This window comes from Enterococcus sp. DIV1067f, from assembly GCF_050543505.1.
GTDB lineage: Bacteria > Bacillota > Bacilli > Lactobacillales > Enterococcaceae > Enterococcus_D > Enterococcus_D entomosocium.
In genome coordinates this window covers 1,406,029-1,463,699 of record NZ_CP172940.1, presented here as the reverse complement: position 1 = coordinate 1,463,699, position 57,671 = coordinate 1,406,029, and the positions used below count along the sequence as shown (strand labels likewise).

Annotated in this window: 44 protein-coding genes, 1 tRNA gene and 1 pseudogene (2 of these 46 only partly in view); 10 read left to right on the top strand and 36 right to left on the bottom strand. The window is 41.6% G+C overall.

Annotated features, from left to right (window positions below; translation table 11 throughout):
- The 3 genes in view from IGJ42_RS06810 to IGJ42_RS06800 are tightly spaced (at most 10 nt apart) and all read right to left on the bottom strand, a layout consistent with a single transcriptional unit that may run on beyond the window.
- Positions 1-600, bottom strand: the 5' portion of a protein-coding gene (locus IGJ42_RS06810; protein WP_005236452.1) for an ABC transporter ATP-binding protein. 276 nt of this gene lie to the left of the window's left edge; 600 of the gene's 876 nt are visible here — the first part of the coding sequence; the start codon lies at positions 598-600; the stop codon falls past the left edge of the window.
- 10 nt (positions 601-610) lie between these two features.
- A complete protein-coding gene (locus IGJ42_RS06805) occupies positions 611-1,825 on the bottom strand; it encodes an ABC transporter permease (protein WP_422705999.1) in 1,215 nt (404 codons plus the stop codon).
- Positions 1,822-2,934, bottom strand: coding sequence for a hypothetical protein (locus IGJ42_RS06800; protein ID WP_086332303.1), 1,113 nt, complete (start codon positions 2,932-2,934; stop codon positions 1,822-1,824). The genes IGJ42_RS06805 and IGJ42_RS06800 overlap by 4 nt, the downstream gene beginning before the upstream one ends.
- A gap of 196 nt (positions 2,935-3,130) precedes the next feature.
- Between IGJ42_RS06800 and IGJ42_RS06795 the strand changes: the two genes are divergently transcribed.
- From IGJ42_RS06795 to IGJ42_RS06785, 3 genes are all read left to right on the top strand, one after another.
- A tRNA-Leu gene (locus IGJ42_RS06795) sits at positions 3,131-3,213 on the top strand.
- A gap of 404 nt (positions 3,214-3,617) precedes the next feature.
- Positions 3,618-4,853: an Ltp family lipoprotein gene (locus IGJ42_RS06790; protein ID WP_086332301.1), complete on the top strand. Its 1,236-nt coding sequence runs from the start codon at positions 3,618-3,620 to the stop codon at positions 4,851-4,853.
- 200 nt (positions 4,854-5,053) lie between these two features.
- On the top strand, positions 5,054-6,325 hold the full coding sequence (locus IGJ42_RS06785) for a hypothetical protein (protein ID WP_430616035.1): 1,272 nt from the start codon (positions 5,054-5,056) through the stop codon (positions 6,323-6,325).
- 92 nt (positions 6,326-6,417) lie between these two features.
- On the opposite strand, the gene IGJ42_RS06780 is transcribed toward IGJ42_RS06785, so the two are convergent.
- The 12 genes from IGJ42_RS06780 to IGJ42_RS06725 all read right to left on the bottom strand — a co-directional run bounded on the left by IGJ42_RS06780 (position 6,418) and on the right by IGJ42_RS06725 (position 18,287).
- Positions 6,418-6,645, bottom strand: a complete 228-nt coding sequence (locus tag IGJ42_RS06780; RefSeq protein WP_005229963.1) for a hypothetical protein — start codon at positions 6,643-6,645, stop codon at positions 6,418-6,420.
- Positions 6,646-6,709: 64 nt separating this feature from the next.
- The gene (locus IGJ42_RS06775; protein WP_086332299.1) at positions 6,710-7,582 is read right to left on the bottom strand and encodes a VOC family protein; all 873 of its coding nucleotides are present in this window, start codon (positions 7,580-7,582) and stop codon (positions 6,710-6,712) included.
- A gap of 165 nt (positions 7,583-7,747) precedes the next feature.
- Positions 7,748-8,581 carry a sugar phosphate isomerase/epimerase family protein gene (locus IGJ42_RS06770; RefSeq protein ID WP_176256989.1) on the bottom strand — a complete coding sequence of 278 codons (834 nt, stop codon included), beginning with the start codon at positions 8,579-8,581 and terminating at the stop codon, positions 7,748-7,750.
- Between the two features lie 149 nt (positions 8,582-8,730).
- Positions 8,731-10,224, bottom strand: a complete 1,494-nt coding sequence (locus IGJ42_RS06765) for an extracellular solute-binding protein (protein WP_016613309.1) — start codon at positions 10,222-10,224, stop codon at positions 8,731-8,733.
- A gap of 3 nt (positions 10,225-10,227) precedes the next feature.
- Entirely contained in the window at positions 10,228-11,820 is a 1,593-nt protein-coding gene (locus tag IGJ42_RS06760) for a glycoside hydrolase family 43 protein (protein WP_086332297.1), read from the bottom strand.
- The gene (locus tag IGJ42_RS06755) at positions 11,817-12,263 is read right to left on the bottom strand and encodes a DUF4064 domain-containing protein (protein ID WP_086332296.1); all 447 of its coding nucleotides are present in this window, start codon (positions 12,261-12,263) and stop codon (positions 11,817-11,819) included. The genes IGJ42_RS06760 and IGJ42_RS06755 overlap by 4 nt, the downstream gene beginning before the upstream one ends.
- Entirely contained in the window at positions 12,260-13,177 is a 918-nt protein-coding gene (locus IGJ42_RS06750) for a pectinesterase family protein (protein WP_430616033.1), read from the bottom strand. The genes IGJ42_RS06755 and IGJ42_RS06750 overlap by 4 nt, the downstream gene beginning before the upstream one ends.
- Complete coding sequence (locus IGJ42_RS06745) at positions 13,138-14,028, bottom strand: dienelactone hydrolase family protein (RefSeq protein WP_086332294.1); 891 nt, start codon at positions 14,026-14,028, stop codon at positions 13,138-13,140. Before IGJ42_RS06745 ends, IGJ42_RS06750 begins: the two co-directional genes overlap by 40 nt.
- Positions 14,025-15,341: a glycoside hydrolase family 28 protein gene (locus IGJ42_RS06740; RefSeq protein ID WP_086332293.1), complete on the bottom strand. Its 1,317-nt coding sequence runs from the start codon at positions 15,339-15,341 to the stop codon at positions 14,025-14,027. The genes IGJ42_RS06745 and IGJ42_RS06740 overlap by 4 nt, the downstream gene beginning before the upstream one ends.
- Complete coding sequence (locus IGJ42_RS06735) at positions 15,338-16,459, bottom strand: glycoside hydrolase family 88/105 protein (protein ID WP_086332292.1); 1,122 nt, start codon at positions 16,457-16,459, stop codon at positions 15,338-15,340. Before IGJ42_RS06735 ends, IGJ42_RS06740 begins: the two co-directional genes overlap by 4 nt.
- A 166-nt stretch (positions 16,460-16,625) precedes the next feature.
- On the bottom strand, positions 16,626-17,303 hold the full coding sequence (locus IGJ42_RS06730; protein WP_005236490.1) for a YesL family protein: 678 nt from the start codon (positions 17,301-17,303) through the stop codon (positions 16,626-16,628).
- A 15-nt stretch (positions 17,304-17,318) separates the two neighbouring features.
- A complete protein-coding gene (locus IGJ42_RS06725; RefSeq protein ID WP_008381525.1) occupies positions 17,319-18,287 on the bottom strand; it encodes an ABC transporter permease in 969 nt (322 codons plus the stop codon).
- Positions 18,288-18,546: 259 nt separating this feature from the next.
- Here IGJ42_RS06725 and IGJ42_RS06720 point away from each other — a divergent pair, with 259 nt between their 5' ends.
- The gene (locus IGJ42_RS06720) at positions 18,547-19,434 is read left to right on the top strand and encodes a carbohydrate ABC transporter permease (protein WP_008381527.1); all 888 of its coding nucleotides are present in this window, start codon (positions 18,547-18,549) and stop codon (positions 19,432-19,434) included.
- Positions 19,435-19,496: 62 nt separating this feature from the next.
- Here the strand turns inward: IGJ42_RS06720 and IGJ42_RS06715 are convergent, their stop codons facing one another.
- The gene (locus tag IGJ42_RS06715; RefSeq protein ID WP_086332290.1) at positions 19,497-21,710 is read right to left on the bottom strand and encodes an AraC family transcriptional regulator; all 2,214 of its coding nucleotides are present in this window, start codon (positions 21,708-21,710) and stop codon (positions 19,497-19,499) included.
- A 162-nt stretch (positions 21,711-21,872) separates the two neighbouring features.
- Between IGJ42_RS06715 and IGJ42_RS06710 the strand changes: the two genes are divergently transcribed.
- From IGJ42_RS06710 to IGJ42_RS06690, 5 genes are all read left to right on the top strand, one after another.
- Positions 21,873-22,853, top strand: coding sequence for a LacI family DNA-binding transcriptional regulator (locus IGJ42_RS06710; RefSeq protein WP_086332289.1), 981 nt, complete (start codon positions 21,873-21,875; stop codon positions 22,851-22,853).
- Positions 22,854-22,922: 69 nt separating this feature from the next.
- Entirely contained in the window at positions 22,923-24,326 is a 1,404-nt protein-coding gene (locus IGJ42_RS06705) for a tagaturonate reductase (protein ID WP_086332288.1), read from the top strand.
- Between the two features lie 12 nt (positions 24,327-24,338).
- Positions 24,339-25,850 (top strand): UxaA family hydrolase, encoded by a 1,512-nt coding sequence (locus tag IGJ42_RS06700; RefSeq protein ID WP_086332287.1) that lies wholly within the window; start codon positions 24,339-24,341, stop codon positions 25,848-25,850.
- Positions 25,851-25,870: 20 nt separating this feature from the next.
- The gene (gene uxaC, locus IGJ42_RS06695; protein WP_086332286.1) at positions 25,871-27,259 is read left to right on the top strand and encodes a glucuronate isomerase; all 1,389 of its coding nucleotides are present in this window, start codon (positions 25,871-25,873) and stop codon (positions 27,257-27,259) included.
- 10 nt (positions 27,260-27,269) lie between these two features.
- A complete protein-coding gene (locus IGJ42_RS06690) occupies positions 27,270-27,941 on the top strand; it encodes a rhamnogalacturonan acetylesterase (RefSeq protein WP_016621185.1) in 672 nt (223 codons plus the stop codon).
- Positions 27,942-28,133: 192 nt separating this feature from the next.
- Here IGJ42_RS06690 and IGJ42_RS06685 read toward each other — a convergent pair whose 3' ends face one another.
- Positions 28,134-30,212, bottom strand: coding sequence for a glycoside hydrolase family 36 protein (locus tag IGJ42_RS06685; protein ID WP_052533183.1), 2,079 nt, complete (start codon positions 30,210-30,212; stop codon positions 28,134-28,136).
- A gap of 45 nt (positions 30,213-30,257) precedes the next feature.
- Complete coding sequence (locus tag IGJ42_RS06680; protein WP_086332285.1) at positions 30,258-31,469, bottom strand: glycoside hydrolase family 28 protein; 1,212 nt, start codon at positions 31,467-31,469, stop codon at positions 30,258-30,260.
- Positions 31,470-31,635: 166 nt separating this feature from the next.
- Between IGJ42_RS06680 and IGJ42_RS06675 the strand changes: the two genes are divergently transcribed.
- Positions 31,636-32,619 (top strand): AraC family transcriptional regulator, encoded by a 984-nt coding sequence (locus IGJ42_RS06675; protein WP_042890401.1) that lies wholly within the window; start codon positions 31,636-31,638, stop codon positions 32,617-32,619.
- A 76-nt stretch (positions 32,620-32,695) separates the two neighbouring features.
- Here the strand turns inward: IGJ42_RS06675 and IGJ42_RS06670 are convergent, their stop codons facing one another.
- The 18 genes and pseudogenes from IGJ42_RS06670 to IGJ42_RS06585 form a co-directional block, all read right to left on the bottom strand.
- Entirely contained in the window at positions 32,696-35,671 is a 2,976-nt protein-coding gene (locus IGJ42_RS06670; protein ID WP_086332284.1) for an alginate lyase family protein, read from the bottom strand.
- 86 nt (positions 35,672-35,757) lie between these two features.
- Positions 35,758-39,237: a hypothetical protein gene (locus tag IGJ42_RS06665; RefSeq protein ID WP_086332283.1), complete on the bottom strand. Its 3,480-nt coding sequence runs from the start codon at positions 39,235-39,237 to the stop codon at positions 35,758-35,760.
- Positions 39,212-40,645, bottom strand: a complete 1,434-nt coding sequence (locus IGJ42_RS06660; protein WP_086332282.1) for a response regulator transcription factor — start codon at positions 40,643-40,645, stop codon at positions 39,212-39,214. Before IGJ42_RS06660 ends, IGJ42_RS06665 begins: the two co-directional genes overlap by 26 nt.
- 3 nt (positions 40,646-40,648) lie before the next feature.
- On the bottom strand, positions 40,649-41,257 hold the full coding sequence (locus IGJ42_RS06655) for a DUF624 domain-containing protein (protein ID WP_139843211.1): 609 nt from the start codon (positions 41,255-41,257) through the stop codon (positions 40,649-40,651).
- 73 nt (positions 41,258-41,330) lie between these two features.
- Positions 41,331-43,013, bottom strand: a complete 1,683-nt coding sequence (locus IGJ42_RS06650; protein WP_086332280.1) for an extracellular solute-binding protein — start codon at positions 43,011-43,013, stop codon at positions 41,331-41,333.
- A gap of 20 nt (positions 43,014-43,033) precedes the next feature.
- Complete coding sequence (locus tag IGJ42_RS06645; protein WP_086332279.1) at positions 43,034-43,969, bottom strand: carbohydrate ABC transporter permease; 936 nt, start codon at positions 43,967-43,969, stop codon at positions 43,034-43,036.
- A 12-nt stretch (positions 43,970-43,981) separates the two neighbouring features.
- Positions 43,982-44,917, bottom strand: a complete 936-nt coding sequence (locus IGJ42_RS06640) for an ABC transporter permease (RefSeq protein WP_086332278.1) — start codon at positions 44,915-44,917, stop codon at positions 43,982-43,984.
- A 128-nt stretch (positions 44,918-45,045) separates the two neighbouring features.
- Positions 45,046-46,707 carry a sensor histidine kinase gene (locus IGJ42_RS06635; RefSeq protein WP_086332277.1) on the bottom strand — a complete coding sequence of 554 codons (1,662 nt, stop codon included), beginning with the start codon at positions 46,705-46,707 and terminating at the stop codon, positions 45,046-45,048.
- A gap of 307 nt (positions 46,708-47,014) precedes the next feature.
- Positions 47,015-48,598 carry a glycoside hydrolase family 43 protein gene (locus IGJ42_RS06630; RefSeq protein ID WP_016621191.1) on the bottom strand — a complete coding sequence of 528 codons (1,584 nt, stop codon included), beginning with the start codon at positions 48,596-48,598 and terminating at the stop codon, positions 47,015-47,017.
- Positions 48,595-49,404, bottom strand: coding sequence for a hypothetical protein (locus IGJ42_RS06625; RefSeq protein ID WP_016621192.1), 810 nt, complete (start codon positions 49,402-49,404; stop codon positions 48,595-48,597). Before IGJ42_RS06625 ends, IGJ42_RS06630 begins: the two co-directional genes overlap by 4 nt.
- Before the next feature lies 1 nt (position 49,405).
- Positions 49,406-51,574, bottom strand: a complete 2,169-nt coding sequence (locus IGJ42_RS06620) for an alpha-galactosidase (RefSeq protein ID WP_086332276.1) — start codon at positions 51,572-51,574, stop codon at positions 49,406-49,408.
- A 12-nt stretch (positions 51,575-51,586) separates the two neighbouring features.
- The gene (locus IGJ42_RS06615; RefSeq protein WP_086332275.1) at positions 51,587-52,717 is read right to left on the bottom strand and encodes a glycoside hydrolase family 88 protein; all 1,131 of its coding nucleotides are present in this window, start codon (positions 52,715-52,717) and stop codon (positions 51,587-51,589) included.
- Positions 52,714-54,450, bottom strand: a pseudogene (locus IGJ42_RS06610) (DUF2264 domain-containing protein). The gene IGJ42_RS06615 and the pseudogene IGJ42_RS06610 overlap by 4 nt, the downstream one beginning before the upstream one ends.
- Positions 54,451-54,491: 41 nt before the next feature.
- On the bottom strand, positions 54,492-54,902 hold the full coding sequence (locus IGJ42_RS06605) for a PTS sugar transporter subunit IIA (RefSeq protein ID WP_223347079.1): 411 nt from the start codon (positions 54,900-54,902) through the stop codon (positions 54,492-54,494).
- Positions 54,903-55,104: 202 nt separating this feature from the next.
- Positions 55,105-55,947 carry a PTS system mannose/fructose/sorbose family transporter subunit IID gene (locus IGJ42_RS06600; protein WP_016621197.1) on the bottom strand — a complete coding sequence of 281 codons (843 nt, stop codon included), beginning with the start codon at positions 55,945-55,947 and terminating at the stop codon, positions 55,105-55,107.
- Positions 55,940-56,800, bottom strand: coding sequence for a PTS mannose/fructose/sorbose/N-acetylgalactosamine transporter subunit IIC (locus IGJ42_RS06595; RefSeq protein ID WP_016621198.1), 861 nt, complete (start codon positions 56,798-56,800; stop codon positions 55,940-55,942). The genes IGJ42_RS06600 and IGJ42_RS06595 overlap by 8 nt, the downstream gene beginning before the upstream one ends.
- 4 nt (positions 56,801-56,804) lie before the next feature.
- The gene (locus tag IGJ42_RS06590) at positions 56,805-57,293 is read right to left on the bottom strand and encodes a PTS system mannose/fructose/N-acetylgalactosamine-transporter subunit IIB (protein ID WP_086332272.1); all 489 of its coding nucleotides are present in this window, start codon (positions 57,291-57,293) and stop codon (positions 56,805-56,807) included.
- Between the two features lie 262 nt (positions 57,294-57,555).
- Positions 57,556-57,671, bottom strand: partial view of a sigma 54-interacting transcriptional regulator gene (locus IGJ42_RS06585; RefSeq protein WP_086332271.1) — the end only. It continues 2,623 nt past the right edge of the window; only the last 116 of its 2,739 coding nucleotides appear in the window; the start codon falls outside the window, past its right edge; its stop codon occupies positions 57,556-57,558.

Sequence of the window (57,671 nt, the reverse complement as noted above, 5' to 3'; positions counted from 1 at the left end):
GACCCGATCCGCGTAGGAATCCAAATTCGTCAAAATATGCGAAGCAATCACGATCGCTTTCTTTTGCGCTCGCAAGGCTTTTAATACGTTAGAGATCAATTCCACATTGGTCGGATCCAAGCCATTCATGACTTCATCCATCAGCATATAAGGCGTATCCGTCACGATCTGCATCGCAAAACAAAGACGTTGCCGCATGCCCAGCGAATAGGTACCCACAGGACGTTTGATATAGTCACTCATCCGCAAACGATCAATCGTTTCTTCCACTAAGTGTTCCTCTGAACGCCACATTCGCTGATACAGCTTGAGATGCTCGAAACCACTCAAATCATTGTACAAATCATTTTGGTCAGGAAAAAACGAAATTTGTTGATGCGCTGCCACTTCTGATTTTTTGGTCACATATACTTGACTGCCATTCAAAAATACTGCGCCTTCATTCGGCTGGATGAAATTCATCGCCACATTCAATAGCGTGGATTTCCCGGTGCCGTTAGGGGCGACTAACCCGACGATTTCCCCGGGAGAAAAGGCAATGGAAAGCTGATCCAATACTTTTCTCGTATACGTGACCGTCACATTTTTCAGTTCTAACATATCGTTCCTCCTATGCCAAATGAAATTTTTTGCGTTGGATCGTCACGAAGAAACACATTTCGATCAGAAGCCAAACGCCTCCTAATAAAAACAACCCTTTTTCCATCGTAAACCCTGCAGAACCAAAATAAAAACGTGTCCAGCCTGAAAGGACTTGTCCCACATTTTGATACAGATAGACATACAGCGTTTTATCAAGGTAAGCACTGAACCAACGTCTTTGGAAAATATAGGGTGAAAGCAAGCAAAAACCAGCCAAAAGCAAATTAACCAGTTCTGAGCGAAACAGGGCACTGAACAACAAGATGCCGCGACAATAAATAAACTGCAAAAAAAGCGTCGCAAGAAAACATTGGCCTATAAAAAGACCGATGGCTTGTGTTTCAAAAGCGTTGAAATCTGTGATCGGGTAGCGGGCATCAAATGTCGGTGATAAAATCGTGACCGGTAGTTCCAGGGAACCAAAGCCGAATTGAATACCAGAACCCAACCAGAGAAAGAACATGGTCCCAAGCGTTGCAATTGCAGAACCGACCATCAATACTGCCGTTTTGCTCCAAAGGATCTCTTCTGCCGATAATGGCAGTGAAAGAAATAGGGATTTATGTCTTCGTTCTTTTGGTAAGCAATCGATCGCCAAAAATAAAGAAACAGCAAGCAATAGAATCGGTAAATATCCAGTAAAACTTCGCTGCAATGCCTGTATCCCCGTTTTTTGCTCCATGACTGCTTGCGAGAGTTTCTTATTCGGCAACTGGCTGAAGGCTTCCATAAGCTTAGCGGTTGAAGCATAACCAAAGCGACCGTCATAGGCAGCGTAGTAATTTTGAAACGTATAATAATCCGGTGTATAAAAAACATTTCGTTCATCGGTAAACTGCAATGCCAACTGGTACCACGTAGTTGTTCCTCGTGCATAAGCTTGCCAGTTTTCATCAGCTAGTGCATCTAATCGTTGTTTTTCCGCTTCATTCCATGGGGTAAACATTTCAACTGCTAAGCTTGCCGACCAATGGTCAGAAGGATTGGCTGCTTGTTGATCAAGAAAATCTTGTCGCACAGTATAGCGTTGTTGCATTTCTGTTTTATCTACTCGTTCAATCGGGCGAAAATCTTTTTGCCAAAAACTGTAAACGCCGCTATAGATAAGAAGCAAGCAAAAAAGACCAATAGTTTTCTTGCTCTTTAAGAGTTGTCGTAATTCAAATAAAAAATAGTCTTTCATCCTTTGCCTCCTCTCAACAAGTGATTCTGTTTATCCGCAACGAGCATCAAAGCTATACAAAGGAAGATCCACACCACCGTCAGCAGCCAACTAGCATAGACTCCCCAAGAAGTACCAGAACCCAATGCAAAGGCGCCCGAATAAAATTTATCCATAGCAGCTATATGAACTGGTAACAGTGGGATCTTTTGCAGCATCGGAATCAAGCCGAGCCCATAAAAAAGCACCAGCAAAAAGAAAGAGACGTATCGATTGGCTGCGATCATGTTCATGACAAAACCTAAGCATTCGATCAAACCAATCAGCAAGCCAAAAGAAACCAGGCTATATAAAACGCTCTGCCAAAAAGGTAAGGCTACCCAATCCCCATTGAGATAGACGGCTACTGGATATTGCCAATCCCCGAACTCCCCCAGAAGGCTCATTGAAAGAAAGACGCCTAAGAAGAACACAATCAAAACGCCTAAATTTGTAATCCCTTTAACCACAATTTTACTTAACATCCGAATCGGAAAAATCTGCGGGTACGAGCGAATCAAAGAGAAGTGTTCTCTTTCTTCTATCAAATTGTCACTGGCAAAAAAAGCCCAAAAGAAGAAGCCAAAATTCAGCAAAAACGTTATTGCCAAAGCGACAGCGGTCTGGGCATTGGCAGCAGTGAGGACCGGCTCTTTTTCTTGCTCGACTAAAGCTTGATAGACCTTCTGATCTTGTTCGATTGCCCATAAAGGTGGCAAAAATCCTTTGTCATCAACTTCTGACGCCCAAATCTGCTTTTTTAGTTCTGCAATTTGAATACTCGTTTGATTAAATCGTTCGTATTCTTCCATAATCAAGTTGGATAACTGTCGCGAAGTCAGTGTATTGTTTTCAAGCAAAAGTTGATACACCTCTTGTTCAGCAGGTGAACCCGACTGATTGGCTTGGTAGCGATCAACAAGCCGTGAGGCTTCCGCTTTTTCTGCAGTGATCGTGGCGGGTAAGTTGATAGGTTCCATCAGCTTCAAATAAATGGAAAAACAGCAACCTAAACTAAAGGCACCAATGAGCAGGAAGAGGAACGTTTTCTGTTTGACAGATTTAGCTAACTGGTTTTTAAAGTAGTTCATTTGCTCTCCTCTCAAAAAAATAATTATTCATTCTTTTAGCATACCTTTTATGGAAAAAAATGCAATCTAAAGTCTGAAAATTCTTTCAAATAGCATTAGGAAAAGTTATTGACAAACCTGTTGAAAATCAGGTAAGATATTTTCTAGACGCGGCGTGACAGAACTACCTCAGCCTGCGTTTCCTTCTATAGTATTTGCGGAAATGACGGAATGGCAGACGTGCAAGATTGAGGGTCTTGTGAGCAATCGCTCGTGTGGGTTCAAATCCCATTTTCCGCATCCTTACAGCTTCCCCATTATGGGAAGCTGTTTTTTTGTTTGCTCAAAAGATTCCCCATGGTGATCCTTCGATGAATTCTTTCGATCGCTTTGATCTTGAGCGTCTACTCCTAGAAAGTTGATACGAAGCTTCCTTTCCCAAATGTAAAAATCGATAAAAACTCTTTTATCATTGCATTTCACACTATTTTTCATATAAAATGAATAATATAACAATTATTCTCAAAAGCTGGTTCGATGCTCCGCTTTTTCTTATTGGCGGATCAGAAACAGTTGCCTGAATTTACTGGTGATGAAAAATCTTTTCAGCATTTTTCCCATTCACCTTCTCTCCTCCTTCCCCCAGATAAACAAACCTCTTCCGACCGTTTTCTCAGTTACTTTCGATAGAAAGAAGGAGCCTAATGAAAAAAAGAGTACTGATCACCCTATTGTCATTCGTTATTTTGCTTATCGGTTGCGCAAAGGCAGATGAAGAACTGTCAGAGACCGTTGCACTTGGCATCGACGCACGACTGGAATATACAAACCAATCCGGAACAGGCTGGGCCTATTATCACCCAGCAACCTTAGAGTTGTTGATTGCCGGCAGTCAAGCCGAATTGGCTATTTTGGAAGAGCTTGATTCTTCCGACGAAGATCTTTATCAGTTAATCAGCCACACAATTGATTTGATGGCAACCGCTGAACGAGCGTTAGTGGAGCGTCGGATCAATGTCCCTGCTTGGTTTGCTGCTCGCATTGGTTATAGCCAGGCTCTGGCTGCGATTCATGAACGGAGCCCTATCATTCTCAGTAATCAAGACAACCTCAACAGTCTACTAGAGGTAGCAAACGAAACGATTCCTGAAGCCGATCCACGGGAAAAGCTGGGGCTTTTGGCAGACGATATCGAGCAGCTTCAGCAGCTCACAGAAGATGCGCTTACTCTTCATCGCACAATCGAACTTGACGATGGACTCACTGCCACTGTTTACCACACAAGCGAAACGAATGTTGACGTCTTCGTTTTTGCGATGCCCGATGAGGAGTACGCATCTGGGTTTACTGTTCTGAATCGGGAAACTGCCGACGAGCAAAAAGCTGCATTCTATGAAACGATTTTACGAGGGCTGGTCGTAAATATTCCTCGTGAATCATTGATGTTTATGAATCGATTCGATCAATCTTCAGATGAACATCAGCTGGCTGTGATGACCTATTGCTTTGATCATGACATTGATCAAGACATGGTCACTACCGTGTATCAACAGCTTCAAGAAGCAAACGCAAAACAAGAAGCAGCTACGGCTTTGCAGCAAGAGCAAAGCCAGCAAAACCAGGACGAACAAACTCAGACCGAGAATGAAGGAGCTTCAGAACAAAGACGAGCGATCGCACGTGCCGAATCCTATACGAACCTCATGGCTTTCTCACGTGCACGATTGATCCAACAATTAGAATTTGAAGGGTTTACCCATAATGATGCGCAATGGGCAGTTGATCAGCTCACGATTGATTGGAACGAGCAGGCGTTGAAGAAAGCAAATAGTTACCATTCCTTGATGAGTCTTCCTCCAGACAACATTCGCCGGTTATTGACTTTTGAAGACTTTTCAGAAGAACAAATCGACTACGCAATGACAAACATGGGTAACTAAAAACTAGCGAAGAAAAGGACATCGCGATGCCCATATGCTGTTGTAGTGACCTCAAAAAGTTAGGTTTTTTGGTCTAACTTTGGGGGCTCAGTTGATGTCCCTTGTATTGTGGCTATGTTTATACCCAAGAAAGTGCTCGATCTGATGCGTTCATTCGAACAAAATGGCGAAGTTTACCAGAGTCCCCGAGGAGGAGAAAAATGAAAAAACAAGTTTTGTTGCCATTATTACTGATACTATCCCTGATTTCAGGATGTGGGACGATAAATTTAGCAAGTCCTGAGGAACTTTCTGAGCGCATCGGCGCCGCTTTGGATGCAGGTTGGGAACATACCTATCATGCAGAAAATCTGACTTATGAGTTAAGTATTGACAATCTCGAACTGATGATTCGAGGCAAAGAAGCAGAATTGGCCTTTCTAGAGCAGGTCAACAGCAATTCAGAACACAAGGCAGCATTCATTGAAAACACGGAAAAAATGGTTGAACTCGCCCAAGAAGCGATTGATGCTCGCCATTTGGATATGCCGAGTTGGGTTGCCGCTCGAAATGGCCGTGTCGAAGCCTTACTTGCCCTCCATGAGGAAAGCCCCATCATCGTCAGTAGACGAGCAAAATTGCAAGAATTATTCAATGAATACGAAGAAGATTTGGCACTAGTGACAGCTAGGGCAAACACTCCACTTGCCGATGAAGAAGCGTTCAATGAAGATACACGAGAAAAGCTTGGTTTGACGCCTGATACACTTGAACGTTTACACCAACAAAGCGACGACCAAGATATCGAGTGGCAGACCACTATTGATTTGGTGAACGGCGTGACCATGAATGTCTTTTCAACAAAACATGAGCCAGTGGAGATTCTCACATTTACGAATGCTGGTGAGACCTACCCTTCCGCAATCACTTTGTTTAATGGGCAAACGACGGAAATCGTTCCCGAGATAATGACTCCTTACGAAGCCGTTTCCGCTTATTTTTATGAAATTGCCGATGCTGTTTATGAAACGATTCCAGTCGGTTATCGATTTCTGGTTGAATCACTATGGCTTGAACTGGAAAACGACAATCGTTTTCAATTTAGAACCTACGTGTTTGATAACGAATTGACCGAGGAAACGATTTTAGCAGGGTTTCATCTCGCCCCGACTGTAGCAGCACGCTATGAGCGCGAAAACAATGCGACAGAACGAGAACGTGAAGCTTTTTTCCTCGTTAGAGCGCAAGGAAATCGTCGCTTTTATTCAAAACAAGAGATGGCAGAACTGTTAGAAACAGAAGGTTTCACTGCGGAGGAAACACAATGGGCACTAGAGACCCTTGACGTAGATTGGTATCGCCATGCTTTAGGGCGTGCCAATCAATCCCGCCGGGTGTTAGGGATCCGTCAAAGAAATATGGCTGCTCATCTTGAAGGGAACGGCTTCTTACCTGATGAGATCGAATTTGCGATTGAAAACATGGACAATTAGTATGTAGTGGACGAGACAGACCAAATTTCCCATTTTTTCTTAGCGTAAACAAAAAACCGACCAATCTTCCTGTTTAAGATTGGCCGGTTTCTTTATTTTTTGGTTTTGATTGGTACCATGGCTTTGCGCCGATGCTGCTTCATTATTGCTTGAAGACCATAGACACCAACTCCGATAATTCCTGCAAAAGCCGAAAAAGCAATAAAAATCACAGGAGACGCCCCACTTTCTATTAATTGTTTCCCTTGGACAAAGAAAAATAAGCCCATGCTGATCAATAATGCTAGAAATAGTGATTGTCCCGCCCCGTTTTTTTTCATGCTTGCTCTCCTTTTACTTGATTATAGGTTATTCTCTCATTTCATGAATGAAAAAACCTCCATCTTAAGGCTGATTCTTTCTTTCGATGATCAGATTGATCCCATTCGGATCAGTCAAATGCAAGCGGCTGTCTGTTTCTAACTCATAAGAAACGCCACTTGCCTTTAGATGACTTCGTAACGTAGAAAAAGCCAAAGCTGGCAAAACGATCGTAAAGTACGCTAAACCTAGATCCTTTTCCTCCATAGCTGGAACATTTCTTCCCATCCAAATATTCGATCCGATATGGTGATGATACGAACCAGCAGCAAAAAACTTTGCTTGGCTACCAAAATCTGAAGTCAAACGCATGCCTAAAACTTCGGTGTAGAATTCTTCTGTTTTTGCCAGATCCGCCACTTTCAAATGGACATGCCCCACCGTGGTGCCAACTGGAAAAGTCGTTTGTGATCGGTCAGCGGCTCCCAGCACGCCTTGCGCGTCCATTTCGATAGTAACGCCTACGATCTCGCCGTCTGCTCGAATATCCCATTCACTCTTCGGTTTGTCACGATACACTTCGATCCCGTTTCCTTCTGGATCGGTCAGGTATAACGCTTCACTATACCCATGATCGCTAGCACCATCCAGAGGGGCTTTGGCCTCCAAATAATGAATCAGCATATTTCCTAGGTCTTTACGGCTAGGCAAAAGAAACGCCGTATGGAAAAGTCCTGTTTTCCGTGTCAAAGGCAACGGATCACTTACCTTCTCTAGGACTAAAAGCTCTTGTGTCCCCACGCCCAATCGCGCGTGATCTACACTTTGCTCCAATAAAGTCAGGCCGATCACGTCCGAATAAAACTGGCTCATTTTTTCCATATTCGCTACTTTTAAAACGACTTTGCCAATTGCGGCTGTTGCATCGATTTGATAGGTTGATTGAATCATTGTCATCGCTATTTCCTCTTTTCTAAACAGTTAAGTTCACTTGTACCTTTAAGTATAACACTAACTTTTAGTAAGTAAATAAATCTGCTTGTTGAGGAAAGGATTCCTTGATCTCCCGTGACTCCTTGTAACAAAGCTTTTCCTCATCAGTCACAATCAAAGACAGCTCGCTCACTTTTGCAATGCTTCAATCAGTGAAATGGTCGGCTGCATCGCTTCTTCGGTCGTCCCTTCTAACACAACATAACAAAATGGCTTGTATTCAGCGGTGATGGCCAATAGTTGTTGATAATCAATCCTTCCTTCTCCCAATGGCACTACCTTGATTTTACCATCGATTACTTGATAGTCCTTCAAGTGCAAGCAAACGATGGCATCACCAAAGCGGGAAAAAGCTTCCCTTGTCAAAGCGACTTGCTCTTGATAGTTCTTCGCCGTAATCAGATTGGTTGGATCAAAGATGATCCCTAAATAGTCAGACGGTACTCGTTCCAGCAATTCTTCGATTCGATCGATCGATGATAGTGGATGATTCAAGCCCGCTTCAATCCCTAGCATCACTTGATGTCTCTTAGCCACTTGGACCAAACGCTTGATCACCTGAACCAAATCATCGAAAACGACGTCACTGAAATTTTCCTCGGTGTACCCCATATTTGGCAAAACCGAACCAGTTTCACTTGCAACCATAGCTGCATCAAAGTATTTGGCATGTGCGAGATAGGTCTCGAATCTGGATAAAATCGCTTCCCGTTTTTCCAGATCAGGATGGATCAGATTACTATAACAACTCAATAAAGCGACCTGAACATGAGATTGACCAAAAACACGTTTGAAAAAGCGGCCTAAACCAGGGCTTAATTGCTCTGGCTCTGCCCATTGCGGGAAGGATTTATTTAATGCAAATTGAATGTTATGAATGTTTTTGGCGGCAATTTTTTGCGCTAATTCTTCTGGGGACCCATAATTCTTTAAATCATGTCCCCGAACAGTTAGTTGAAACATAGCTTCTCCTTTCTTCACTGCTTTTGAAGCAAAAAGAAGACCAAGCAGCGAATCACTTCAACTGGTCTTGGTCTTCCAATCATTCAGCAGTAGCGGCTCCTCACTTCATCTATTCCTTCTCAACAGATGATCAGAACCTTTTGTGACCTTTATTGTTGTGAACGATAATCTTCCGTGAACTCATCAATGATTTGCTGTCCACCATTTCTTAAGAAGGTTTCGATCGCTGTATCAAACCCATCGATCTCGATTTCCCCAGTCATATATTGGTAGTAAGCGTCTGAGATTCCTTCAATCAAGCTTGACCATGAACGATCATAGGTTTCAGAGGTCAGCGATTGTGCAGGATTGATCACCGCAAACTCTTCATTTTCCCGAATCTTTTCATTGGCTAAGTTGACATATGGGTTGCTTGAAGGGAAAACTGTTACTAATTCTGATGGACGAGACGAAGAAAATGGTTGTACTTCTTGTTGCCACTTCGTATCATCTAAACGGACATAGACACCCTCATCATCAATTTCATAATGGACCCCTTCGATCCCTTGCGTCATCAAGGTAAACGGCTCTTCGTCCATCAAATCGTTGATAAATTTCAAAACAACACGTAAGTCTTCTTCGGTTTCAACATTGTTTTTCGGAATGGCTAACCAACCGCCCATTCCACCATTGGTATCAGAAAGGATACGACGTTCCACATTTTCATGGACGATATCATTGATCAAGACCCATTCCATATGCTCTTCATCAGTACCAGCTGCATCATCAATGTAGTTACGTACTTCTTGCAAACCACTCAATACAATCCCACCACGACCTTGAACGATATAGTTCTTCTGATCATTTTTCGCCATTACCGCAAAATCAGAATTCATCCAGCCGTTATCATAGATATTACGGAACCATTCCATTGCTTCTTTGTATTCTGGTTGCATAAAGGATGGCATCACTTCATCATCATCCGTGATCGTAAACCAATTGTCTGCACCAAAGTAACCTGAAAGTGAACGGAACCCAACATTAAAGGACTCATCACGTTCAACGAATCCGACCGTGTCATCTACCCCATTGCCATCTGGGTCTCCTTCTGTAAAGGCTTGTGCCACAGCTGATAATTCTTCTAAAGTCGATGGCACGTCCAACCCTAAATTGTCTAACCAATCTTTTCTTACGAGGACACCATAACGAGCGATCGGTTTTAGAAACGGTACACCATAGATATGACCATCGATACGAGAAGATTCTAAGCGATCCTCAGAAATTTCTGCCAGATTCGGAAACTCTTCTAAATAGGGTTCCACATCCCAGAACATTCCAGATGCTAGCGAACTACGGACGGTTGTGTTATTGATTTCTGTCAAACTTACGATATCTGCTAAAGAATTTGACGCTAATGCTGCATTCAAGCGTTCTGTTTTTGATGCGTCCGGCACCCATGTAAAGTCGATCTCGACCCCTGTATATTCTTCTAACTTTTGTGTTACATCCCCAGACGGAGGTGAAGCGGTATGCAGCATCGCCATCCAAGAAATACTTGTTTTTTCATCACTTTCTGGTCCATCAGATGAACCTCCGCCATCGCCGCAGCCTGCTAAAAACAGTCCTGCACATAATAATAAACTTGCTACTTTCAACTTTTTCATTCGTTACCCTTCTTTCTCTATTTTTAGGGAATCATCATCGAGCGGATCTTTCCCTTGATACTTAAAGTACGTAAAATCGGCATAGCTTCCAGCAAAGTGATCTAGATCATGGGCACTGATTCCAATGAAATTCCCTGTAAAACCACCAGACAAGAACTGGATGTTTTGCTTTTTAAAGGGATGCCACGTTTGTGATTGCCGATAGAACCATTCTGCTTCTAGATAAGAACCGACTACTTTCAATCCGATCGGCTCACTTGCAGCAGCGAGGGGCAATTTATCTGGGAACAAGTGAAATTCTCCTTCACAACACCGCAGCAACCGAAGGACCTTGTCTTCTTTTTCATCATAGGTTACGTAGAAAAACAAATAGTTTTCTTCATTTAAGAAAAGCGACAATCCAGCCATCTGATTGAACGATTGGGGGTGGTATTCCATCACTGTTTCAGCTTCAAAACAAAAGTCTTGTTGACGAATCGCCAATAAGTGCTTATGAAAGTTCGATTGCATCGATTCTCCGCCGATCAATCGCAAATACCCTGGTCGCTCACTCAGATTGCACCACTCTTCATTGGGCAGCAATCGTCTACCGTTCCATGCTTTTTGCAACGATCCTTTAAAGTCATCAATAAAAACAGCAGATGATGCCCTTTGCTTCTGAGCGTCGCTAGCGAGCCTGATGGTTTGATCTGGGATCGTATCGTTATTGCTAAGACGCAGCCATCCTTCGTGATCCCAATAGACAGTTTGGAGTGCTGTCTCTCGTCCAAGGATCGCTGCCCCTTCTACTGGCCGAGTCATCAAATAGCTCATGACCCATTCTCCTGATGGCGCAATCGTCAAACTGCCATGACCTGTACATTGAAAAGGGGAATCTTCGCGCTGATAGGCACGCATCATGGGAAAATGCGGATCTACTTCATAAGGTCCAGTGATGGTTTTACTACGACAAACTGTTACCGCATGACCTGCACCCGTTCCTCCTTCTGCCGTCAGTAAGTAATAACACTCATTGTGGTAATAAAGATGCGGTGCTTCAGTCTTCGCCAGCTGGGTTCCAGAAAAAATTGGCACTCTGTCACCGATCAAGCACCCTTGTGCTTCAGAGTATTCTTGGAGCACGATCCCCACCGATTTATTTGGTGTATCCTTACGATAATCCCAAAGCGCATTCAATAACCAGATACGCCCCTCTTGATCATGAAACAAGGACGGATCAAAGCCACTACCATTTAAGTAAATGGGCTCACACCATGGCCCATGAATCGTAGGAGCCGTGATGAGATAGTTTCGACAGTCTTTGAAGGGGCGTGTCGTGTTGCGAACATTTGTATAGACACAATAGTATTGTCCGTTTGCGTAGCTGATTTGCGGTGCCCAAATGCTGCAATTTGCTGCGTTGCCTAATAAATCCACTTGATTGGTCAGAATATCTGTTTCATGGGACCAATTGACTAGATCTTGAGAACAGTAGACCCGAATTCCTGGCAACCACTCAAAGGAAGAAACCGCTAAATAATAAGTATCCTCGACTTTTAAAATACTCGGATCAGGATGAAACCCTCTTAAAATCGGATTATTGATTATTGCCTTCATGCAACCCCTCCTTGTTTGCTGACTGCGTCCGTTGTTTTTTTCTTGTGTCCGTCATCGCGATGGAGAAAACAAAAACCCGCCGCTAAAAAGAAACAAAAGGCAATCGGAAAAGCGATCATTTGACTACCAATCAATGTCACGACACCAGTCAAAAAATAAATAGCACAAGATTGCTTTCGATAATTACGATAGCGAACCAGCATCGTCGCCACTGAAACCAATATCAGGAGTGCCAACAGCGTGAAGCCAAACCAAGCGCCGAGTGTTTGAAATTGCGCCAATGCTGCTTCTGCCGTCATTTGATTCAGTATAGTGGGAAACGCACGTTGAAAGATCTCTTCGAACTGCTGGACAGTCATTTGATTGATCGCCAAGGAAAAGCCGCCCATCAACACCAGAGCGAGAACCATCCCGATCCAGCCAGACCATTTTGCCTTGCTCATTTTTCTATCACTCCTTCAAGAGTCACCCATTCAGGACGTTGGGGACTTCTTTGGTAACAACACATTCGCTCCGTGAATGTGACCGTTTGGTGGCTTGCTGTTTTTCCCCAATCAGACCATCCGCAAGGGACGAGCTGTTGATCAAAGCAGCAGGATAAAAAGGTTACTTTGGCTTCATTGCGCCAAGGGCGGCCTAGATAGTAGGCTTTGTCCCCTGTCACCCGACACCGATCGAAGGTTAACCCGCTTGCTTGTTTGCTAGTTGAGGCAGCAGTTACGTAGTTCGTTTGTGGTGTATTTTTACAATGCAGGCGACACTCTTCAAAGGTGACGGAACCACCGCCAAAAATAAAATCGACTGTTCCACTGATCCTGCAATGCAAAAACAAACTCTGTTGTTGGTCAAAGATTGTTTTTCGCCAAGGACTGATCATTGGTTCGCCTTCTTTGGTATATTTTGGCAATGGACCCAGACACAAGGTATCTTGAAAAGCATCGAGATGACAGCGTTCGAAGCGAATGTCATCCCCTTCGATATAGACGGCAACTGCTTGCCCGACTGCTTGCCCATACCCTGCGTCATTGATGATGGTCAGGTTTTTTACAAAGACTTCTCGGCTATTGATAAAGAGCGTCGCTGTTTGAAACGTTCCTCTTTTTTGCCCATTTTCATCGGTTTGCTCGGCAGCCAAGTGGTAGCATAAGAACGTGTTAGGTTCCCCGATCAACGTAAGCTGGTTCTTATAGATTTTCACCTGTTCTTGATACACGCCAGAGGCGATCGTGATTTCACAAGGTGCTTTTAAGGCTTCAGCAGCCAGCACGGCTGCTTGGATACTCGTAAAATCACCCTTTTGCGGCTCTTTACTAACCTTTAGCTTGATAGGAGGTGCTGTTTTAGAAATTCGATCCACTGCGCTCTCATCTCCTTGGTTTCTTCATGACCGCCTGGCAAGCAACACGCCTGCCAATGCTCCTTGTAGCCTATTGCTTCATAATGCTGCCCGACCTGCTGATCCAAACGAGCGACGCCGCTTGAGGGGCAGCCACGATCCTCTTTGCCAACCAAACTCAAACGCGGGCGTGGTGCGATCTGTTTTTGGATCGCCGCAGTCGTAAAGTCTTTCAACACATTAGGAACATAATAGTAAAACCCATGTTTGCTTAGACGGTCCTCTTCGATCAATGTTTGATAGTCCACTTGTGCTGCCATGTCCACCACCACTGATATCCGTTCATCTAGCGCTGCCAACCACCAGCTCATCAAGCCCCCCATAGAAAGTCCCAATGTGGCGATAGCGGAATGTTTCACTTCTTTACGGGAAGCAAGATAGGTTAAAAACTGTTGATTGTCATAGATTCGTTGTCCCCATAATGTTTTGCCTTGCAACAGAAACCGCTTGTAGCTATCATTCTCACCGTTTTTTCGTTCGCCAAAGCCCCACATGTCGATCACCCCAACGGCGACGCCCAGCTTCATAAATGCAGCGAATAGGCTTTCTTTTTGCATATACGGCGGACTTTGTCGCAGTTCTTCTTTCCCCATCGTGAAGTCGCCGCCATGAGAATGATTGAACAAAACGAGTGGAACCGGTTGCTGAGAGCTAGGATAAGCAAAGTATGCAGGGACATCCTCTTCTTGATTTAATCGTAGAAGTAAATGTTCCAAGGTATAATTTTGCACCTGCTCTTTTGTTTGCTGAACCACTTGTGGTGCAACTTTCATATCAGGACCTAGCAGCTGAAGTAACTGAGGATCCCTCACAAAAAATCTCCTTGAAATGCCAGAGGCTGACGATTCTCAAATGACTGTGTGACGGTGATTTCCCGGCTATTCTCGATATGGAACGCTTCAGTTACACCTTCCAAATTGATACGATCAAACTGAATATTCCGTCCACAGCCAATATAAAAACCTTGTTTTGTCATCTCTTCGATACCTGTCATCATCGCAGGCTTTCCTGGAATTGGGTGCTCAGCCATAGAGACGGCAATATCTTGGAAAGTGATATCTGAAATAAATTGTTCAGCCAAGCCATAAACAAACCCAGCGGCCGCATGGACATTCCGAGCCGAGATATTTGCAAAATGAATTCTCCGGAAATGAGGGGTTTCCTCGGTGATCGGGTACGGATTTTTATCCCAAACATACTTTTCTTTGCCTTTCGGTCCACAGAAATAGTAAAGATTTAAAGTGAATGGACAGATGACATTATCCATCACAATGTTATTCACTCGAATATCTTCGATCGTTCCGCCACGTCCCCGACGGGATTTCAACCGAATCCCACGATCGGTATCTTGAAAAATACAATTACTAATAGTGACATTACGAATATCGCCGCTCATCTCACTCCCTAGAACGACGGCCCCATGCCCATGAAGCATATGGCAATTTACGATCGTGATATTCTCACAAGCGACCCGTTCTTTAGTGTCCTCCGTTCCTGATTTGATGGCGATGCAATCATCACCAACATCGATATGACAGTTACTGATGCGGACATTTTTACAAGATTCAGGATCGATCCCATCCGTATTTGGCGAATCTGCTGGATTTTTGATGCGAAGATTATCGATCGTTAGATTTTGACAAAGAATCGGATTGACGGTCCAACTGGGTGAATCGACAAGACGGATATCTTTCAACGTAATTTGCTGGCAAGAGTCAAAACTGATTAATTTTGGTCGTGGATAAGCAAGCTGTTCACGATTTTCCCGAAAGGTCTTCCACCATCTTTGCCCTTGCCCATCAAGCATTCCTAGTCCTGTGACAGCGATATTTTCCGCATTCTCGGCATATAAACAAGAGGCATAAACTTCCCGTTTGACCCCTTCCCAGCGAGACAAAACGACGGGATAGTCTTTGGGATCATCAGAAAATACTAAGGTCGCCCCCAATAGTAGGTGCAGTTCAATGTTACTTTTTAAAAAGAGCGCACCCGTCGGATAGCGTCCTGCGGAAAAAGTGATTCTGCCTCCTCCTTGTTGATGCAATTCATCAATTTTTTCTTGAATCGCTTCTGTCAACAGACCTTCTTTTCCTTGTAAATCAGCTGTAGTCAATTGGATATTCATTTCTTGCTTCCTTCCTCCGTTAATGGTTGCAGCAGTAAACTCGCTTGTAAAAAGGCACCGTATCCTTTGAAATCATTCGTGATAACGGGTTCACTGATATAGTAAACAAACGTACCATCCCGATTATCTGGTCCACCAAGACCAGCAACTTCACAGTTTCTGATCAGATTCAACCAACCTTCTTTTGTTAAAAAGACAAACTCGTCCAGCAATCCTTGATAGGTCTCTTGGGCAAACACTTGCCATTTTTGATCGATGATCCCTGCTTTGACTGCTTTCGCTGTTGCGTAACAAATCATTGAAGAAGCGGATGCTTCTAAATAATTCCCACGCTCCCTGCCTTTATCTAAGACTTGATACCACACTTTTTTCTGGGGATCTCTTACTTTAGCAAGAGCTTCTAGACAGGAGACAAACATGTTTTCTAATGGATTCTTCTGCTCTGATTCCCCTAATAGCACCATCGTATCTGCGAGAGCCATCATGAACCATCCCATTGATCGTCCCCAGAAATTTTTTGAACAACCGGTCTCAGGATCTGCCCACGGCTGGACTTTTTGTTCATCCCACGCGTGATACAAAAGACCCGTTTTTGGATCTAGGGTATGCGTGAAGCATAAGGTGAATTGCTTGATTACATCTGCCAATGCTTCTTCTTTCTCAAATGTCAGTGCGTATTCTGTCAAAAATGGGGCCCCCATATATAAGCCATCTAACCACATTTGATATGGATAGATTTTTTTATGCCAGAACCCGCCTTCGCTTGTTCTTGGCATCTGCTGTAATTGTTGATACAGCGTGTCCAAGGCGATCTTGTATTTTGAAGCACCTGTTTCTTTGTATAGTAAGAATAAACATTTACCATTATTGATGTAATCGATATTCATCGCATCCATCTGATAGTTTTTGATACAACCGTCTTCGTCAATATAAACATCCATCGTGTTTTGGATATAGTCGAAATAGCGTTTATCACCAGTTTGCTCATAGGCTTCTTTCACGCCTTGTAAAACGACCCCGATGTCATAGGACCATTTTCCGTGATAAATTTTTTCTTTGCATAAGTAGTCATAGCGCTCAAATAATGTGTTCAAAGCAATTTCCGAATAGTTCTTCATGTACGATACTTCCTTTTATTGTAGTCTCCTCAATTCATAGAGCTGTTTCAATGAATCCGTTTTACTGGCTGTATTTCATGAGGGTTCAGCTTGTTCTGCTATTTTTCAGGTGTTTTCTAGTGACCGTTTTGTTCACGGACCAGTAAAAGTCTTTGAGCCGTTTTCTTTAGATGATGACCTCATCTCCTTTACTGGCAACGGTTTGCTCCGTAGTCGATGCCGTTTTTGAAACCACCTGATCTGTTTCAATTGGGTGGATATCTTGAAGAATTTTTTTACCAGCAAGGGCAAAAACACCACCAACTAAGCTGCTCCCCATCAAAATGAGGCCGATCAAGAAATAGCTGCCAAGGACTAAATAGCCAACGATCAAAATCGACCAACTAATGATCGAATAATGCAGATAGCCTAAACCTAACAACGCACTCCCTCGCAGGATCTCAAACACGGTCACAAAGTTAGTGGCTGCCATGACGGTATACACGTGCATGAATAGAAAGAGAAACGCAATCAAAAAGAGGACATTCGCTACTTGGATAAACCATGGAAATGGCGCAAATATGTTGGTGATCACGATCGCTGCAATGATGAGAAACAACCAACTGATCAGCACCGATTGTCGGAACCGTTCTTTACTATAGTAGAAAAAACTTTTGATCAAAGGCGGTCGTTCGTGAAGACGAAGCCAGCGATCATAATATTTCATCATGGCATACGAGGCTGGTCCGATTCCCAAAAAGATTCCCCCCAGAAGTGTCACACTTAGCCAAAGAAAATGAAGGGCGATCAGGGTCAAAAACGCGGTTAGCCCATCGTTGATTTTCGTGATTTTCTCAATCGTCATATGATCCCCTCTTTCTTAATAGATACCATCTTCCCCAATTTTTTTCGCCAAACGATTCGCAAAAACAACGAGGATCAAACCTACAAGACCTTTAAACAGCCCAACAGCTGTCGAGTAACTCAATTGACCATTTTGAATCCCGGCGGTATAGACAAAGGTATCAAAGATTTGGGCAACCTCACGGTTCATTGAGTTCATTAATAGGAACATATGCTCAAAGCCCATATCTAAGATCGAACCGATTTTTAAAATCATTAAGGTCACAATCGTCGGACGAATACACGGCAACGTGATGTGCCACATTTTACGTAGTTTGCCAGCCCCATCCATATCCGCAGCTTCATAAAGCTGTTCATCAACATTGGTAATAGCGGCTAGATAGACGATCGTCCCCCAACCGGCACCTTTCCAAAGATCTTGGAAAATGTACATTGGACGTAGCCAAGTACGGCTAGTTAAGAATGGGATACGTTCCCCACCAAGACTTTCGATCATGTTATTGATCACACCGCCTTCAGTCGTCAACAGGACGTAGAAGATTGAAACTACGATCACCCACGACATAAAATGAGGCAAATAAATAATCGTCTGGATACTTTTTTTCAAGCGACGGTTATTTACTTCATTTAACATAAGCGCCAATAAAATAGGAAAAGGGAAGGAAATCGTGATATTTAAGAAAAACATGATCAGCGTGTTGCGCATCAACATCACAAAAGTATCTTCAGTAAAGAGCCGAATAAAATGAGTAAACCCAACAAAGGGACTGCCTAAGATCCCTAAGAATGGCTGGTAGTCTTGAAAAGCGATGACTAAACCGCCCATTGGAATGTAACGAAAGATAATAAAATATAAAATACCTGGCAATACCATAATATAGAGCGCACGATTTTTTCTGATTTGCGCCCATTTTTTCTTTTTCAACCGCAGTCGCTGTTCTTCTTCAGTAAGTGGTGAGAAGTAATTATCAACTTTTGTTTCCATACTTGTTCCTCCGAGTTTTTTTGATTTGATAGTCCCATGGTAGCGTGTAAGAAAGATAACGTATATAATCATTTTCTCAGCATTGGAAAGGCATACATTTTTTAGGATTATTTCTCGGTCGAATTGGAAAACCATTGATTTATCAACGTTTGTCATGATTGTGATTTTTTTAACATGTAAAAGTGATTATATACGTTGTCCCCGCCTCATGATACGTTGGAAATACCTATTTAAGTAAAAAAAGATGGAGGTTTTTCCTATGCAACAAACCCTAAAAAAAACGAACCGCCCGAAGAGTGAACGGGTTGTTCAAGGATTTATTATCGGTTTTCTACTACTCTTTACCTTAATGTGTCTCTTGCCTTTTCTGAACATTCTCGGAAGCTCCTTTGCTTCTTCTTCTGAGATTGCGACACGAACATTTATCATTATCCCACGTGAATTTAGCTTAAATGCTTACCGGTATATTCTCTCGACTCCCACGATTTTTACGAGTATTGGTGTTTCCCTTTTTGTGACCATCGTCGGAACGGTTCTTTCAATGATCTTGACCTCTTTTATGGCCTATGCTCTTTCAAGAAAATATTTGCATGGACGTGGCATCTTCAATTTTATTGTCGTATTTACGATGTTGTTTAGCGGAGGGATGATCCCAAGTTTTATTTTGGTACAAAGCCTCGGCTTGATCGATTCTCTCTGGGCACTGATCTTACCGAGCGCCATCAGTGCATATAATATGATCATTATGAGAAACTTTTTCCAAGGGATTCCTGATAGTTTAGAGGAATCAGCAAAAATGGATGGTTGCTCTGATTGGGGCGTCTTTTTCCGTATCATCTTACCTCTTTCCTTACCATCGATTGCGACGATCTCTTTGTTCTACGCTGTTAGTTATTGGAATACTTATCAATCAGCGATTTTGTACATCAATGATTCAGCGAAATGGCCGATCCAAGTGCTCCTTCGACAAATCGTGATTGTCTCCAGCGGGATGAACGCCGATGCCGCTAGTGTCGATGTTGTCCCCCCAGCACAATCCGTGAAAATGGCCGTGATCGTCGTTGCGACTTTGCCAATGTTGATCGCCTATCCATTTGTCCAGAAGTATTTCGTGAAAGGTGCCATGGTTGGTTCCGTCAAAGGGTAGCCAACAGGCAGCAAAGAAAAAAAGCGTTTTTTGATCGTTGATCAAAAAACGCTTTTTTTCTTTTAATCTTTGGATCGTTTGCGATACTCTCCGGGTGTCATCTGTTCTTTCTTTTTGAAAAAGCGGATGAAGTTTTGAGAGTTGGTATACTGTAGGTTGGCGGCGATTTCTTTGATGGTCAAATCGGTTTCTCTTAACCACTTTTTCGCGACTTGCAATCGATAGTTTTGTAAGTAATCGGCAAAATTGATGGATAATTCCTTTTTAAACACATTACTTAAGTAATTGGCATTATAATGCAACTGTTCAGCAATGCTATCTAAGGAGAGATCTTGGTCGTATTGTTGGTGTACGATCAAGACCATCTTTTCAGACAAGGAGCGAATTTCTCGATCTGTTTTGGCTTGTGTCGTTTCAACGATAGGTAAAACTAACTCTTGATAGATGATTTGCTCAACTTTGAACAAACTGGTTTGGTTGAGCACGGATTGATAGACTTTACGACTATTCTGCAAGCTAGTATGATCTGCTCCTAGGAGTTGCCCTAGCTGAACGATACTGTTGATCAACTTAAACAAGGCACTTTCAATCGTCAACGGATTTTTGTTTTCATGAATGATTTCGCGTACGACTTCTGTGTAACTCGTTTTGATGGTCGCTAGATCCCCACTACGCATTGCATCCAAAAAGGTGCTTTCTGCTTCTCTAGGGTACTGAACGATCGCGTTATTGTCTAATTGTGCCGCAATGTCGTCAAAAAAGATAATGACTTCTTCCCCTAAATTCATTCGATAGTGCAAGGCTTCTTTAGCGTTATCAACCGCTAATTTGGTTTCTACGAGGCGGTCGTAGGATTGTGAGACCCCACAACTTATTTTGATTTTCAAGTAATCTTTTGCCGCTTGATGGATCTTTTGACAATAGGTCAATACTTGTTTTTGGTCAACTGATTCAGGAAGCTTTAAAATTGTTCCTTGGGTTTCTTGACTGGAGATGATTGGCTGAAAACGCAAATTCGCCGGAATGATTTCAGAAACGAGATTCTCGATGGCAAGCAAGAATATATCAATAGTCGCTGTTTCTCGTCCACACAAATCATCGATTTGAATCAGTAATACGGCATAGTGTTCCGTTTCGGATACTTCATACCCAAATTGTGACAGTTTTAAGTGACTATCTGCTTCTGAGATACAGCCGCGAAACAAGTTTAATAAAAACAAGGATTCTAACTCGGGCTTTTGGTGTTCAACTTTGACGGCGAGATCGTGGTTTTGATGTAAGACCTGGTCGATATCGGAAATCAACTGATTGACTTCTAATTTCTGACCTTGTTTTTTGGGCTTTAAAAGCTCACCGATCCGATTAATGGGTGAGGTAGCCACGATCGCAATGCGATAGGATACTAATAAAAAGAGGATGATCAAAAGACTGCCAATCACGATCAAACCGCTTCTTAATTCACGGATTGCTTGCGAAACACTGGCAGGTGACAGACGGATCACATGATACCACTGATTGTAATCCGATTGTGTGACCACATACTTATTGTTTTCTTTGTCATTGAAGATACCATCGTCGTGGGCAGCTGCGATCATTGTTTCGTGTAAGTCAGAATCGATCACTTCACCATTATCGAAAAGCAGTTGTCCGTCCGCATGAAAAATATTCAAAAAGGAATCGTCATGATCTGCCACCAACTGCGCAATGGTATGGTCTTGGATTTCAGCGATCCCCAAAGCAGTGGTTTCCTGTCGAAAAACAGGCAGCGTCATCACCATTTTTAAATAGCCATCTTCTGGCAACCAATACAAGTAGCGTTGGTTGTCGATCAACGCTTGAAAAGCAGCGAATTCAGTATCATCGATCTGTTTTAAGGAGCCTTCTTCGATTTTCCAATGCTGATTCAAATTCACCAATTGGTAGCTGGCGTTTTCGATTCCCATCACACCAATGTAAGCCAGTTGCGAATTGATCTCGCGCACTTGTCGATAATTCGTCACGGAAAACGGCTGTTCCATCGTATCGGAAAAGCTTTGCGTACTGCTATATGTAGAAAAGGCATACTCCACCATCTGAATTTTTTGATCCAGATTTTCTTTGACTTGGTTGACCAAATTATGTTGACTTTGCAAAAACGTTTCTTGAATGTTTTGATACGTTCGATGATAAATGACCCCACTAAACCCAATGATTAAAGCGCTACCAATTAGAAAAATCAAAATAAATATTTTATAAAACAAGTTGGATGTTTGATGATAGCTTAAAAAGAATTTCATAGACTCCCTCCCATTACCTAACTATCTTCTTTTATACTAGCACATCCCAGAAAAAGTTCCTATGTTATTTTGAAAAATGTTTCACGTGTGCATCCTTGGTGTATTGACATTCTCGCGGGAACAAGCTATGCTTGAATCAAGCAAAAAGGAAGAAGGTTTTCTATGGTCACGATCAAAGATATCGCCAAAGTCGCTGGTGTTTCACATACAACTGTTTCTCGTGCGCTAAACGATAGCCCATTAATCAAGCCAGAAACAAAAAAGAAGATCGCAGCCATCGCTGAATCTTTACACTATGTGCCCAATGTCAATGCCAAAAGTCTGGTGAATCAGAAATCTTATATCATTGGTCTTTATTTTTCTCATCTATCCATTGGTACTTCCGATAGCTTTTTAGTCGAAGTGATCAAAGGAATCAGTGATACCCTACCATCCGAATATACTTTGACGGTTCATGAATTATTGCAATCCGATACATTTGATGAAGAGCCGAATCGCCTAGATGGAGCGATCGTGATGAGTCAAAGTGATCGTGATGACGGCTTTATCGCTGCTCTTTCAAAGAAAAACATTCCCATCGTCGTTTTGAATCGTCAATTGCAGGATGCAACCTTGATGAATGTCACTAGTAATGATGCCCAAGGGGTCTATCAAATGATCACCTATGTGCTTGAACAAGGCTTTCGAAAGATCGCCATGATCGAAGGGATCGCTTCCTTTGGTTCCGCTAGAGAGCGTCGCAAAGGATTTATGAAAGCGATTCAAGAAAAGCAGCTTGTCTGCCCGAAAGAATACTTCGTTGCTGGCGACTTCTCTTTGGAAAGTGGTCAGCTGGGTGCCCAGCAACTACTCGCTTTACCTGAACCACCTGAAGTGATTTTTTGCGCCAATGATGATATGGCGATCGGTGCGATCAATGCCTGTCATCAAGCAGGACGAAAGATCCCAGAGGAGATCGGTATCATCGGTTTTGATGATAGTTCTTTTTCTCCCTATACGTATCCCCCATTAACAACGATCCGCAAACCAGTCTATGAAATGAGTCAATTGGCAGCAACTCTGCTGTTGCAAGCATTTGCCAATCAAGTAGTTGAGAAACAACATTTCTTTGATACCTCGTTAATCATTCGTCAATCGCTGTAAGCCTCTTGTTTTCAAGAGTGCTTACGCAAAATGTTAACGTGTGCATAACTATTTTTTAAGGAGGATTCTATGAAAAAAATTACCGAACAACCCCATCAAACCTATCCAGCCCGAGTGATTCAATTCGGGGAAGGCAATTTTATGCGGGGCTTTTTTAACTGGCAGCTGCAGCAAATGAACAAACAAGGGCTTTTTAATGGCAGTGCCGTTGTGGTACAGCCGATTGATCACGGCTTGAAAGAGCTGTTGGCACAACAAGAAAATCTCTACACCGTTATCTTAGAAGGACTTGTCGATGGCGCTTTATCTCAAACATTTGAAGTCGTCTCCACCATTGATCAAGTGCTGAATCCTTATCAGCAATGGGAAGACTATCTTGCTTTAGCCGAAGACGAGCAACTTGAGATCATCGTTTCTAATACGACGGAAGCAGGTATTGCGTTTCACCCAGAGGATACCTTACACGATACCCCTCCCTACAGTTTCCCTGCAAAACTGACCGCTCTTTTGTATCGTCGTTTTCAACGACAAAAACCGGGATTTTTGATCATTCCTTGTGAATTAATCGATCGGAATGGGGAAAAACTAAAAGAGATCGTCTTACAATATGCCGCATTATGGTCTTTGGAGTCAGACTTCGTCAACTGGTTAGAAAAAGAAAACACCTTCTGCTGCAGCTTAGTCGATCGGATCGTTCCAGGATATCCTCGCGATAAAGTGGCACAATACCAAGAGATTCTTGGCTATGAGGATGCCGTAATGGTCACTGCGGAACCCTTTATGCTCTGGGTGATCGAAGGAAGCGGCGTAGCCGAAAAGCTTCCCTTGCAAGAAGCTGGGTTGAATGTGATCGTGACAGAAGATATGACCCCCTATCGTGAACAAAAAGTACATTTATTAAATGGTCCTCATACGGCGATGGTTCCACTCGGTCTTTTAGCTGGTTTAGAAACCGTTGAAGAAGTAATGAACGACCGTGATTTTGCAGCCTTTTTGGATGGTCTTTTTCTGGAAGAGTTGATTCCAATGCTTGATTTGCCTAAAGCGCAGCTTGCAGCTTATGCGGAACAAATCAAAGAGCGCTTCAGAAATCCTTATGTGAAGCATCAGCTGCAATCGATCGCTTTAAACAGCGTCTCAAAATTCCGTGCGCGTCTTCAACCAGTCTTAACTCGTTATGTCCAACAAAACCAGCAGTTACCAAAACGAATCACTGCCGCACTGGCAGGGTTGCTGACTTTCTATCTCACTCGACCTTTTCAAGATGATGACCTAGTGACAACCATATTTCAGCAAGTGAAACAATTACCAGCAGAAAGACAGATCGCCACTCTATTAAAAAATGAGCAACTCTGGCATGCAGACCTGAGCTTTATGACAGCGACAATCAATGAAATGTGCGCATGTCTAAAACAAGACGGACCCCGCCAGTTACTTGCGTCGATTGACACCCCTGAGCCAAGTTTGAAATAAAGGAGAATCTTTATGTCCAGCACATTAACAGAAACACCCGCGCAACTATTGAAATTGCACCCTAATGATAATGTCGCAGTCGCATTAAAACCACTAGCTGCTAAAACGACCCTTTCATTTGAAGACCAAACGATCACCCTTTTTGAGGATATTCCACAAGGACACAAAATCGCCCTCAAAGATCTAGCACAATCACAAGACGTGATCAAATATGGCTATCCCATTGGACATCTCTTAGCTGACGTGAAAACTGGCCAATGGTTGCATACCCACAATGTCAAAACCAACCTTTCTGGTACCTTAGCATACACCTATGCCCCTGATTTGCATCCCGTCCGTTATCCAAAAAGGGCTGCGACGTTCCAAGGGTACCGGCGGGCAAATGGCAAAGTTGGGATTCGTAATGATTTACTGATCGTGCCAACAGTTGGTTGTATCAATGGTATCGCTGAGATCATTGTTGAAAATTTCAAGAAGAATCATCCAGATCTTGGCACTTTTGATCATATTACGATCCTTAAACATCCCTACGGCTGCTCCCAGTTAGGCCAAGATCATCAAAACACCCATCAAATTTTAATTGATGCGGTGCATCATCCAAATGCCGGTGGCGTCTTGGTCTTTGGCTTAGGTTGTGAGAACAACACCGTTCCCGAGTTTAAGAAAAACCTGGGTGACTACGATCCAAAGCGCGTCAAATTTATGGTGGCACAGGAAAGCGACGATGAAATTGCGGTCGGCGAAAGCTTATTAGAAGAATTACTGGAAGCAGCAAAAGAGGATCAACGAGAAGCCGTTCCCTTGAGTGATCTAAAGATCGGGTTAAAATGTGGGGGTTCTGACGGGTTTTCTGGGATCACCGCCAACCCTTTGTTGGGGGCATTTTCTGACTTTTTAGTTTCTCAAGGTGGCAGCACGGTCTTGACGGAAGTACCCGAAATGTTTGGCGCTGAACAAGTCTTGATGGCGCGTGCACAAGATGAAGCAACCTTTGAAAAAATCCTCCATCTAATCAACGACTTTAAAGATTATTTCCTTGCTTACGGTGAACCGGTCTATGAAAATCCTTCTCCTGGCAATAAGGCAGGCGGTATCACTACGCTAGAAGATAAGTCATTAGGCTGTACCCAAAAATCTGGGACTTCCGCTGTCGTCGATGTCTTAAAATATGGGGAAAAACTCCGTAAGCCAGGCTTGAGCCTGCTGGAAGGTCCAGGAAACGACCTTGTTGCCGCTTCTGCACTGGCTTCTGCCGATTGCCAACTCGTCTTATTTACTACTGGTCGCGGCACGCCATTTGGTGCCTATGTGCCGACCATGAAAGTTGCCACGAATCAAGAGATTTATCATAAGAAACCCCACTGGATGGATTTCAACGCTGGTCGCTTGTTGGAAGAGCCGATGGAGGTCGTGCTGGAAGACTTTATTCAAGCGATCATCGATACTGCCAGTGGAAAACCGACTCGTAATGAAGCCAACAACGTTCGTGAGATCGCCATCTTTAAAAATGGTGTGACACTATAACCAAAGAAAAGAGGTTAAACATGTTTTTAAATGAAAACTATTTACTGCCAAATGAAATTGCTCAAACCCTTTACCATGACTATGCCAAAGAGCTGCCGATTATTGATTACCACTGCCACCTAGACCCGAAAGAAATCTATGAGGATCGGCCCTTTAAAACTATCACCGAGGCATGGCTAAGTGGCGATCATTACAAGTGGAGATTGATGCGCGCTTGTGGCGTACCCGAAGAAGCGATTACGGGCAATGCCAGTGATTATGAAAAATTTTTGGCATGGTGTCAAACAGTGCCAAAATTGGTGGGAAACCCCCTTTACAGTTGGACCCATTTAGAGTTAAAGCGATTTTTTGCGATCGATCTTCCCGTTACTGAAGAAAATGCCGAAACTTTGTGGAGGCTATGCAACGAAAAATTGCAGCAAAAAGACTTTACCCGAAGAGCTTTGATTGCTCGCAGTAACGTCGAGATCGTTTGCACCACAGATGATCCAGTCGATGATCTTCACTATCATCACCAATTAAGCCAAACAGAGCAACGTTTTCGGGTCTTGCCGACCTTTCGACCTGACAAAGCGTTACAAATCGACCATCCGAATTTTCTTACCTATGTTACCAAACTCGAAAAGAGTGTCGAAAACGCGATCACTACCTACGATGCTTTCTTGACAGCCTTGCGGGACCGTGTAACCTACTTTCACCAGCATCACTGCCGCTTGTCTGACCATGCGCTGGATACTTTAGTGTATGCTGCGGACGAACAGTTATCTCTTGAAGCAATTTTTGCCAAAGCATTAGCTGGAGAATCTTTGGAGGAAAACGAAGTCTCGTTCTTCAAAACCAATGTTCTAGTTGAACTGATGAAGCTGTATCACGAACATGGTTGGACGATGCAATTGCATGTCCATGCGTACCGTAACTGCAATCAACGAATGTTTGAGCACTTGGGACCAGATACGGGCTACGATGGCATCAATGATCAACCACTGACTCAAAACTTGCAGAAATTATTGAACGCTGCTGATGCGCAGGACCATTTGCCTCAAACGATTCTCTACTCCTTAAATCCCAATGACTATGATGCACTCGTCGCTTTGATGGGGTGCTTCCAGCAAGAAGGCAATAATAAATTGCAGTTAGGATCTGGCTGGTGGTATAACGACACCCGCGCAGGCATGCGTCACCAATTGACGAAATTCGCAGATGGCAGTGTGATCTTTAACTTTGTCGGCATGCTGACGGATTCAAGAAGCTTTTTGTCTTACACCCGTCATGAATATTTCCGACGCGTCTTTTGTGAATGGCTTGCTGAGATCGTTGTACGTGGTGAAGCACCTGCTGATCTTCGTCAGCTAAAACCATTAGTAGAAAATGTCTGTTATCAAAACGCCAACAACTACTTCAAATTTTAGGAGAAAGACAATGGAAAAAATCGTCATCGTCGGTGATTCCACCGCATCGATCAAAGAGCCTAGCGCTCGTCCAGAAACGGGCTGGGGTGAAAAGATCTCACGCTATCTCCCCCAGCATCAAATCGTCAACTTGGCAAAAAATGGGCGTTCCTCCAAAAGCTTCATTGAAGAAGGACGCTTGTTGCAGGCAAAAAAAGAACTATATGCTGGTGATTATCTCTTGATTCAATTTGGACACAACGATCAAAAAACAGATAGTCGTGGTACGACACCTGTAGAATATCAGCATAATTTAGCAACCTTCGTGCAAACGGCACGCCAGCAGCAAGCGACACCGATCCTATTGACCTCGATCACTCGTTTGCATTACGTGGACCAACAGCAACTTGATCCTTTGGCAGTCGGTCCTTACCCAGAAGCAATGCGTGCTTTGGCTACCTCCTTGGATGTGGTCTGTCTGGATCTTTTTGCCGCAACACAACGGTTCTTTTCAGCACTGGAACCACAACAGGCGAAAACCTATTTTCTTCATTTAGAAAAAAACCAGCACCCCAATTATCCAGCCGGCATTACGGATAACACGCATTTGAATAACCAAGGTGCTACAGCCGTCGCCAAATTAGTTGCCAAATGTTTGACAAATGCTCCATTACCGCTTGCACAACAAGTTTTGTTAGATTGAAACTCATTGTTCGTGTTGAATCTTCCCCATTTAGATTAGAAGAAACCATGTATCCCCCAAACTGGTTCGTTTCAGAATTTGAAAGTGACCGCTTAAAGTTAGCATTTTTCGTCTAACTTTGAGCGGTCACTTCCTCTATTCTACTTAGTTTAAAAGGCTATTTAATGATTGAATTTTGATAGAAAGAAAATGCTAACGAAGCTTAATGAGCATCGCACACCCCATTAAGGGAGAAGGAAAAGAAAGGTACCACTTATTTTTCTTCTTTTGAAGCTGGATTCCCTGGCATTCAAATCCACAGGTATGAAGAATCGTACGAAAATCCATAGGTAGTTCAACCATTGTTTGGTCAAAGTTATGAATGATGAGCAAGGCTTGATCACCAAGTTCCCGTTGAACGATTTGATAACCAGTTGGTTTTCGATAGGAAAGAATCTGACTTCGGACGACAGTTGTCGTTCCATCCTTGATCAAAGGACGACAGTGATCGTAAAAGACGAAACAATCATCAATCACTTTCCACTGCTCTTTGGAAAGCTCATTGATATCGCCGGATAGACATATTCTTCCTAAAAAGGTACTGATCAAAGAATAAAACAACCGTTGGGGTGAATCTCGCTTTCTAATGACCGCCCAAATCAGGCTTTGTCTCGGTAAAAGATGGTCATGCAAATTTGCTGCTATGATTGGGACACTGATTGCCTCATGAGCATCAGAAAAGCTCGACAGATCCGTCAGTTGGATCATTGAATACTCTAAGCGATGACCGCCTGACGAACAGTTTTCGATGATTAAATCAGGCAATTGCTGCTGAATACGCTTAATAAATGCCTGTGTTGCCAACAGCTGTAAGCGACTTTCTTCGCCAAAAGATTCCTTCCCATCAAAACCGATCCCAAAATTTTCATTATAATCGATTTTCAAATATCCGATATCATAGTACGTTAAAAAATTGATTACTCTCTCTTGTAAATAGTCAATGACCCAAGGATCTCGCATATTCCAAAAGCGTCGATTGCCGACGGTTAGAGGCTGTCCATCTTTATTCAATAGATGTTCAAAAAACGTACTGGCAACTGACTGATCTCCGACTGTTTCAATTTCAAACCAAATGCCCGGAATCAGATCATGCTGCTTGATAGCAGCGATCACCGTCTCTAATCCATTGGGAAACTGTGACGAACTTACTTGCCAATCACCATGACTACGTTCCCATCCATGTTGATTGGCATACCAGCCAGCATCAATGACATAATATTGAATCGCTTTCCCTTTTAAGGCAGCCAAATTTTTCAAAGTCATAGCTTCTGTTGGTCGTCCCCAAGATGTACAAAATTCGTTGAATTGGATTGCCAAATCCTCTTCCGTAGGATGCTGTTTTTGTGCCAAAGGTAACGTCAATATCTTTGTTAATCTTTGGGCGGCACTTGCTTCATTCCCGCAAGTGACGGTTAGGTATGCTTTTGGAGTGACAAAAACTTCACCCGGCATAACAGCTTTTAGCCAATGGCCATAATCTCGGTCTGCTAATCCACCCGACAAACAAAAATCCTCATCAAGACGATACGCATCAAACTGCCATGATCCTGGTTGCGCAAGACTAACTGCCCATGTAATATCCTTTTGTTTGTCATAGATTGCCGCTTGCGGAAACCACCCTCTAACTGGCATCGAACCCACTTGCCCAAATTTTTCTAATCCTACACCAGAAGGCTTCCATGAGGGCTCAAGCTGTAAGTCTTCAAGCAATTGTATGGTTTTACGCCCTTCAAAACTCCACTTGCTTTGATAGCGGATCAAGCTCAAATTGCCTATTGGATTCTCGTCATAAAATGGACTAAGATTACTCAATGAGAAGCTTGCCAACATTTCAAGCATCTGGGGAATCTTCGTCCGATTTTCAAAGGTCACATAAGTTTCTATTACTGGAAACCCTATCTGCCAGCTTACATAATGGGTATAGTGATTTCCTCTATCATCAGCTAAGATGGTAGCAATTTCTTTTTTATTCGATTCCTGTTTATCGATTTGTTTCACTAATCGAAGGCTTTTGACTGTTGCACTATTCCGCATCGTACTCCCTGTGCTGAACCCTTTTGGGTAATCATCACCTATCAGTTTTGCTTGAATCAAGGAATCAAATTTGGTCTTTTTAGGTAGCTGTACTTCATGATGCAAAGAAGTTGGGCTAAGGAGCCATTCCACAGATTCGGCGGATTGATAGTAGTCGATCGTCATATCGCCAAACACGACCGTGCGTAACTTTTGCATATAACGGCCTCCTTTCATTTGTATACTGCCTACTAATCGATTCCTTTAAAAAAAGCTCTGCGTAATAAGTCCTTGCAATTCAATCACCTGGTTTTTCCCAATTTCAATCTTCGTCGGATTCAAAAATTCCACTTGTTGAAGTTCCAGTTGAACACTTTCGTCCACCCGAAGAAAACAAGCTTCCCCTGTATAATCAATCTTGAGATTCTTAAATTGTAATCGGACCTGTTCACCGTTCCCAAAAAAGTTTGATGTCTTGCGAATCCCAGAAATCGAGCAATTCTCTATCAATAACTGGCGCAAAGGTCGATTATTTTGCATTAGTTTCTTTTCGCCATACTCGTAAACAAGAAACTTATCTGCGTCAGCGATTTTACTATCAATTAAGCGAATGTTTTGGGCATCTTTTTGAATCGTATCTGCCTCAATCGCATAGTATTTAAAAATGGCATGGGTATAATACGTATTTTCTGAAAGGTGAGGATAACGCCCTGGACCTTGAAACCTACAGTTTTTAAAGGTAATCGTATCGCCACCGATCCTCATTGCGTTGCAAGCTGTATTTAAAAAACAATCTTCTACCATCAGCTGCTCAATGTCATACCCAGCAAAGCAGTCATCTCCACAAGCTAAATGACAATCACTGACATAAATGTTGGTGGAATGATGTAAATTGAATCCGTCATGCCCCGCTTCGATGGTTACATTGTTTATTTGGACATTTTGACAGCCATCGATCGTATGACTCCAGTTAGCACTATTTTTAAAACAATAACCAGCTAATTGAACCCCCGTGATTTGGGAAAGGATGATCCCCATCGGTCCACGAAAGCCTTCTTCTCCATTTTCGTCGAAAGTATCTTGACCATCGATCAACGATCCAGGTTCCCCGATGATCTTCACATTTTCTTCTTTAAAAGCCGTGATCATGGCATAAAAATAATACTCAGGTAAATGCCAAATTTTTTTGTAGTATTCATCGTGCAAGTAGTTGATCGTACTTGGTACTTGAAAATCACAATAGTCCGCTAAGTTTTGGCTTCCCCTTAAGATTGCCCCAGATTTTAAACGTAAGGTGATATTTGAATAAAGACGTAAAGAGCCAATCAAATAGTCCCCCTCTGGTATGATTACTTCTCCTCCTCCAGCCTTTCGACAAGCATCGATGCATGATTGAATCGCCTTTGTTTGATTTTTTTCTGAATTTGTTGACACCCCGTAATCAGTGATAATAAACGTGTTCCTTTGGTCTTCCATTTTTCATTTCCTCCTGTCCAATAATCATTTTTTTCCACCCAATCATTTCTCAAAAATGAATACAATTCAATTATAATGCGGATCTAATTGTTGAATAACTGAAAAAACGATATAATTGGTGTCAGAAAGTTACCTTTCTAATGTCTTTGCTATGAAGGAGTATCGAATGATCTATCAGATTCATTTAAATCTACCAATTTTCAATTTATGGAGTGGGTTGTTTTCGAACAATAATAATCAAACATGGCGCCACAAAGAAACCCATCATTCCGAAAATTTTGAACTTATCTTGCCAATAAAAAACGATGTTTCCTTGACCATCAACGAAAAAGAGGTATTGATCAAAGAAAACGAATGCTTTTTGATACCGCCATATGCGAAAATCAAAGCTGCTGCTACAATTGAACATGAAGTTCATTTTTACTGGCTACATTTCATTGCTTCTTACCAAACGATTTCTTTAAAAGAGCCTATGTTACAAAAAGGCCTACAGGATCTAGCAACACTAACGATGCCAACAGAGCTAAATAATTTTATCTTTCTCCCACAACGTTTCCAGTTAAAGTATCCCGAACGAATCGTTGTTTTGCTTAATCAATTGCTTACAAACGGAAAAAGACAACAATACACACAACGGGGGAATGATTTTTCTTTAACCTTATTACTGATCGCTCTTTGTGATGATTACCTAAATCAATTGGCACATACCGCGAAAAATCATGTCAAAAAAACTGCATTGATTGCCGAGTGGATTCGGGTCAACCTTACAAGTGAACTCCACTTATCTGATATTGCTAACCATTTTGGCTTGAATCCCAATTATCTTAGCAGGCTGTTCAAAAAGGAACAGGGAATTGGTATCAAAGAGTATATGGTAAACATCAAAATTGATTATGCAAAAACACTTTTAGCAACAACCAATTTATCGGTCAATGAAGTAGCTGATCAAGCTTTCTTTTCCGATGCAAAGCATTTTATGAGGACCTTTAAACAGAAAAATGGCTTAACCCCTTCTGACTATCGAGCAGAAAATGCGCAAACCAACCTAAATTCTAGTCAAATGAATCTTTCCGCCCCGTTACCACAGCAATTAGGCAATGAGGCACTAAAGAAGCTTATCTATCAGATTTTGAAAGAAAATCATCAATAAAAAAACATTTGTCCACCTTTGGTCCGTTTTAACGGAACTTGTTCAAGGTGGATACAAATGTTTTTTGTTCTTTTATTTAGAAATCGTAATAAAAAAGCAATTTTTCTTCTTCTGCAAGTGCATTTGCATCAGTTGTTTGTTTTTGTCCTAAGACGAGTGTCAATTCAGGGTCTTGCTCTTTTGCAACTGCTGAAAGATCGATTTTTATGATTCGATCCTCATAAAACGGAGCGGTCAGAAAAACAAATCCTCGTCCCGTTCCCATGACAGAAAACGTCTCGTTTTCAGTAATTTCTGTTTGATTTGCTTTGATCAACTGATCACCCGCAGCATTTTTTTCATCTGTAATTGACAAGTAACAGTTTGCCGATTGGTTCCACAGTGCAACCTTCCCTCCATCCAGAGGTATTAGTTGGAAAAGATCAGCTTCAACATATTTTTTACTGATTTGTAGAAGACTTTCATCGTTAGTGGATAAATAAGAATTTCGTGTCTCATAAACATACTCGTCGCCTACTTTGGTTAAGGTTCTTTCATACCAAGGTTCTAAGCGTGTTCTTATTCGCAAAGTTAAGCTTGGCGCAGTCTCATAAATCGGGCCATTGTAAAAAGTCAACGTTGAAAAATTCAAATGATCATTATGGATGTACCCTTGGGCGCGCATTGCTGCAGCAGCTTTGCTTGTCCAGGTCGTATCAACGGGACTATCGTGAAAGCGTGCTGCCACTTGTTCATATATTGGACGCAACTCTCCGCGATTGATGCGTTCACTATCTAGCCGGGTCCAATACCCTCGATTCGGGTTTTGGAAAACGTTCATGAGGGGGGTGAATGGTACCTCTTCAAATAAATTGTACTTGGCAGCCCATTCAAAGGCTTTCACTAAGCGATAATCATGTAATGAATAAAGATCGATCCCTTGATTCGCAGCGGCTTCAGCCACAGATGCCAAATAGCTGATCCCTAACTGAGCATGTGCTTGGTCACGTCCACTTTCAACCGATTGCCCCGTATCACTAACATAGACAGCAATCGATCCATTGATATGAATCGACTGATACAGATTGATCGCCCGCTCAACGATCGGTTGACTATCTGTAAAAAGACCAATCGCCATCATCGCATTCATAGCCGCCGTATCCCAGTTGCCGTTTGCTAACATCGGAACCCCTAGATCTTCAATTACTGGATACACAGTATTAATTAGCATTTCTTGGGTTTGGCTGATATCTTCGGCAGTATATCCAGAATAACCACCTTGATAATGCGCAAGTATCTCTGCTGCTTCTATTAATTTCGAACTACTGATCGCAGCGCCCAAAATGCGATCACGGCCATCAATCACCTTTAAGGTTTGCGACCAGCCATTAATGATTTCTGTAGCTTTTTGTGCATAGTCATCCTCTTCTGTGATGACCCATTGTAGGGCTAAAAAGTACGCAGCATTGCTGGCGCTTTCAAATTTGCCGATATTGCCATGACCTTCTGGAGCACCGCGTCCCACTCCTTCTAAAGGCGTATCTATAAATGTCAATGCACTTTGATCATTGGAGACCCCTTGTTTAAGTTTTAAATAATCACTATACCAGGGTTCTTTTTTCTCAGCGATTCGTTGTTTCATCTGATCGAGATGTTCAGTGGTCAGTTGGATACCTGGATGGGTAAAGGATCTAGCTTCACTTACTCCTTTTACCGTATACGTTGCCTGCTGATAAGTAACTTCGATGCTTTCAGGCAAATCCGCTACTGGGAAAACAGCTTGAAAATAGTCGCTTGTTTTCTGAACTTTAGCTGAAACATTTAATTGATAATCATCTGGCAGATCATCACTTGTGATCGGCAACCATCGAACAAACACTTGATTTGCACGTATTTCATGGTCAACAATCAGCGCTCCTGAGAACTCAGTTTCTTCAAAAACAAAGTACGCTGGTCGATTTTGTTGTCGACTAGCAGTTAAGCTTCCTTCCTGCCAATGTAAAAACCAATGAGTAACGGAGGGTTCGTCTCGTAAAGTATCTAGATCTGAAGCGATCGTATAAAGGTTTGACTCAGGATAATAATGAATGGATAACCGTTCATTATCATTGACGGATGCGGCGGTAAAGTTGAATAAAAAGCGTTCGTCTTTCTTTTGATAATAGTTTTTTTGTTCATCTGATTCTGAAAAATAGTTTTGAAAGGTCAGAAATTTACCAGTGGTGGTTGATTGAATTTGAGCTGTCGGTTTTAAAGAACCAGTTATTTTGTGGATCGGTTCTGCCACATACAAAGCAAACGTCTCTGCTTCTTGTTCATTCCCTACTGTGTAAATTGCCCCATTTTCCCTAACGGCAAAGTAACTCCCCGAATCAGTTTTGATTTTCATGTACTTCACTGGTAATGAAGCGTTGGTGAAATAATTACCAATCTTATGTCCCTCTATGGTTTGGGGTACTTCATCAGTTGTCCGTATAATCTTGACATAGGGCGCTCTTGTCGAACGAATTGAAAAAAGTTCGGATGCAGCAATCGATTCATCAAGACTTTTTTCTGTATAAAAGTGGATGGTCACTTCTTGACGATTCGCAGCTTTGGCTTCTTTGATCAAATCAGTGATATCTAACGTAACTACTGCCTCTCCATTTGGCAGCGTGACTTCATACGTTTTCGTATCCTTCAATACGCTAGGCTTGTTGTCGTAAGTGATCGTATCAGAATCCCACTGACTCCCGGCTTGTCCTCCACTAGTCAATTCATTGGAAGCCTCTTGGAAAAACAACTGGTTGCCGCCATGAGTAGTCACCATTTCCAATTGGATCTGTTTGATCGTTTCTATGTCTGTCAAATCACTGATAGCTAATTTCATATAAGCTTCTCTTAATTTTCCTACAATTAATTTTTCTCTGTTTCGTTCTTTCATCACTTCTCCATGTTGACCATTAAAGTTTGAGACAAACGCATCATCAACAATGATGATTTCCTCTCTTTCGCTAGCAAATCCTACTTGAACACTTAAAATACTAAGAAACAGACTACCAAGCAACAAAAACCAAACTTTTGCGATCCCCATTTTCTGCCTCCTTTTTTTAAAAAAATAGTCAAAATAATCGACCAACGTTATCAGCTATGTCTTGTCTCTTTTCACAAAAAAGCTATTTATGCTTTTCCAGATCTAAAACGCAATTGTGCTTGTTCTAAATGCCAATCGGCTACATTCAATTCATCTTTACGTCCATCTTTTAGCCTTACAGTCAAGGTGTTTTCTGAAATCGTTGCCGACTCAACTTTGCTTTCTTGATCGTACTGCTCGAGAATCGTTGCAAACTGGGCTGTTCGTCCCTCTTTGCGAATACCAACTACTCGCCGATGATCGGATTCATCTCCTAACGGATAATCGCCACCTATCACAATCTCTAATGATGCTGCATCAACGCCGCTGAGATCGATCGTTATCGTTCCAGAAATCGCTTCTGCAATTGGCGTGGCTGGCAAAGCGGATTGGATCACTTGGGTTCCAAATTCGATAGGACCGCCAAAGTAATCTCGGTTCTCATATGGGGATTGTTTGATACCTTCTGTCACTCGTGGCAGTTGATTAATAGGAATTCTCTCCCCTGCGTGGGTCTTGATGACTCCTTCACCCCAAAACACTGCAGGCAAAGGCACGTCTTTTCCACTTCCGTATTCATTCGCAACATAAGTTGTCTTAGTTTCTAAAACGATCGTTTGGCTCTTTGCAGGAATAGCTACTTGAATTTCTTCTTTTCCAAAAATCCAAGTACCCATCTTGTTTTCATGAAGAACACTCTTTTCCGTTCGAATCTGATAAACCAGTTGCTGTTGTGTTTGACTATATGCTGGCTCCATCCCCACAAAAACGGGCGCATTTTGCGGGTGGATCATGTGAATAGCCAAGTTTAGTAATCCCGGTTGATTTTGACTGGTTCGCAACGGTGTGAGCCAGCCCTTATCATTGTATTTATGCATATCGACCGAAAAAGAAAACCTTAATGGTTCTTGTGCACGAAACCAATGCACATCTGTCATAAACTGAGCGCTTGATAACGGATCATCTGAAAGTTTTTCTGTTGTCTTTTGGTACGCGATATCTTTGCCAACTAAAAAGTACCGAGCATCTTGAGGGTCATTACTAAGTAAATAATCTGCTTCTAGCTCTTTAGCAAAAATTCCCTTTAATCCACTTGCATGGTATAGACAATCAAAAGCATGGGTATCTTCTCCTTCCAGATAATCAAGTACAATGACATAGTCATCGGTCACTACAACTGCTCGTCGTTGGAGGATCTCTTCAGTAAAAGCGGATCTTTGGCTATATTCAGGTGTCTCATCAGGAATAAACACGCTTCGACCTTCTTGCCAGCATCTTTCGCGAAATGTCTCAGCGTTGCCGACTCTCCAACCACCATAAGGCGGTTGACACCATTTCGTACGAATTTCCTGAACAATGTATTGGTACTCTGTCTCGCTTACACATGCCAACGTTTTCGTTGGTGCCGGATCTTGCTGCTTGAGATCAACAACTGTCATATTATGGGTGAGCGAATTTTGAACATAAAACTTATACATAAACGTATGATAGGCATACCAAACATTTTCCGGGTTATAGAAACTTTTCCCAAAACGTCGCATCGAGTTTAACGCTAATCGATCATAGTGTCCATGAGCTCCCCCTAAAATTCCGCTCTTCAAAGTTACTTGATATTGTTGTTCGGCAGAACGCTTCGGAGCATTCGAATGCAACAAAGCAATGCCAGCAACCTCAGCGATGACAGCCTCACGATAGGGAACCTTTTTCTCATGAGGAGTATCTGACAACTGAGCGACACCAAAACAAAGATCACGGTCCTCGGGTCGAATCGTCCTAAGCAAAGAGAGATACGCGGGTTTTTGATACAAGCGGTAAGCTAAATCGTATCTTGGGTCCATTAGATGGACACCAACTGCTCGCGATTCACAGGAATCATTCATGCCAAATATCACGCCAGTTTCATCATAATAATCGATCATGCTATCGGTCAGCATTTCAATGGAACGATAATTTTTGTCAGTAGGACCCCAGACTTCTGTGGAAAGCCCGTCAATGCGATCACTTTCATCTAAACCTTTCTGATGAAGATCATAGTATGGGGCATAATTTGCTGGGACTCTTTGCAAATGCAACTGGTAACCCCATTTGTTCACAATCTGACTGATTTCTAAAAAAAGACCCATTGCTAGCAAGTTGTAACCAATGGACGCTTCATACCACCAGCCATCATTTAGGATTCCTTTACTGATATGCTCGATCACCCCACCAGGACAGTGTAAAAAGTAATCAATCTTCTCCAGATCCTGTAAAGCAGCTGCACAAGCAATGACCCCAGCTAATTCAGCTAAATTCCAATTCGATATTTTCCCCCGATGACATTCATCCCGAATAATGGACATAAATAGTCGAAAGGCTTCCTCAATCTTTTGTTTGTCATCTTTTGTAAGCAAACCGCTATGCTTCAATCGATCATAAGTTAGCGCTGCGTGTTTAAAAAACTCACCTTCATGGACTAATTCTTGATTTCCTGCATGTGGTAAAACAAGGTATCCTTTTTCATCGTCAACCAATTTTTTCAAGAATTCAGCCGCATTTTTTCCAAATACTTCTTCCTCACTCAGCAAATAAATCAACGCAGCATTTCCTGCTTCGTCTGATTGCCTACTCATAAAAAGATAGGGCAATTCAGGATCGATTTTAGGCACCTGCCAAAGCTTAGCCCTTTGATAGAGCTGTTGGTACTTTGCCTGCGCCCATGGTGTGCTGCCTATTTTCTCTTGGATCTCATGGATATCAGCGCTTGAAAGGGTGGTCGTGAACGTTTCTTCGTAACGACCCGTTATAAAGGTTAAGGTTTGCGTAAAACCTCTACGATCAATGAGTTGGATTTTATGCTTTTCTGAAGCCAATGGACCAAAACGGAGATCATCAAATACACTGAGGAGAACCACTTTTTCTTCAAAAGGCTTCAGTTCTAGCCCTTTGATTGGTTGATCCGAGCCGCTCTCATGAAACAGTGTCGTCAAAATCTCCCAGCCCATTTTCTGCTGCGCGATCTGAACAAATTGTGGTTTTGAGGTGGTATTTGTCAAAGTTATCTCATAATCGACTTGTTTTTTCTGCAATGCTTTTCCTTTGATTGTAGCATCCATATATACGCAGGGTGCCGCAATAATCTCTAGTTGTTTGATCGCCTCTTTTTTTACCCCCCAACACTCAATGCCGACAATAGCTTTTAAATAAATCAGCATTCCTTGATCAAACCCAAACTGGCTGAAAGGCACATATTGGGTTTGCCCCGAAAGCAGCACTACTTCAGTTTCAAAAAAACGGATCGCCTCTTCTTGTGGATTGCGATTTACACTGCATGCCAAACGAATCTTCATCCGCTTGTTTTTTTGCGCCCCCACTTCTAAGCGAAGGCCCCACCAACCTAGCGCATTGGCTGCACACGGTTGGTACTGGATAAAGCCATGTTCGACCCAGTGCATTACTCTTTTAGAATTTGAAAATAGCCAGGTACATTTGTTTTCCTCTGATTGTTCATTCCACGATAAAATATCATAAGTAGTTACTTTCTTTTTCATCTTCGACTCCTTGTTTCGACCAGTGCAATTGTTTAAATCTTTTCGGTGTGACGCCGAAAAATCGTTTGAAATTTTTGGTGAAATACGATTGAGAAGAAAAACCCACTTGTTTGGCGATTTTTACGATCGGCAAATTGGTTGTCAAAAGTAGTTCCTTTGCTTTTTCCAAACGTTTTTCCGTGATATATTCACTTAACAAACGACCAGTCAACGCTTTGAACGTTGCTGCCATATAATTTGGACTCAAAAAAACTTGTTCAGCAATCGTCTGATTGGTCAGATCCCCTGCCATTTGTTGCTCAATAATGCGATCGATTTTTTCAATGATCGACAAATGCGCCTGCTGGTCAAGGTTTTGATAATTGATCAGTAATTCCGCGAATAGTTGATACATTTTTTCTTCAATTTGGTCAAAGGTTGTTAAGGCCATGATTTCTTCTTGAAAGGGACGTTGCTCTTCTTCAGCAAGAAAGTTACTATACTCGTTAACTTTACGAAGGAGATTCATACAGGTCGTTTTCATCTCCTCAGCATCTAATCCGACAAACTGTTTTAATAACCGAAAAAAACTGGTCAATGTCTCTTGAATTTCACTTTGGCAAGACTGATGCAATGCCTCAACTAGCTTTCTTGAGGATTTATTGACTTCGTTGTTTCGCTCAAAACGAAATTGTCGCCATTTTTTTCTTTGTTGTTCAACACGCCAATACGTTAGATTCGTTCGTGACCAAAACGAGGCAATTGTCATCACCATCCGGGCTTCTTGATAGCTTTTTACTATATTACCGTCACTACGATAACTACTATAAAACCCCTTTTGTCCAGATAAAATGATTCGCTCATACGTAAAATGAGTAAGTCTTAAAATAGAGATTCTATTGCCTTCCCATTCACCTTCGATCCCTTCACCTCCTGTAGGTATAAATCCTTCGGCATCCAAAACAGTAACGATTCCGGTATTTTTAATCAAGGGTATGATCTCCCGTTTGAAGAGAAGATCAATTGTGTGCCTTTGATGCTTACGCTTGTTTTCTATTTGTATTTCTTGCAAAAGCTTGATCAAAGCTTCTTCTAATTCCTTCTCATCAATTGGCTTTAACAAATAGTTTTGAACGCCATGTTGAATCGCCTCTTGTGCGTAAGAAAATTCGCCAAAAGCGGATAATATAATGATTTTTGTTTCTGGAGCCTGTGTTTTGATTTTCTTTGCCAATGCAAGTCCGTCCATGATGGGCATCTGAATATCTGAAAGAACGATTTCAGGAGTGGTTTCTCTAAACATTGCTAATCCTTCTGCGCCATTTTTGGCTAATCCGACGATTTCAATCCCTAGATTTTGCCAATCAATCGATTGAGCGATGCCATCACGACTGATTTTTTCATCATCGACAATCAAACAGCGATACATCCGTTACGCCTCCTTCGAAAGCTGTTTTTTCCAACGGTTGAGCAAAATCGTCGTTGTAAGATATAAAGGGAGTGAAAAACTCAGAATCGGAATGATCCCTGGTATGAGTAAACTTAATACCAAGACAGCACTGTAACTAACGATGATTTTGATTGAAGAAAACTGCCAGAATAAAGGTAATAAAAAAGCATTTTTAAGTAGCGCTTTTGTGGATAACGAAAAATGTACTTCATTCAATGAAAAATAAGGTACGACCAGAACGAGTAAATAGAGCAAACTAAGGTACGCCGCTCTTTCTAACAGCAAAGAATTTTGTATAAATAAAACCCTACTGAACAGTAAACCTGTACAAATCAGAGACAATAGGAGCGAAAGCCAGAAGAATTTTTTGATATTCTTTAGGTAGCAATACCACGCTTCTTTTAGCCATGAAAACTCATTTTCTGAAACGAGAGCCTTACGAAAAACTGCTACAAGTGAGATCGTTGCTGGTAAAGCGCCAAAAACCCCTCCACCTAATAGGACAAAAAATAACCAACAGAGATTCATCGCTACCAAACGACTAAATAAAAGCGTCGTTTCATAGAGCCAAGCAGCCCAATTCTCTTTCACCTCTTCATCACCTCCATAATGAGGAGGATCACCCAAACAAATAGACCTTTCTAAGAGTGATCCTCAAAATGATTTAACGTGCTGCGAACCATGCTTGAGCGATCGTTTGCTCAGATTCTACACAACGGTCGTATCCTAGATTTTTCGCTTTCTCAATCATTTCATTCTTTAAGCTATCAAATGTTTCATCATCTCGGGCATAGATCATTTGCCATGAGTATTCTTTAATGACTGCACCTACTTGATTGTAGGTCAAGTCTAGTTCATCCCCTCGCTCAACTAATGGAACATCTGCGATATCGTAAGATGCTAGCAAGCCATTTTCAAGCAAGTATTCTTTTGAATTTAGCGCACCATCGTGATCTTCTGTCCACTGTTTATCTAACTCTGTCGCACTTTCTAAAAGCGTCGTTTCCCAAACGGAACGATTTGCTGGTTCGTTCAAAATTGGGCTTACGGATTGTTGATCCACACTTGGTCCATTGACTAATTTTTTGAACGTCTCTGATAAAGCACCGCCACCTGCTTCTTCTGGTGCCTGTGCTTCCCAGCTGCCGCTGCCTAATTCTGTGAGATAGGGTTTGCCATCATCATTGATATCCCACATGATTCCTTGAGGACCGTTTTCCCAGAACAAATGTCCTTCATCAGAATATAGGAAGTCCAAAAGTTCTAATGCTTTGTCTTTGTTCTTTGCATTCTTACTAACCGCCCAGAACCAGTTGTTCCCGTAGGTCGTCGTTTTTTGATCCGCTACTAGAAGGTCATTGTTTGGTACTAGCTTGTACCCTTTGCCTTGACTGGTTAATTCGGGATTGACGGGATTAAAATTCAGTTCGCCAGTGTAGCCCCATGGCATGATCGCCGATTGTCCTTTTTCCGCCTTCTTTAAATAGTCCTCCCATGTCTGTGAAGCAGAATCGGGATCTAGCAATCCTTTTTTATGCAGATCATTCGCCCATTTCAACGCTTGCAGATACAGACTATCTTCACTCAAAATATCTTCATAACTATCATCAAGGACAGACACGTTGATGAACTCATAGCGATTTACACCATCAGTATCAGTATAACCTTGAGATTTTGCTATACTACGCAATTGGTTGACACTATTTCCATCCCATTCGCTGAACAAGGAAAGAGCATAAAATTTATCTCCATTTTCAGTTTCAGGATGTGCCTCGACCATTTGCTCTGCCAAAACCCCGTAATCCCAATACGTTTCAATTTCTGGACTGCCTAATTCTTTATAATAATCATAACGCATTGACGGCAACCAGGTCGGATTTGTTTTGGTTACTTCTGCTTCTTGGGAAACGGTGGTTGGTATGCCGTACAATCCCTCAAAAATAGTCTCAGCTCGAGCTACGGCGTCCTCAAAACGGGTAACATTCGGCAGTTTCTCCTTATACTCAGTCAAATCCTCGATAATACCAGCCGTTTTTGCTCGATTCAAATCCTTTTGAGTTGTAAAAACGATCAAATCCCCCAATTCCCCAGTAGTCAAACGCGTCTCTAATCGACTTGTCCCTCCGACACTGTTAGGAATCACATTTACATTGACGCCCAATTCATCTTGAAGATATTTCCCTACGTACCCTCTGATCTCTCCCTCATAGGTACTTGACATTGAATAAATCGATACATCCTGAGCACCTTGAGGCTCATCACTGCTTTCGTTGTTGCTACCGCACGCTGCTGTCCCCACTAACAATCCACCTAGCATTAATGCTTTCCCAGTCTTTTTTAAATCCATTCTCTTTCCTCCTAATTTTTTTATCCTTTGACCGCTCCAATCGTTATTCCTTTAACAAAGAAACGTTGAAAGAACGGGTAAATGGCAAATATTGGTAAAACGACCATCATTGTTACCGTTAATTTGACAGACTGAGCTGTCTGCGCCGTAGCAGCAACTTGATCAATAGAGATATTTCCCGAATTGATTTCATTCGCTAACGCTGTGGACTGTGTCAAATAACGGTAAAGCACATACTGCAAGGTATGTAAATCCTCACGCGTTACATAAATCACTGTATCCATAAAACTATTCCATTGTCCAACTGCGCTGAAGATGGCCAAAGTGGCTAAAATCGGCACCATTAGTGGCAAAGCGATTTTGAAAAACATCGTGATGATCCCAGCACCGTCCATCTCTGCCGATTCCTGCAAAGAACTTGGAATACTAGACTCGATATACGTTTTAACTAAAACAATGTTGTAAGCTGAAACCATACCCGGAATGACGTAAACGAGAAAGTTATCCAATAAACCTAAGTAATTGAATAACATATAGACGGGAATCGTCCCCGCGCTGACATACATCGTTGAAATAATAAAACGGTAAACAAATTTGCGCCCCGTCATTTTTTGTTGGGTCATCATAAAGCCAAGAAATCCTGAACATAAGACAGTCAACGTCGTCCCAATAACGGTCCGAGCGACGCTGATGATAAATGCATTTGTGATATTTGGGATCTCCAAAATTTGTTTATAATTTTGAAAATGAATGTCTTTAGGTATAAACAAGACTTCCCCCATTGCACTCAACTGATTGTCACTGATCGTATTGATAAAAATATAGTAAAATGGGTAAGCACACAAAAACATGAAAAGAAAAAAGAATAAGATATTGAAGAAATTAAATACTCGTTCACCTATCGACAACGTATCTTTTACTGAATAGGCTTTATTTTTATTACTAATAGCTGCCATACTGTACTCCCCCTAGAAGATCGATTCACCGCGAACGGTTTTTGACAAACGGTTAACTGAATAGAATAAAATCAAACTGACGACCGTTTTCAAAATACTGACAACCGTTGCTAATGAGAAGTTCCCTTGACCGATCCCGATGTTGTACGTATATAGATCTAGTACTTCTAGAGAACTTTTCGTCATCGCATTAGAGAAAACGAAATACTGTTCCATTCCAGTATTGATCATGTTGGCAACACTCATCATGAGTAAAACGAAAAAGGTTGGCAACAAACCCGGAATCGTGATATGAAGAACTTTTTTCAAACGATTCGCGCCATCTATACTGGCAGCTTCATACAATTCTTGATCGATCCCATTGATCGCCGCTAAGTACATAATGGCGCTCCAACCGATGCCCTTCCATACCCCTAAAGCCGTCATTTTCAGCCACATATGACTGTTATCTAGCAAAAAATTGATTGGTGTATCAATAAATCCCCAGTCAACCAATAGATTATTGATGACCCCATTATCAACTGATAAAAAGGCAAAAACTAAAGAATAAACCAAAACCCAACTGACAAAATGTGGCGCAGTCGTCATGGTTTGAATGAGCCGTCTTAGTTTACTGCTTCTGATTTCGTATAATAAAATGGCAAAAAACATTGGTAACACACTAGTTGCTAACCCTAAAAAGCTCATACCTAGTGTGTTTTTCATCACGCGTATGATGATATTCACTTGTTCTCTGGAAGAGATCAACATTCGAAACCATTTGAATCCTACAAATGGCATATCTGCCAAAGAAGCACCGGGTGAATAATCAATAAAAGCTAAATACCAGCCCAACATCGGCAAATACCCAAAAACTAGAACAACTAGCAAAAAGGGCAACACCCAGTACAATAGCTTATTTCCAGTGGAAAAACAGCTCTTCTTTCTTTTAATGGTTGCTGTACTCATTTAAAAACCTCCTTCTAAAGCTCTTTAGTAAACGCTTTCTTATATAGGATTATACGATTTGAGAAGGATTGAAAACTGGTAATATTCACCGAAAATGGTAATATCTACCACAATAAAATGGTTTGATCCTAAAGCACGCTCTTATTCAACTCAATTTGAAACACACTTCCTTCCCCTTGTTTTGAAAAGAATTCTACCCTCACCTGATCCCCATAAGAAGATTTCAAGATATTGATGATGGATTGCAAGGAAAAGCCTCCCTTTTTTAGCTCTAATTGTTCCCCGCTGCGAATTTTCTCTACTATCTCTGGCGAGGCACCCGCGCCATTATCTGCGACTAGAAGGATTAACGTTTCCTCTTTTTTAGCAACAGTAACTTTGATTTTCCCTTGACCTTTTACATAGATACCATGCTGAAAAGCATTCTCTGCTATGGGTTGTAAAATTCGATGAAGAATTTGAATCGACTCTACATCGATTTCAGGATCAACAGCAATCTCATAGTCAAGTTGATCTGCAAAGCGTAATCGTTGAATGGATAAGTAATGTTTCACTAAATCTAATTCCTCTTTTAAAGAAACGAAGTTTTTTCCTTTCGCTAAAATGAGTCGATAGTACTGAGCGAGATCGTTCGTTATTTGAACGACTTGCTCTGTCTCACCTGCTTTTGCACACCAAGAAATGATTGCTAACGTATTGTATAAAAAATGGGGTTGAATCTGTGCTTGAAATTTACTCAACTGCGCCTTTCTTTTCAAGGCTTCATCTGATTTGATCTTAAGCAGAAGATTTTCTAAATCTTCAATCATTTTATTAAAGGTTGCTTCTAGTTGACCAATTTCATCATTACTCGAAATGGCGATTTTGTGCGGTAATTGCTGACCATTCGTCAATTTCATTTTTTCGCATAACCTTCGAATCGGAGAAACGAGCCATTTATAGAAGATATTCGTAAAAACGATCATCATACTAAGCAAAAAAATAATCAAAAGGAAATTGCTATTCAGAAAATCCTTTAACGACACACGAAAATTCTCTTTCGCATAAAAAGTCAGCAACTGCCACTGATTTTTTAATGGAACTTCCTGAATCAAGTAATTTTCCTTATCTTGGTGATCAGCAAACAGCAATGGATCATAGATCACTGCTCCGGTAGCATCTAAAATAGAGAACCCACTTTGATTGTCGAGATTTTCATTCACCGATTGGAAAAGAAAAAGAGGATTGACATACAGATTGATCCAGCCCTTTTTCCGCTGATTCGATTCAAAAGGATTGATTGGAAAATGATAATATAATTGCTGATCTTGATCCAAATACCAACCGAAGGTCAAAGGATCTTCCTGATACAGCTGATGATCAGTGACCATGCTTTTAGATGAAACAGTATATTGAAGGTCGTACAGCTGTATCTGTATACTTGCCAGTGTCGGGGTGGTAGAAAGAAGTTTGCGTATAAGAGGAATGACGGTCGTCTGAAAATCAAAAGAAGGCTGATCGTTGATCGTCCTTTCGGAAACATATCTTTGTAAAAAATTGACAAACTCATTGTCTGAAACCAGCTCGATGCCTAACTCTTCGATCGATTCAATTCCTACATTAAAATTCGTCTGATTTTTTTCACTGGCATTCTTTAATAAAAGTTCTCCTTGGTCCAACAGTACTCGCTGCGATTGAAGATAAAGATAAGTAGATAATATGAGAAAAAACGTGAGAAACAAGCTACTTAAACTAACGATCATTTTTTTGAGCAAAGACTGCTGTCGGATTAATTCAAAAAGTTTATTCATTTGTAATCTCCTCTCCGACAAAAAGTAGGCGCTTACATAATTGTTATCGCCATTTGACTACTCTGTTCCTGCGTGATTCTGAGTTCATGATACTCGATCATTATTCATACGATCTTCTTTTGCTCCTCAAGGCTTTTCATTCTTTGAAAAAAGGCACAGACTATGGGCAATCTGGCGCTGCTCATTCATTCTGTGCCCGTCTTTCTTTTATTTTGTCTTTCATGCTATCTCGTTCTATCCTTGAACAAAACGAGCGAACAATGAATGAATCGCTTAAGCAAAACCCGCTGATTCACTTTACGCCCTCTCACGAATGGCTTTCCGTGTAAGTAAAGAAATCAAAATCTGCGTAGGATCGATGATTATCCATGTCTTGTGCACAGATACCTACCATTGCGCCGGTAAAAGCTAGTTTCCCGTTTTCTTTGATAAAATCACTACTTAATTGGGCAGCTGAGACCGGATCACCAATCATTTGCCATGGTTCATCCCCGACAGCATATGAAAACTGTGCCCATTCATGATCCACTTCCACTGCTAAATGAATGGCAAGATTCGGTTGGATAACTAATCGTTCTGAAGCATATTGAAACTGATTGATCGCATCTGTTTCTAATTGGATATATTTTTCTTTGGTTTCCTCATCGTAGGAAACATGCAGGTAATGCCAATTATCTGTATCAAAAAATAAGGTCAAACCTGCTAATTGTTGAAACGACTGTGGTTCAAATTCCATTTTGGTTTCTACGCGAAAGGCAAAATGCTGCCAACGTCTGGCAATCAACGTCTGACGATGCAAACTCGTTATACTTTGTTGACCGTAAAGACGTAAATACCCTTTTCTTTCTGAAAGTGAGCACTGGCTGCCAATTGGCTGTCGAAGACTTTTAAAGTAACTTGGCAAAGTCGGCTCATCAAAATCTGTCCGAGAACTATGGTCTTTTTTTTGAATGACTTCTTTTGCAATACTTGGTTCATCAATCAAACGTTCTGGTGCTGAGGTACCAGTAGCTAAACGAGGCCAGCCATCGATCCACTCTATTTTTTGAAGGGCGGTTTCCCGACCTAATGGACAATAGCCACGCTCCGTCAATGGGCGTGCACAAATGTGAACGATATACCATTCATCAGCCGATACTTGAACAAAAGAAGCATGACCACTTTTTTGTAACGGATTTTTCGGATCATTTTTGGTTGTTAAAAAAGGATGATACGGTGAAAGCTCATATGGACCCATCACCTGTTTTGCTCGACATACTGTCGCAGCGTGACTATAATCGGTTCCACCAGCAGCTGCTAGTAAATAATACCAACCATCTTTTTTTAGGATCTGTGGCCCCTCACAGACCCCTAGATCTGTTCCTTCAAAGAATTTTTTTCTTTCCCCCACCAAAGATTTTGTAGCTAAATCGAATTCCTGCATCACAAGACCAGCAAACCGTTTCTTTTCCAAACGATGGTCAAAAAGCATACTCATTAGATAATGTTTTCCATCATCATCATGAAAAAATGCCGGATCAAATCCACTGGCAGTGACAAAGACAGGTTCACTCCAAGGTCCAGTAATTTCTTTTGCCGATAGCACATAATTCAGTGTGTCTTTGAATGCCGTTCCTGTTTTCACATCAGTGATCAACAACCAAAATTGCCCTTCGGAGTAGCTTAAGTGTGGCGCCCAAATACTACCGGAATTTAGATTGCCCACTAAGCTAACAGTGGTCTCGCCTTGTAACGGCTGAGCAACAAGCGTCCAATTTACTAAATCAGATGAATGATAGATTTCAACACCGGGCATCCATTCAAACGTTGACGTTGCTAGATAATAATCAGATCCGACTTTGACTACACTGGCGTCAGGATTAAATCCTCTAAGTATTGGATTTTCTATCATTTGCTTTCCTCCTGGTGACATTCAGTGCCATAAATTTCAATTTGTGTTAGCGCTGGAAAGGGTGATTCATCATGATGCTTAATCAATTCCTTTAACAAAATTGAGGAAGTACGGATTTTGGTAAAGCTGAAATATTGACGATCGAGTTGATTCGTTGGTTTCAGGATTTCTTGTTGTCCGTTGGAAAATTCGAGTGTCACTTGCGTCCAGTAACTATCATGAGGATAGTCTCCTCTAAGAACCAAAGCGATTTTGTCGATCTCAACGTTGCGACCAAAATCGATCGTCAATTGCGCGTCCGCTTGTTGATTGATGCCCCATGATTGATATGGAAAAGACCCGTGGTTCTCGTTGGCGATCATGCCATCGATCGCATTTCTTGCAAAAAATGTCGAATCATTTCTAGTTTCCACATTGGCATAAGCATGAGGATAGGCGCCACTATGATTCTTTTGATCATGGGCATTCACTGCCAAATTTCGATAGGCGTTGATTTCGTATTCTTTTGCTAACCAGGCGTGTAGATAATGGCGTTTTCCTGAAAATAATTTAGGCGAATACGCTCGCCGTAGCGTGTCTTCTGTAATGATTGGAAAGATCCATTCACTTTCTTTCAAATAAACCAGACTTGGTGCAAGTGCCTCATCCACTTGCAGCCAGACGAATAGTGGCGCTTTCGTCGTCGTAAGCATAATTTTCTCACCGGCTTGATAAGTCCGATCTTTAAATGCAAGATAAACTTCTTCTGAGTGGGTATGTTCCTCGATCGTGTGCCCCTCATGATCAATTAGTTTTAGTGTCAGCATATTATGTCTCCTTTATCGGCATAATTTTCCATCTTGTTGCAAAAAAATCTTCCGACGGTTTGGGAATCATTAGTCCGATTTCCATCAACTCAGCGCCGGATCGTACCGTTTCATTGACTTGATACAGTTGGTCATTCTTTAAGGATTTCAGCTTTAAGCGCTTTGGAACTGTGTTTGGTTTATTTAAAATATTGATATGAGTAACGATCACTTCACTCGTCATTAAGTTCTGTTTTTGCCATGCGTATTCATTTTGTGAATCATAGACAGCGAGTCTCGTCTGTTGACCAAATTGGAGTGTTTGCCTTTCTAGCTTGTACTGCTTGATCTGTTGTGCCAAACAATCTTTTTCTGCTTCAGATAATGCTAAAAGATTCAATTCATATCCAAAATTGCCTTGTTGAGCCACAAGTGCTCGTGTGTGAAGGGAGGTCACTCTGCCTACTTGGTGATTCGGCGATGCTGTGACATGGCAGCCCATCGTGCTGGGTGGATAAAGCAGTGAGGTCCCTTTTTGGATTTCTAATCTTGCGATGGCATCAGAGTCATCACTTGTCCAGATTTGAGGCGTGTAATATAGCATGCCCGGATCAAAACGACCGCCACCTCCAGCACAGCTTTCTATCAAAACATTAGGAAATCGCTTAGTGATCGTTTCTAAGACATGATATAAGCCTAAAATATAGCGATGAGAAAATTCTTGCTGATGTTCTTTTTTCAATCCACTAGAAAAGCTGTCAGTGATATTGCGATTCATATCCCATTTCAAATAATTGATCTCATGGGTGTCTAACAACCAGGTTATCTGTTCAATCAAATATTTTTGGACTTCATTTAAAGACAAGTCTAAAACATACTGATATCGGACTTGCTGTGGTCGACGATTTGGTACACGTACGATCCATTCGGGATGCTGCTGGTAGAGAAGGCTTTTTTTCGATACCATCTCTGGTTCGATCCATAAACCGAAATCGAGTCCTAGCTCTTTGATTGCCGTAATCAGTTGTTGCAAACTGCCCCCCAATTTTTCTTGATTTGGTGTCCAGTCACCTAACGACGTTCGTTCATTTTCTCGCTTGCCAAACCAACCATCATCTAAAACAAAGCATTCGATACCGATTTTAGCGCCCTCATTAGCTAATCGCAAAATGCGTTCTTGATCAAAGTCAAAATAGGTTGCCTCCCAATTATTCAATAAAATCGGACGCTCTTTGTTTTTAAAAGCACGAGGTACGACACAGTCCTCATAAAAAGCATGAAATTTCTGACTCATTTGATTCAAACCATCTGCATACAAGAAAATCGCTTCTGGCGTATCAAATGATTCACTCGGAGCTAATGTCCAACTAAAGTCGAAAGGATTGATCCCGATTTGCATCCGGGTGTTTTGATGCATGTCGACCTCGGCGCTTGCAACAAAATTCCCACTGTACATTAATTGACAAGCGATGACCGCACCAGCTGCTTCTGTGGTATCTGGGGAAACTAACGCTATAAAAGGATTTTGTCCATGACCACTCGCCCCACGTTTACTATCGATTCCCTGCAGCCCCTGAACAAGTTTGCGTCTTGAAAGATGCATTTCTCTACCCCAAGCCCCTGATAAAAGTAATAACTCAAAATCATCCGTTAAAAAGTCAAGATTGAGAGACATCGCTTTGGTCAATACGACCTCCTGATCTGAAGGATTACTAAAGGTGACCGATTGTGTAAAGACATCTTGCTCCTGAAACGCAGTGATCTTTAGGTGGAGACTCACTCCTGTATAACGATCGCTTAATTCAATAATTAGATAATCAAGCCTTTCAGTATTTGCGTAAGGCAATCCATTAAGTGGCTGTTTGATTTTACTAAATGAATGATCAACGTATCTAAAATCTGAAAGACGGCTGCCGTCAGCGTAAATTTCTTGATGAGCTGGACTTCTTAGATCAGAATTGCCAAATGCAGGATAGCCTACAGGTATCTGTTCCAGCTTAAAGTTTTCAATACTGTCGGTATCAGCCAGATAGCTTGCCCTTGGAATCTCCGTGATCACATAGGATAGATCACTTTTAGGTAGTTTTTTTCCAAAATAAGCCAAAGTTAGATAGCCATTCTCTGTGACTATAAAGCTAAGTTGGCTGTGCTTTGTTGTAAGCGTGATCGTTTCTTTGCCTGAACAGTTCATTGGTCGCTCCTTTTACCAAATCAAAAAATCTTTATCTAGCAAGCGTAAAATCGCTTCGACAAAATAATAATCACTGTAAATGATCGGCACTTCTGTCCACGGTTCATCGTGATAGCTGCCTGTTGCGCAATCAATCAAACCGTCTTTTTCCTCATCCCAAATCGCATAGTTGGCCTCTGTCGCTTTTAAAATATTGATCGCCGCATCTGTGTAAAGATCTTTTTCTAAATCGTCTACGTGTTTTGCGATTTCCAATAGGCCACAGGCAGCACATAATCCAGCAGAAGTATCGATCATCACGGGATTTTTAGGTGAACGAAAATCAACAACTGGTATCCAGTCTGTTTTCGAGACTTCCGCAATAAAATAGTGAGCAACTTTTTTGGCTGTTTCTAAATATTCCTTTTTCCCCGTATGCAGATAACTTAATGCAAATCCATAGATTGCCCACGATTGACCACGAGACCAAGCAGAACCTGAGGCATAGCCTTGTCCGGCTGGTGTTTCAACTAGTTCACCGTTTGTTGGATCAAATACACCGATATGATTGACTGAACCATCTGGTCGAACGATGTGATTCATTACTTTGTCGGCATGGTCTTCTGCCATATAACGAAAACGTGGATCACCGATTGCTTCTTCTGCCCAATACAACAAGGGAATATTTAGCATCGAATCAATAATGACCCAACCGGAACGATCGCGATTCCAAGAGCGAATAAAACCTCCTCTTGGATTGTAGCGACCCGCTAATAGATGTGCAGCATGTAATCCTCTTGCTTTTGAACGCTCATTTTCCGTCAAACGGTAATTAGCGACCGCTGTATGCAGCCACATAAACCCAACATCATGATGCAGTCCGGTGTATTGATCGAAAGCTTTATCCAACCGAACTTCATTTATTTCTGCTGTTTCTTTATAGGCTGGTTTCCCAGTTGCGTGATACATCTGCCATAACATCCCAGCCCAAAACCCATTGGTCCACCACACGGGATCAGTTACACCTTTATCTTCTTCATATAAACCTGTCATCTCATTAGGAATGTACGGGATTTTTTCCCCCACCCGCGCTACTTGTACTTCTAATTTGTGGTCGATTTTTTCAAAAATTTTTAGTGCCCATTGTTTGATTTCATCATTCATTTCGCAAATCGCTCCTTTTTAATTGTTAAATCAACGTTTCCCCTAAGTTGAAACGCATTATTCGTTTCATGAAAAGTAACTTTTGGAAGCAGCTGCTTGGTTTTTTGACCAATGATATGCGCAACCAAAACAGTCCGCCCAGCTTCGATCACAGTCGTTAACGTCGGAACTGCATTTTTTTCACTAGAATAAATATTGGTGTTAGGTCCTTGAGGAATCACTCTGGCAGTTCGCACATCACCAAGATTACGAATGATCGATTCCCCTTGTTCGTTTTCAATAGCGCAAGAATTCTCCTGAATGATCGCCTGATTGTATTTGCGGTTCCAATTTGCCAAAGGAAAACCACCTTCAACCACTTCCAACGGTTGGTTTGTATGAATCTCATGGATGCGGATATGATTGGCAGCATCGATTGGAACCAAATACGTCGTGATCGAAACCTCTTGCCAGACATGCCAAAAACTAACCCCATAGGAATCATACATCTTTGTTTTTTCAATTTTCCCAAGGGTCATATACTGCTGATGACCGGGTATTTAAACTGCTAACGTCGAATCGATTGCAAATTGCTCGATTCCTTGGATATCCCGCGTGACATTAAAGCCAAAATAGCTTGAATAAGCAAACTTGCTGTACTTTTCAAAATGATGGTACAAAAGTGGATTATTGCTACATTGCAAACTACTTAACGCGGTTGTCTGATGTAAGTCGTGATTGATATGAAATCCAGCATGTGCTTGAACAGTTTTATCTCTTCGTTGGATGTTCATGGCGCTGATCGCCTGCCAAAACTCATGCTCTTCAGGGAGTGCGAGCACAACAAAGGTTTTAAATGCCCACATAGGTGACCCGGGGGCATTGTAATCTTCCGATAATAATTGCTGATTGTATCCATATCCGATCGAGAGGTTTTGTTCTTTAGGTAAAACGATAGGTCTTTTTTGCCAATCAGAAATATTTTTTTCCATTAGTCCTTTTATTTCGGACACAGACAAACTCGTTTCTCGATAGGCCTCTGTAAGCAAAAGCGCACTCCAAAACGAACAATGTGCAAAACGATAGGTCAAACTACGACCAAAAGGAATCGATCGACCCTCTGCGTCAAACCAGTGTTTAAACGATTCTGCAAAAATGATGGCTCGCTTTTTGTAGCGCGTTTTGATCTCTTCAGGAAAGCAATAATTGATCAATAACCCATAAAAGTGAAAAGCAAAAGCAACATAATAATCTCTTTGGCGATTGACCCCATCTGAGTACCATCCTTCACCTAAATAACATTCTTCAATTATTGCCAATGCTTCGTCTATTTTTTCTTGAGAATAAGGACTATTATTTTTCTTCAAACCAAGATTGACCAATAGCAAAAAGAAAAACCAATTGCCCTTGGGCAGATCAATCTCGTTGATTTGATATAACCATGCGAGGAGTTCTTTTTTACCTTTGTTCGAAAATAGTTGAAAGAAGGAGGATGGATAACGACCCAATATAAAACCTAATACACCTAATTCCACTGCAATCTGGCGATTTTCTGTTGAGAGTTTAGGTAAATTTCCTTCTTCGACACAATCAATAAAATCTTGGACAGTGTCGAATGTCTTGAGCTTCTGGGGTTGGTCACCATACGCTGGGAAAATCCCCCAAAAACTCCTCATTATTGCTTCAAACGATCGAATTTCTTTGGTATAGCTGCTACCGCTTTGTGCCAGATATGAGCGATCGTTGGGCAACATCCTTTCCATCCACATCTGCAAGTCTTTTTTAGAAATCATCATTAAAAGAAATCCTCGAATGATTCTTTGATAGAAGGACGTAAATTTTGAACAGTCATCCCCTTGCGCACCTCTTCAATAATTGCTGCGATCTGCTGTTCTGATGTGCTTTGACTAACTATAATTTCCATAGCAAGAGGGAGATTCATACCGGTAACTAATACTACGTTCGGTTGCTGGGTCAAACGCATGGCCGAGTTACAAACACTGCCACCAGCAATATCACCTAGAATAACAACTTGTGTTTCCTCATCGATCAGCGCTTCGATTTGATTGGTGATCAAATCTGGATGGCCTCCTGGCATCAGTCCAAAGGCATATAAATTTTCCTGAGTGCCGATAATCATTTCTAATGCTTTTTTCAAGCCATTGGCTAATTCGTTATGTGAGATCAAAAAATATTTTTTCTTCACTTTGTTCACTCCTTGTTCGATTTTGCTATTCGCTTAGTTATAAGCAATATGTATGCCAACTTTCTGTCGAAAGTGGCGAACTGTTTGTTTTTCCTTTTCGAAAATGATGCCTGCAACTGTCTCGAACGAGGACCAAACGTATTTATGTCGATCAAAAGCTAAGAGAACTTCTCTGAATCAACCAGAAAAGTTCTCTATCAACTTATCCTGCAATACCTAGAATCGTCAAAACGACTGATGCTAAAAACATCACGACTAATGCTAAAACAGGACGATTGTGTTTACGCAAGTAGGCAAAGCAACCCATAGTGATCGCTAACGGTAATAAACCTGGCATGATCGAGTCAAACACATTTTGCAGGTTGAAGGTCGTTCCTGACAATTCTGCAACAAAAGTTGTTCTAAACGTTACAAATTGAGCCGTCATTGCTCCCGTCATGATCAATCCCAACACTGCAGAACCTTTTGTAATTGCCGCAAAGGTACCTGATTTGAGTGCCTCTGAGATGAACTGACCGCCTGCTTTATAGCCTAACACCGTTGTAAACCAACGAATCAGCATGTTTGGTACATTTACGACTAATAAGAACAAGATCGGTCCTAAAATGTTTCCTTGTTCACTGAGCCCTAATGCGATCCCGGTTGCAATGACTCGCAAGACAGAAAGATAAATCGCATCACCGATCCCAGCTAATGGACCCATCAAAGAAGTTTTTAATGCAGAGATCGAAGTAGCATCAAAAAACTCTCCTTTGTCTTTCATTGCCTTATTCTCTTCTTCCATCGATAACCCTAAAGCAGAGATAAAGCCATTCATTGCAGGTGCGGTGTTATAGAAATCCAAATTACGATTCATTGCTTCATAAAACTCATCGGTATCTTTTCCATATACTTTTTGTAAAAAAGGTGCCATTAACCACCCATAGGTAATTCCTTGTTGCTTTGTATAACTTGTACAAAACATTAAATATTGGTTTCTCCAGAACATTTTCGAAACGATTTTTCGTTCTTCTTTGTTTAATTTAAGCATATCATTTTTAGTCATTGAAAAAGTCATCTCCTTCGTCTTCACTTGCGGTCGATACAGTTGGACCACTGCTAACAGCTGGATTCTTCGCTGCTCTCAACTCTGCCATCACAACTAATGCTGCAACGATAAATCCGATAAATGCAATCTGTACTAAAGACAAGATACTACTTGACTGGGTTGTGATCACACCATCTTTGACTTCGGTCGCACGTTGATAGAAAAAGAATGCACCTAAAGCAAATCCTAAAAAGTAATAGGGAGCCAAAGATTTTTGCCATAGCATTTTTAGTAGTAGAGCAAGACCAATTGCTGGTAGCATGGTTGAAGCGACGGTCATAGAACTTTGAACCCATTCAGGTAACCAGTCAACAAACGTTTTTACTGCATCGGCACCTAAAAGGATAACGACAAAACCTAATAAGAAATAGCACAGTTCAAATCCCCAAAACTGAATATGCCATAATCGGCTGAATGCTCGATAATTGTGATCCTTAATATGTTTTTCAAATCGAGGAACTAATGAAGTGACAACCATCTTCATAACGGAATATAGCAAGGTACCTAACATGGAGATCGGTACAGCTAATGCGATCGCTACATTTAAATCCGAACCAACGATCATGGCAAATGCAGCACCAAAAATGGATCCTAAAGTAATATCCGAAGGCATAACGCCTCCTAAACTAACATTTCCTAAGAAAATCAATTCCAGCTGAGCACCCATAATAATTCCTTCAGTCGGATGACCGAGAAGCATTCCTAATAAGGCAACGATAAAAATAGGTCTAGCTAGCTGAGTGGATCCCCACCAATCCAAAAATTTTGCTAAAGCGACGACAAATCCAACGATTAACGCATTGACTAACATAAGTTTAACCTCCTATTAATGATTTCAAAGATTGTGGGGTATCATCTGGTAACGGTTGATAGCTAAAATCATACCCAGCATCAAAGATCTCTTTCAGTGTTTCTTTGTCTTCTTCTGATAAATAGACAGTCTCTGTGATCTTTTCTTTGTCTGACAGACTACCGCCGATCCGTCCATAATTTGCCATATTCAACATTGGTTTCTCTTTAAGTTTTGGCACAAGACCAGCGACATATTTCGGTTCATTTGTAACAACTAAGATTTTTAATTGTTCCGAGCGTGGATCATTCAAAATAGCAATCGCTTTTTCTAATGAGAGCACTGCAACTTTCACCCCTGAAGGCCCTGCCATTTTTAACGCACTTACTTGAATTTCGTTTTGTGCGATACCATCACTAACGACGACGATGCGACTAATCCCCAACTCCTTCGACCATTTCACAGCTACTTGACCATGCACAAGACGGTCATCGATTCTTATCATTGAGATCATATTGTTTCCTCCATTTTTTGTTTTGTCGTATTACTAATAAGCAATTTCTGTGCCAAGTTTCTGGCGATAACAAATATTTCGCTCATCTTCTCACAAGAATAAATAAAAACGCTATCATAAAAGGCTTTCTATTTACTGATATAAAAAATTGTTCCTAGTTTAAAAAACAAAAAAAATCCATTCTTTCCAGCCAAAAAAGTGAAAACGAAACACTTGATCATCTGTCGGAATGGATTGTTTTAGTGTCGAAGAAGAATTTTTATCAGTCGAAAATAATCTCACAGAGATAATTTAGCTCGTATTCGCTGATTTTGATATTGTAAGCCACCTCTAAGCCCTCTAATGCTTTGGCGATAGTTGCTTTTTCTTCCATAAACT

Excerpts from the sequence above, each read along its gene's own strand:
- IGJ42_RS06770 (WP_176256989.1), bottom strand. The coding sequence starts at position 8,581 with ATGTTTCAACTAACTGTTCGGGGACATGATTTAAAGAATTATGGGTCC.
- IGJ42_RS06660 (WP_086332282.1), bottom strand. The coding sequence starts at position 40,645 with ATGTATCGCTGTTTGATTGTCGATGATGAAAAAATCAGTCGTGATGGC.
- IGJ42_RS06715 (WP_086332290.1), bottom strand. The coding sequence starts at position 21,710 with ATGAAATTCTTTTTAAGCTATCATCAAACATCCAACTTGTTTTATAAA.
- IGJ42_RS06670 (WP_086332284.1), bottom strand. The coding sequence starts at position 35,671 with ATGGGGATCGCAAAAGTTTGGTTTTTGTTGCTTGGTAGTCTGTTTCTT.
- IGJ42_RS06755 (WP_086332296.1), bottom strand. The coding sequence starts at position 12,263 with ATGAGCAAGGCAAAATGGTCTGGCTGGATCGGGATGGTTCTCGCTCTG.
- IGJ42_RS06635 (WP_086332277.1), bottom strand. The coding sequence starts at position 46,707 with ATGAATAAACTTTTTGAATTAATCCGACAGCAGTCTTTGCTCAAAAAA.
- IGJ42_RS06600 (WP_016621197.1), bottom strand. The coding sequence starts at position 55,947 with ATGACTAAAAATGATATGCTTAAATTAAACAAAGAAGAACGAAAAATC.
- IGJ42_RS06615 (WP_086332275.1), bottom strand. The coding sequence starts at position 52,717 with ATGAATGATGAAATCAAACAATGGGCACTAAAAATTTTTGAAAAAATC.
- IGJ42_RS06630 (WP_016621191.1), bottom strand. The coding sequence starts at position 48,598 with ATGATAGAAAATCCAATACTTAGAGGATTTAATCCTGACGCCAGTGTA.
- IGJ42_RS06790 (WP_086332301.1), top strand. The coding sequence starts at position 3,618 with ATGAAAAAAAGAGTACTGATCACCCTATTGTCATTCGTTATTTTGCTT.
- IGJ42_RS06705 (WP_086332288.1), top strand. The coding sequence starts at position 22,923 with ATGAAAAAAATTACCGAACAACCCCATCAAACCTATCCAGCCCGAGTG.
- IGJ42_RS06780 (WP_005229963.1), bottom strand. The coding sequence starts at position 6,645 with ATGAAAAAAAACGGGGCGGGACAATCACTATTTCTAGCATTATTGATC.
- IGJ42_RS06675 (WP_042890401.1), top strand. The coding sequence starts at position 31,636 with ATGATCTATCAGATTCATTTAAATCTACCAATTTTCAATTTATGGAGT.
- IGJ42_RS06620 (WP_086332276.1), bottom strand. The coding sequence starts at position 51,574 with ATGAACTGTTCAGGCAAAGAAACGATCACGCTTACAACAAAGCACAGC.
- IGJ42_RS06645 (WP_086332279.1), bottom strand. The coding sequence starts at position 43,969 with ATGGCAGCTATTAGTAATAAAAATAAAGCCTATTCAGTAAAAGATACG.
- IGJ42_RS06765 (WP_016613309.1), bottom strand. The coding sequence starts at position 10,224 with ATGAAAAAGTTGAAAGTAGCAAGTTTATTATTATGTGCAGGACTGTTT.
- IGJ42_RS06680 (WP_086332285.1), bottom strand. The coding sequence starts at position 31,469 with ATGGAAGACCAAAGGAACACGTTTATTATCACTGATTACGGGGTGTCA.
- IGJ42_RS06730 (WP_005236490.1), bottom strand. The coding sequence starts at position 17,303 with ATGACGATTGAGAAAATCACGAAAATCAACGATGGGCTAACCGCGTTT.
- IGJ42_RS06625 (WP_016621192.1), bottom strand. The coding sequence starts at position 49,404 with ATGCTGACACTAAAACTAATTGATCATGAGGGGCACACGATCGAGGAA.
- IGJ42_RS06700 (WP_086332287.1), top strand. The coding sequence starts at position 24,339 with ATGTCCAGCACATTAACAGAAACACCCGCGCAACTATTGAAATTGCAC.
- IGJ42_RS06725 (WP_008381525.1), bottom strand. The coding sequence starts at position 18,287 with ATGGAAACAAAAGTTGATAATTACTTCTCACCACTTACTGAAGAAGAA.
- IGJ42_RS06690 (WP_016621185.1), top strand. The coding sequence starts at position 27,270 with ATGGAAAAAATCGTCATCGTCGGTGATTCCACCGCATCGATCAAAGAG.
- IGJ42_RS06805 (WP_422705999.1), bottom strand. The coding sequence starts at position 1,825 with ATGAAAGACTATTTTTTATTTGAATTACGACAACTCTTAAAGAGCAAG.
- IGJ42_RS06760 (WP_086332297.1), bottom strand. The coding sequence starts at position 11,820 with ATGAAGGCAATAATCAATAATCCGATTTTAAGAGGGTTTCATCCTGAT.
- IGJ42_RS06785 (WP_430616035.1), top strand. The coding sequence starts at position 5,054 with ATGAAAAAACAAGTTTTGTTGCCATTATTACTGATACTATCCCTGATT.
- IGJ42_RS06590 (WP_086332272.1), bottom strand. The coding sequence starts at position 57,293 with ATGATCTCAATGATAAGAATCGATGACCGTCTTGTGCATGGTCAAGTA.
- IGJ42_RS06595 (WP_016621198.1), bottom strand. The coding sequence starts at position 56,800 with ATGTTAGTCAATGCGTTAATCGTTGGATTTGTCGTCGCTTTAGCAAAA.
- IGJ42_RS06650 (WP_086332280.1), bottom strand. The coding sequence starts at position 43,013 with ATGGATTTAAAAAAGACTGGGAAAGCATTAATGCTAGGTGGATTGTTA.
- IGJ42_RS06665 (WP_086332283.1), bottom strand. The coding sequence starts at position 39,237 with ATGAAAAAGAAAGTAACTACTTATGATATTTTATCGTGGAATGAACAA.
- IGJ42_RS06800 (WP_086332303.1), bottom strand. The coding sequence starts at position 2,934 with ATGAACTACTTTAAAAACCAGTTAGCTAAATCTGTCAAACAGAAAACG.
- IGJ42_RS06775 (WP_086332299.1), bottom strand. The coding sequence starts at position 7,582 with ATGACAATGATTCAATCAACCTATCAAATCGATGCAACAGCCGCAATT.
- IGJ42_RS06640 (WP_086332278.1), bottom strand. The coding sequence starts at position 44,917 with ATGAGTACAGCAACCATTAAAAGAAAGAAGAGCTGTTTTTCCACTGGA.
- IGJ42_RS06720 (WP_008381527.1), top strand. The coding sequence starts at position 18,547 with ATGCAACAAACCCTAAAAAAAACGAACCGCCCGAAGAGTGAACGGGTT.
- IGJ42_RS06685 (WP_052533183.1), bottom strand. The coding sequence starts at position 30,212 with ATGCAAAAGTTACGCACGGTCGTGTTTGGCGATATGACGATCGACTAC.
- IGJ42_RS06710 (WP_086332289.1), top strand. The coding sequence starts at position 21,873 with ATGGTCACGATCAAAGATATCGCCAAAGTCGCTGGTGTTTCACATACA.
- IGJ42_RS06735 (WP_086332292.1), bottom strand. The coding sequence starts at position 16,459 with ATGAAGAACTATTCGGAAATTGCTTTGAACACATTATTTGAGCGCTAT.
- IGJ42_RS06740 (WP_086332293.1), bottom strand. The coding sequence starts at position 15,341 with ATGAATATCCAATTGACTACAGCTGATTTACAAGGAAAAGAAGGTCTG.
- uxaC (WP_086332286.1), top strand. The coding sequence starts at position 25,871 with ATGTTTTTAAATGAAAACTATTTACTGCCAAATGAAATTGCTCAAACC.